At 53.3% G+C, this 57,671-nt stretch carries 46 protein-coding genes and 2 other RNA genes (1 of these 48 only partly in view); 20 read left to right on the plus strand and 28 right to left on the minus strand.

From position 1 onward, the window contains the following. From J1781_RS15420 to J1781_RS15435, 4 genes are all read right to left on the minus strand, one after another. Positions 1-27 carry the 5' end (the start) of a mechanosensitive ion channel family protein gene (locus J1781_RS15420; RefSeq protein WP_336369457.1) on the minus strand. Its footprint begins 1,608 nt before the window's first position, so the window shows 27 of its 1,635 coding nt (coding positions 1-27); the start codon lies at positions 25-27; its stop codon lies off the left edge, out of view. Positions 28-374: 347 nt separating this feature from the next. Beyond that, the gene (locus tag J1781_RS15425; RefSeq protein WP_129953652.1) at positions 375-1,640 is read right to left on the minus strand and encodes a Y-family DNA polymerase; all 1,266 of its coding nucleotides are present in this window, start codon (positions 1,638-1,640) and stop codon (positions 375-377) included. 2 nt (positions 1,641-1,642) lie between these two features. After that, positions 1,643-2,062: a translesion error-prone DNA polymerase V autoproteolytic subunit gene (locus J1781_RS15430; protein ID WP_129953653.1), complete on the minus strand. Its 420-nt coding sequence runs from the start codon at positions 2,060-2,062 to the stop codon at positions 1,643-1,645. Between the two features lie 225 nt (positions 2,063-2,287). Next, positions 2,288-3,724 carry a glycoside hydrolase family 1 protein gene (locus tag J1781_RS15435; protein WP_129990970.1) on the minus strand — a complete coding sequence of 479 codons (1,437 nt, stop codon included), beginning with the start codon at positions 3,722-3,724 and terminating at the stop codon, positions 2,288-2,290. Between the two features lie 359 nt (positions 3,725-4,083). On the opposite strand from J1781_RS15435, the gene J1781_RS15440 reads away from it, so the two are divergent. Genes J1781_RS15440 through yjiA form a run of 3 tightly spaced genes read left to right on the plus strand, consistent with a single transcriptional unit; the run spans position 4,084 to position 7,502 of the window. Then, positions 4,084-6,237, plus strand: coding sequence for a carbon starvation CstA family protein (locus J1781_RS15440; protein ID WP_217233840.1), 2,154 nt, complete (start codon positions 4,084-4,086; stop codon positions 6,235-6,237). 59 nt (positions 6,238-6,296) lie between these two features. Next, positions 6,297-6,500, plus strand: coding sequence for a YbdD/YjiX family protein (locus J1781_RS15445; RefSeq protein WP_129953656.1), 204 nt, complete (start codon positions 6,297-6,299; stop codon positions 6,498-6,500). Between the two features lie 30 nt (positions 6,501-6,530). Continuing rightward, positions 6,531-7,502, plus strand: coding sequence for a GTPase (yjiA, locus tag J1781_RS15450; RefSeq protein ID WP_217233841.1), 972 nt, complete (start codon positions 6,531-6,533; stop codon positions 7,500-7,502). Positions 7,503-7,532: 30 nt separating this feature from the next. Here yjiA and btsR read toward each other — a convergent pair whose 3' ends face one another. From btsR to J1781_RS15465, 3 genes are all read right to left on the minus strand, one after another. Beyond that, a complete protein-coding gene (btsR, locus tag J1781_RS15455) occupies positions 7,533-8,252 on the minus strand; it encodes a two-component system response regulator BtsR (RefSeq protein ID WP_217233842.1) in 720 nt (239 codons plus the stop codon). Further along, a complete protein-coding gene (locus J1781_RS15460) occupies positions 8,246-9,934 on the minus strand; it encodes a sensor histidine kinase (RefSeq protein ID WP_129990967.1) in 1,689 nt (562 codons plus the stop codon). Before J1781_RS15460 ends, btsR begins: the two co-directional genes overlap by 7 nt. A 319-nt stretch (positions 9,935-10,253) precedes the next feature. Continuing rightward, the gene (locus J1781_RS15465; protein ID WP_129953660.1) at positions 10,254-11,360 is read right to left on the minus strand and encodes an ABC transporter substrate-binding protein; all 1,107 of its coding nucleotides are present in this window, start codon (positions 11,358-11,360) and stop codon (positions 10,254-10,256) included. A gap of 642 nt (positions 11,361-12,002) precedes the next feature. On the opposite strand from J1781_RS15465, the gene treZ reads away from it, so the two are divergent. Continuing rightward, positions 12,003-13,790 carry a malto-oligosyltrehalose trehalohydrolase gene (treZ, locus tag J1781_RS15470; RefSeq protein ID WP_217233843.1) on the plus strand — a complete coding sequence of 596 codons (1,788 nt, stop codon included), beginning with the start codon at positions 12,003-12,005 and terminating at the stop codon, positions 13,788-13,790. Then, positions 13,787-16,297 (plus strand): malto-oligosyltrehalose synthase, encoded by a 2,511-nt coding sequence (treY, locus tag J1781_RS15475; protein WP_217233844.1) that lies wholly within the window; start codon positions 13,787-13,789, stop codon positions 16,295-16,297. The genes treZ and treY overlap by 4 nt, the downstream gene beginning before the upstream one ends. A 30-nt stretch (positions 16,298-16,327) precedes the next feature. Here treY and J1781_RS15480 read toward each other — a convergent pair whose 3' ends face one another. Further along, the gene (locus J1781_RS15480; RefSeq protein ID WP_129953664.1) at positions 16,328-17,521 is read right to left on the minus strand and encodes a zinc-dependent alcohol dehydrogenase; all 1,194 of its coding nucleotides are present in this window, start codon (positions 17,519-17,521) and stop codon (positions 16,328-16,330) included. Positions 17,522-17,924: 403 nt separating this feature from the next. Between J1781_RS15480 and J1781_RS15485 the strand changes: the two genes are divergently transcribed. Together J1781_RS15485 and J1781_RS15490 are read left to right on the plus strand one after the other, a co-directional pair. Next, positions 17,925-18,443: a hypothetical protein gene (locus tag J1781_RS15485; RefSeq protein WP_217219804.1), complete on the plus strand. Its 519-nt coding sequence runs from the start codon at positions 17,925-17,927 to the stop codon at positions 18,441-18,443. A gap of 9 nt (positions 18,444-18,452) precedes the next feature. Further along, positions 18,453-18,899, plus strand: a complete 447-nt coding sequence (locus J1781_RS15490) for a DUF421 domain-containing protein (protein ID WP_129953666.1) — start codon at positions 18,453-18,455, stop codon at positions 18,897-18,899. Between the two features lie 48 nt (positions 18,900-18,947). On the opposite strand, the gene J1781_RS15495 is transcribed toward J1781_RS15490, so the two are convergent. The 11 genes from J1781_RS15495 to J1781_RS15545 form a co-directional block, all read right to left on the minus strand. Beyond that, complete coding sequence (locus tag J1781_RS15495) at positions 18,948-20,060, minus strand: mechanosensitive ion channel family protein (RefSeq protein WP_129990963.1); 1,113 nt, start codon at positions 20,058-20,060, stop codon at positions 18,948-18,950. Between the two features lie 612 nt (positions 20,061-20,672). Then, positions 20,673-22,145, minus strand: a complete 1,473-nt coding sequence (locus J1781_RS15500; protein ID WP_217219806.1) for a pyridoxal phosphate-dependent decarboxylase family protein — start codon at positions 22,143-22,145, stop codon at positions 20,673-20,675. 18 nt (positions 22,146-22,163) lie between these two features. Next, positions 22,164-23,549 carry a diaminobutyrate--2-oxoglutarate transaminase gene (locus J1781_RS15505; RefSeq protein ID WP_217233845.1) on the minus strand — a complete coding sequence of 462 codons (1,386 nt, stop codon included), beginning with the start codon at positions 23,547-23,549 and terminating at the stop codon, positions 22,164-22,166. Positions 23,550-24,306: 757 nt separating this feature from the next. After that, positions 24,307-24,657, minus strand: coding sequence for a hypothetical protein (locus J1781_RS15510; protein ID WP_217233846.1), 351 nt, complete (start codon positions 24,655-24,657; stop codon positions 24,307-24,309). A 153-nt stretch (positions 24,658-24,810) separates the two neighbouring features. Beyond that, positions 24,811-25,698 carry an RAHN family extended-spectrum class A beta-lactamase gene (gene blaRAHN / locus J1781_RS15515; RefSeq protein WP_217138848.1) on the minus strand — a complete coding sequence of 296 codons (888 nt, stop codon included), beginning with the start codon at positions 25,696-25,698 and terminating at the stop codon, positions 24,811-24,813. Positions 25,699-25,810: 112 nt separating this feature from the next. Next, positions 25,811-27,475, minus strand: coding sequence for a methyl-accepting chemotaxis protein (locus tag J1781_RS15520; RefSeq protein WP_217233847.1), 1,665 nt, complete (start codon positions 27,473-27,475; stop codon positions 25,811-25,813). 209 nt (positions 27,476-27,684) lie between these two features. Then, positions 27,685-29,271, minus strand: coding sequence for an ABC transporter ATP-binding protein (locus J1781_RS15525; RefSeq protein WP_217158790.1), 1,587 nt, complete (start codon positions 29,269-29,271; stop codon positions 27,685-27,687). Beyond that, positions 29,268-30,083, minus strand: coding sequence for an ABC transporter permease (locus J1781_RS15530; RefSeq protein ID WP_129953675.1), 816 nt, complete (start codon positions 30,081-30,083; stop codon positions 29,268-29,270). The genes J1781_RS15525 and J1781_RS15530 overlap by 4 nt, the downstream gene beginning before the upstream one ends. Positions 30,084-30,101: 18 nt before the next feature. Next, a complete protein-coding gene (locus tag J1781_RS15535) occupies positions 30,102-31,040 on the minus strand; it encodes an ABC transporter permease (RefSeq protein WP_129953752.1) in 939 nt (312 codons plus the stop codon). Between the two features lie 94 nt (positions 31,041-31,134). Continuing rightward, positions 31,135-32,676: an ABC transporter substrate-binding protein gene (locus J1781_RS15540; RefSeq protein ID WP_217233868.1), complete on the minus strand. Its 1,542-nt coding sequence runs from the start codon at positions 32,674-32,676 to the stop codon at positions 31,135-31,137. An 86-nt stretch (positions 32,677-32,762) separates the two neighbouring features. Further along, positions 32,763-33,665, minus strand: a complete 903-nt coding sequence (locus tag J1781_RS15545) for a homocysteine S-methyltransferase family protein (RefSeq protein WP_129953677.1) — start codon at positions 33,663-33,665, stop codon at positions 32,763-32,765. Between the two features lie 523 nt (positions 33,666-34,188). Between J1781_RS15545 and J1781_RS15550 the strand changes: the two genes are divergently transcribed. From J1781_RS15550 to J1781_RS15600, 11 genes are all read left to right on the plus strand, one after another. Further along, positions 34,189-34,271, plus strand: a non-coding RNA gene (locus J1781_RS15550) — RtT sRNA. Between the two features lie 388 nt (positions 34,272-34,659). Further along, positions 34,660-36,885, plus strand: a complete 2,226-nt coding sequence (gene fhuE / locus J1781_RS15555) for a ferric-rhodotorulic acid/ferric-coprogen receptor FhuE (protein WP_217233848.1) — start codon at positions 34,660-34,662, stop codon at positions 36,883-36,885. A gap of 417 nt (positions 36,886-37,302) precedes the next feature. After that, positions 37,303-37,385, plus strand: a non-coding RNA gene (locus J1781_RS15560) — RtT sRNA. A gap of 285 nt (positions 37,386-37,670) precedes the next feature. Beyond that, a complete protein-coding gene (locus tag J1781_RS15565) occupies positions 37,671-38,708 on the plus strand; it encodes a dipeptidase (protein WP_217233849.1) in 1,038 nt (345 codons plus the stop codon). Positions 38,709-38,878: 170 nt separating this feature from the next. Then, the gene (gene pqqA / locus J1781_RS15570) at positions 38,879-38,950 is read left to right on the plus strand and encodes a pyrroloquinoline quinone precursor peptide PqqA (protein ID WP_013578120.1); all 72 of its coding nucleotides are present in this window, start codon (positions 38,879-38,881) and stop codon (positions 38,948-38,950) included. A 57-nt stretch (positions 38,951-39,007) separates the two neighbouring features. After that, entirely contained in the window at positions 39,008-39,919 is a 912-nt protein-coding gene (gene pqqB, locus J1781_RS15575) for a pyrroloquinoline quinone biosynthesis protein PqqB (protein WP_129953680.1), read from the plus strand. A gap of 12 nt (positions 39,920-39,931) precedes the next feature. Beyond that, positions 39,932-40,699 (plus strand): pyrroloquinoline-quinone synthase PqqC, encoded by a 768-nt coding sequence (pqqC, locus tag J1781_RS15580; protein WP_129953681.1) that lies wholly within the window; start codon positions 39,932-39,934, stop codon positions 40,697-40,699. A 26-nt stretch (positions 40,700-40,725) separates the two neighbouring features. After that, positions 40,726-40,983 (plus strand): pyrroloquinoline quinone biosynthesis peptide chaperone PqqD, encoded by a 258-nt coding sequence (gene pqqD / locus J1781_RS15585; protein ID WP_235174637.1) that lies wholly within the window; start codon positions 40,726-40,728, stop codon positions 40,981-40,983. Then, positions 40,946-42,103 carry a pyrroloquinoline quinone biosynthesis protein PqqE gene (gene pqqE / locus J1781_RS15590; RefSeq protein WP_217233869.1) on the plus strand — a complete coding sequence of 386 codons (1,158 nt, stop codon included), beginning with the start codon at positions 40,946-40,948 and terminating at the stop codon, positions 42,101-42,103. Before pqqD ends, pqqE begins: the two co-directional genes overlap by 38 nt. A gap of 7 nt (positions 42,104-42,110) precedes the next feature. Beyond that, positions 42,111-44,378, plus strand: coding sequence for a pyrroloquinoline quinone biosynthesis protein PqqF (gene pqqF, locus J1781_RS15595; RefSeq protein ID WP_217233850.1), 2,268 nt, complete (start codon positions 42,111-42,113; stop codon positions 44,376-44,378). Between the two features lie 49 nt (positions 44,379-44,427). Continuing rightward, the gene (locus J1781_RS15600; protein ID WP_217233851.1) at positions 44,428-45,558 is read left to right on the plus strand and encodes a sensor domain-containing diguanylate cyclase; all 1,131 of its coding nucleotides are present in this window, start codon (positions 44,428-44,430) and stop codon (positions 45,556-45,558) included. A 41-nt stretch (positions 45,559-45,599) separates the two neighbouring features. Here the strand turns inward: J1781_RS15600 and lldD are convergent, their stop codons facing one another. From lldD to J1781_RS15645, 9 genes are all read right to left on the minus strand, one after another. Further along, entirely contained in the window at positions 45,600-46,763 is a 1,164-nt protein-coding gene (lldD, locus tag J1781_RS15605) for an FMN-dependent L-lactate dehydrogenase LldD (RefSeq protein WP_129953685.1), read from the minus strand. 106 nt (positions 46,764-46,869) lie between these two features. Further along, complete coding sequence (gene fecE / locus J1781_RS15610) at positions 46,870-47,637, minus strand: Fe(3+) dicitrate ABC transporter ATP-binding protein FecE (protein ID WP_217233852.1); 768 nt, start codon at positions 47,635-47,637, stop codon at positions 46,870-46,872. A 2-nt stretch (positions 47,638-47,639) separates the two neighbouring features. Continuing rightward, the gene (fecD, locus tag J1781_RS15615) at positions 47,640-48,602 is read right to left on the minus strand and encodes a Fe(3+) dicitrate ABC transporter permease subunit FecD (RefSeq protein ID WP_217219562.1); all 963 of its coding nucleotides are present in this window, start codon (positions 48,600-48,602) and stop codon (positions 47,640-47,642) included. Then, positions 48,599-49,603 (minus strand): iron-dicitrate ABC transporter permease FecC, encoded by a 1,005-nt coding sequence (fecC, locus tag J1781_RS15620; protein ID WP_217219561.1) that lies wholly within the window; start codon positions 49,601-49,603, stop codon positions 48,599-48,601. Before fecC ends, fecD begins: the two co-directional genes overlap by 4 nt. Then, positions 49,600-50,505 carry a Fe(3+) dicitrate ABC transporter substrate-binding protein FecB gene (locus tag J1781_RS15625; protein WP_217233853.1) on the minus strand — a complete coding sequence of 302 codons (906 nt, stop codon included), beginning with the start codon at positions 50,503-50,505 and terminating at the stop codon, positions 49,600-49,602. Before J1781_RS15625 ends, fecC begins: the two co-directional genes overlap by 4 nt. Positions 50,506-50,610: 105 nt before the next feature. Further along, positions 50,611-52,971 (minus strand): TonB-dependent Fe(3+) dicitrate receptor FecA, encoded by a 2,361-nt coding sequence (gene fecA, locus J1781_RS15630; RefSeq protein ID WP_217233854.1) that lies wholly within the window; start codon positions 52,969-52,971, stop codon positions 50,611-50,613. 134 nt (positions 52,972-53,105) lie between these two features. Continuing rightward, positions 53,106-54,077, minus strand: coding sequence for a ferric citrate uptake sigma factor regulator FecR (gene fecR, locus J1781_RS15635; protein WP_217233870.1), 972 nt, complete (start codon positions 54,075-54,077; stop codon positions 53,106-53,108). Positions 54,078-54,082: 5 nt separating this feature from the next. After that, a complete protein-coding gene (gene fecI / locus J1781_RS15640) occupies positions 54,083-54,601 on the minus strand; it encodes a ferric citrate uptake sigma factor FecI (RefSeq protein ID WP_129990945.1) in 519 nt (172 codons plus the stop codon). Between the two features lie 365 nt (positions 54,602-54,966). Further along, a complete protein-coding gene (locus J1781_RS15645; protein ID WP_129990944.1) occupies positions 54,967-55,185 on the minus strand; it encodes a YgdI/YgdR family lipoprotein in 219 nt (72 codons plus the stop codon). A 616-nt stretch (positions 55,186-55,801) separates the two neighbouring features. Between J1781_RS15645 and hutW the strand changes: the two genes are divergently transcribed. Further along, positions 55,802-57,127: a heme anaerobic degradation radical SAM methyltransferase ChuW/HutW gene (hutW, locus tag J1781_RS15650; protein ID WP_217233855.1), complete on the plus strand. Its 1,326-nt coding sequence runs from the start codon at positions 55,802-55,804 to the stop codon at positions 57,125-57,127. 62 nt (positions 57,128-57,189) lie between these two features. After that, positions 57,190-57,351 carry a ChuX/HutX family heme-like substrate-binding protein gene (locus J1781_RS15655; protein WP_165385165.1) on the plus strand — a complete coding sequence of 54 codons (162 nt, stop codon included), beginning with the start codon at positions 57,190-57,192 and terminating at the stop codon, positions 57,349-57,351. Positions 57,352-57,671 lie beyond the last annotated feature (320 nt).

Raw genomic sequence — 57,671 nt, forward strand, 5'->3', positions numbered from 1 at the left:
CTTTCTCAGCCAGGCCAGTAACTCCATCACCCTCAACCTGCTGTCACCCATCTACAGACTCCCAACACAGACACGGTAGGATCAAGACGCTGACTTAAAAATTTCAAGATAAGTCATCGTGAAATAAGTCTTTTAATTAAAATCAATCTTGGATAAATGCTAGTTACTCAGGGAAATTTTTACTAGCGATCAGGCATCTTTTTTTATTAACTGCGCCTGACCTACCAATGTCAGGTGTGTCAGATGATATGGTTAAACGCAGGCGGCGGGCCTGCGGCAGTCACTGTATCTGCACCAGCAACCGCCCGCAGGTAAAACGTGGCTATTTAAAATGCGAAGCAATAATATTTATTTTAAACGAGGCATGGCGGTAATCATTTAATAACGAGCAGATCCTGATATCGCGTGGTATATCTCGGCGAGAGCATTTCACGCTTCATCTGCCATTGCTGCCGTATGCCCTGCCCGGCAAAATAAAGCGTTCCACGCCCCTTCCTGGCATTCAGATAATCCAATACGCCCATCAGTTTCTGGCTATTATGTCGCGGTGCGTTTTCATCGAAAAGATTCAGCTGAGCCACACCCTGACTGTAAAAATCGCCCAACATAATTCCGGCTTTCTGATAGCGATGTCCCTCTTTCCAGATAGCATCCAGACAGCGCGTCGCCGCAACCATAATATCCCGGCTATCCTGTGTCGGCGTCAGCAAATTAACGAATGAGCTGGATCCATAATAAGGCTCATTTAATCCGAAGGGAGACGTTTTAATAAACGCGGAGATAAACCGGCAATACTGATGTTCATTGCGGAGCTTTTCCGCTGCCCGGATAGCATAACTACAGATAGCCTGACGCATCTGCTCATATTCCGTGATCCGATCACCGAATGAGCGGGAGCAAACAATTTCCTGCTTTACCGGCGCAAACTCTTCCATCTCAAGACACGGTTCACCCCGTAACTCACGCACCGTTCTTTCCAGCACAACGTTGAAATGTTTTCTGACGAACCGGATATCAGTGTCTGCCAGCTGCAGCACCGTCCCGATCCCCATAGACTTCAGTTTCTTCGTGATCCGCCGGCCGACTCCCCAGACTTCATCCACGGGTAACGCCGCCATAAGCTTTCTTTGCCGTTCGACATTTGACAAATCAACAACTCCACCCGTCTGCCGTTGCCATTTTTTTGCTGCATGATTAGCCAGTTTGGCTAACGTCTTGGTTTGTGCGATACCGACCCCAACCGTCAGATGCGCACGTTGCAGAACAGTGGCTCTGATTTCACGCCCAAACTCCGTCAGATCGCGACAATTGCGCACGCCCGTCAGGTCACAAAAAACCTCATCAATTGAGTATACTTCGCAGCGTGGCACCATCTCCTCAATTGTGGTCATTACCCGGTTGGACATATCCGCGTAGAGTTCATAATTACTACTAAAACAAACTACGCCATGACGCCTGAACACTTCTTTTTGTTTAAAATACGGTTCTCCCATTTTTACAAATGGGTATGCTTCAGCAGAACGGGCAATAACACAGCCGTCATTATTGGATAAAACGACCACCGGCCGCCCCTTCAGGTCGGGGCGAAATACCGTTTCACAGGAAGCATAAAAAGAGTTCACATCACACAGTGCAAACATAGTCAGCTCGCAGATTTCACGATATAGGTCACTACGCCGAAAACTTCCAGGCTTTCTTCGCTGCCAATGATGATTGGCGCATAAACACTATTTTCAGGCCGGAGCATGACAACCGGATGCAGTTGCAGGCGCTTAACCGTGAATTCACCGTCAACCGCAGCAATGACAATATTGCCATGTTCAGCTTTACGGGAACTGTCCACGACCAGTAAATCGCCCTCGCCAATCCCGGCGTCAATCATTGAGTCACCGGTCACTTTCACGAAATAAGTGGCACTCGGATGCTGAATCATCAGTTCATTGAGATCAATACGCCGCTCAACATAATCCTGCGCCGGGCTCGGGAACCCGCAGGGGACAAGGTCGCTGAACAAGGGGAATGCCAGGATCTGCCGTGGCTCGTTAAGCGTGAGGAACTGCATTGTAATCACCATCAAGGAAAACTGTATGTATATACAGTATTATTTATCCCTGATGGAAAGCAAGAGGCTTTAAAGGCGGCGGTGCTTCTGCTGCGTACCGCGCTGAGTAAAAGCCTTTAAATTAAGGGTTTGCCAGACTGTAAATTTTTAGGGTCTGAGGGAACGGAGGTCGGTGAGTACAGTCCGGGCATAACCCGGACTGTACTCAGGACTGGCCGGGGAATATCAGCTGATATCTGCGCCGTTGGTCTCAATCACTTTCTGATACCAGTGGAACGATTTCTTCCTGTAACGGTTCCCCGTCCCGGAAATTTTATCGTCAAGGTCGACATAAATCAGACCGTAGCGTTTGCTCATCTCGCCGGTAGACATACTCACCAGATCGATGCACCCCCACGGGGTATATCCCATCAGTTCCACGCCGTCTTCAATCGCTTCAGCCATCGCTTCAATGTGCCGGCGCAGATAATTGATACGGTAATCATCGGCAATAAAGTGGTTTTCATCCGGTTTATCGACGGCGCCCAGCCCGTTCTCCACAATAAACAGCGGTTTTTCATAACGATCGTACAGCTGATTAAGGGCAATGCGCAGACCAACCGGGTCGATTTCCCAACCCCAGTCACTGGCTTCGAGGAACGGATTGCGCGCGCCGCCGAGCAGATTACCCTGTGCCGAAACCGCGTCCGGACTGGTTTTGTTGATGGTCGAAGACATATAGTAGCTAAAACCAATGTAATCCACCGTATGCTCTTTAATCAGCGCTAAGTCACCCGGCTGAATATCCAGTTCGACACCCTGCGACTGCCACAACCGTTTGGCATAGTAAGGATATTTACCACCGGCCTGCACGTCGGCGCAGTAGAAATTAAACGCCTGAGTCTCTTTCAGGGTTTCCAGCTGATTGACCGGATTACAGTCATAAGCGTAATGGGTGGCAAACAGGATCATGCAACCCATCTGGATTTGCGGGTGGGTTTCGTGGGCTATTTTTACCGCCAGGCTGCTGGCCACAAACTGGTTATGCCACGCCTGGAATTTCGCCTGAGCCTCAAGCGCACCGGTTTTCACCGTCAGCCCCTGGCTCATGATCGGGAAATGCGCCGCGCTGTTAATCTCATTGAAAGTCATCCAGTATTTCACTTTATGACCAAAGCGGGTAAGCACCGTGCGGGCAAAACGCTCAAAGTGACCAATCAGTTCACGGTTTTTCCAGCCACCAAATGCTGTAGCCAGATGGAGCGGCATCTCATAATGGGAAATCGTGATCACCGGTTCGATGCCGTGTGCGATACAGGCATCAATCACCTGCTCATAATGCTGCAGCCCCGCGTCGTTGGGTTCCTGCTCAATACCGTTCGGATAGATGCGGGTCCAGGCGATAGAAAAACGGTAACACCTGAATCCCATCTCTGCGAACAGCGCGATATCTTCCCGGAAGCGATGATAGTGATCGATACCTTTATGATTGGGATACGTATATTTTGCAGGATCAAGGGTAAAGTCAAACTCCGGGGAGGAAACGATGTTTAAACGGTCTTTACCACCCGGGATCGCATCGACAATCGACAGCCCTTTGCCATCCTGATCGTAAGCGCCTTCAACCTGGTTTGCCGCCGTTGCCCCACCCCACATAAAGTCTTGCGGAAACTTACCTTTCATAAAAAACTCCCTGAACGTGTCTGGTTGATCCCTTGGATCATTTAGCAAAGGAGTAATTTACCTGCCAAAAGACGGCTCTGCCAGAAAAGTTACGCCGATGTCCGGACTTTCACGCGTAACCGACCCAGTGATCTAAATCACAGATTTTGCTGCATTAATCGCTCCCGGAACCGCTTATCCCGCGTAATAACCGCTTATCTGCCTCTGTGACCGCTGACCAAGTTTCCCCCCTCCGCGCCCGCGAATTTGGCACCCTATGCAGGCACATAAAACAGGCCCCTGCCTCTCTGAAAGCGATCCTTAATAAAGAAAACAGAGAAGGGTATTTCGTGAGTCCTTTTAAAATAACCGGGTTATTTATGAATAAAAAAACATTATTCAAGCACATACCGTGGATGATTGTTGCCCTCCTCGGTGCCTGCTGTCTGGGCGTGGTTGCCCTGCGGCGGGGTGAACATATCAGCGCTTTGTGGATAGTCGTGGCCTCTGTCTCGGTCTATCTGGTGGCCTATCGCTATTACAGTCTGTATATCGCACAAAAGGTCATGAAACTCGATCCTTCGCGCGCGACGCCCGCAGTGATCAACAATGACGGTCTGAACTATGTGCCGACCAACCGCAACGTGCTGTTTGGCCACCACTTTGCTGCCATCGCCGGAGCCGGTCCTTTGGTCGGTCCGGTGCTCGCTGCACAAATGGGGTATCTGCCGGGCGTGTTGTGGCTGCTGGCCGGCGTGGTTCTGGCCGGTGCGGTGCAGGACTTTATGGTGCTGTTCATCTCTTCACGCCGTAACGGTGCGTCTCTGGGCGAAATGATCAAAGAAGAAATGGGACCGGTGCCGGGCACTATCGCCCTGTTCGGGTGTTTCCTGATCATGATTATTATTCTGGCGGTGCTGGCCTTAATCGTGGTGAAAGCGCTGGCGGAAAGTCCGTGGGGAGTGTTCACCGTCTGTTCCACTGTGCCGATTGCCCTGTTTATGGGCATCTATATGCGCTTTATCCGGCCAGGTCGCGTGGGTGAGATCTCAGTGATTGGCGTTGTTCTGCTGGTCGCGGCAATCTGGTTCGGCGGCGTTATCGCCAGTGATCCTTACTGGGGTCCGGCGCTGACCTTCAAAGACACTACCATTACCTTTACTCTGATTGGTTATGCGTTTATTTCTGCCCTGCTGCCGGTGTGGCTGATCCTGGCGCCGCGCGACTATCTGGCAACGTTCCTGAAAATCGGCGTCATCGTCGGACTGGCGATCGGTATCGTCATTCTCAATCCGGAACTGAAGATGCCGGCCCTGACCCAGTACATTGACGGTACAGGTCCGTTGTGGAAAGGTGCGCTGTTCCCGTTCCTGTTTATTACCATTGCCTGCGGCGCGGTATCGGGTTTCCACGCGCTGATCGCCTCCGGCACCACGCCTAAACTGCTGGCCTGCGAAACAGATGCACGGTTTATCGGTTACGGTGCCATGCTGATGGAATCCTTTGTCGCCGTGATGGCACTGGTGGCAGCATCAATCATCGAACCGGGTCTGTACTTCGCCATGAACACTCCGCCGGCCGGTCTGGGCATTACCATGCCAAACCTGCACGAACTGGGCGGCGATAATGCGCCGATGATCCTGGCGCAGCTGAAAGACGTCACGGCGCATGCTGCGGCCACCGTCAGTTCATGGGGGTTTGTCATCTCGCCTGAGCAGATTATGCAGACGGCGAAGGATATCGGTGAACCCTCAGTGCTGAACCGCGCAGGTGGCGCACCTACGCTTGCCGTCGGGATTGCACATGTGTTCCACAAAATTATGCCGCTGGCCGATATGGGCTTCTGGTATCACTTCGGCATTCTGTTTGAAGCGCTGTTCATCCTGACCGCGCTGGATGCGGGGACGCGTTCCGGCCGCTTTATGTTGCAGGATTTGCTGGGTAACTTTATCCCGTTCCTGAAAAAGACCGATTCGCTGGTCGCCGGGATTATCGGTACCGCAGGCTGTGTCGGCCTGTGGGGTTATCTGCTGTATCAGGGCGTGGTCGATCCGCTGGGCGGCGTAAAAAGTCTGTGGCCGCTGTTCGGGATTTCTAACCAGATGCTGGCTGCCGTCGCGCTGATCCTCGCCACCGTCGTGCTGGTGAAGATGAAACGCACGAAATATATCTGGGTCACCCTGCTGCCTGCTATCTGGCTGCTTATCTGCACCACCTGGGCGCTGGGGATGAAACTGTTCAGCACCAATGCGCAGATGGAAGGCTTCTTCTACATGGCCGGTCAGTATAAAGCGCGTATCAGCGCAGGTGGCGCGAACCTGACACCAGAACAAATCAGCAACATGCATCACATTGTGATCAACAACTACACCAACGCCGGGCTGAGTATTCTGTTCCTGATTGTGGTGTACAGCATCATTTTCTACGGTATCCGCGCCTGCCTGCAGGCACGTAAAACAGACAAGCGTACCGATAAGGAAACGCCTTATGTGCCGGTACCGGCGGAAGGAATAAAACTCTCCTCCGGGCATTGATTGTTTTTCTGAAAGCCCCGCACTCCGGGGCTTTTCAGTTTAAATTCAAAGGAGTATGTATGTTTGACAACTTAGGTGCAGCGAAGAAATACCTCGGACAGGCTGCACGTATGCTGGTGGGCATACCGGATTACGACACCTACGTTCTGCATATGCAGACCAACCACCCGGATACGCCTGCGATGACCTACGAGGAATTTTTCCGTGAACGCCAGCAGGCGCGTTATGGCGGAGACGGTAAAGGCGGAATGCGCTGTTGTTAAGAGGGCGCCGTTATTAGCAGGAAGGCAAACATGACACCGATTGCAGTCACAGTATTAACAGGCTTTCTGGGTGCAGGGAAAACCACACTCTTACGCCAGATTTTGCATACGCAGCACCAGATGAAAATTGCGGTGATCGAGAATGAATTTAGTGAAATACCGATCGACAACCAGCTGATAGGTGACCGTGCCACACGTATTACCACCTTGTCCAATGGCTGCATCTGCTGTACCCGCTCGGGAGAACTGGAAGCGGCGCTGCTGGATTTACTGGACAGTGTCGATAAAGATGAGGTGCAGTTTGACCGGCTGATGATTGAGTGCACCGGCATGGCCGACCCCGGCCCTATCCTTCAGGCGTTTTTCGCCCATGAGATTATCTGTGAGCGTTACGTGTTAGATGGCGTTATCACGCTGGTGGATGCCGTTCATGCCATGTCGCAGCTGGATCAATTTCCTCTGGCGCAGTCGCAGATTGGTTATGCTGACCGCATCGTGCTGACCAAGACTGATGTGGCCGGTGAATACCCTGAACTGGCAGAGCGGCTGCAACGAATCAATGCACGTGCACCGGTTTATAGAATGATTCAGGGTGACATCGATCCGGCGCTGCTGTTTGATATCCGCGGGTTTATGCTGGAGGAGAACGTGGTCGCCGCCAGACCGCTGTTCTACCGCGTCGCGCCGGAGCAAAATGCCGTCTCTTCAATTGTCGTGGAGCTGGATTACCCGGTCGCGCTGACGGCGATATCGAAGGTGATGGAAGAACTGCTCGCCAGTTTTGCAGATAACCTGATGCGTTATAAAGGGATGTTATGGATAGCCGATCAGCCATGCCGCCTGTTGTTCCAGGGGGTGCAGCGGCTGTACAGCGCCGACTGGGATCGCGAGTGGCAACCGGACGAAACACCGCACAGTGTGTTAGTTTTCATTGGCATGCAGTTGCCCGAAACCGAAATCCGCGAGGCCTTTGCGCGGCTGCGACCAGCCTGCTTAATCTGACCAATTTGACCTAAAGAAAAGCGGCGGGGTTTACAGCCCCACCGTCTCTTTCAGCGATTTCAGATAGCGGCGGCTGACCGGCACAATCTGACCATCGCGCAATAACAGTTCAGCCTGGTTTTTATCTTCCAGACGGATTTCTTTCAGATAATCCATGTTTACCAGATACTGCCGGTGACAACGTAACAACGGCGTGCGGGTTTCCAGCGTACGCAATGTCAGCTCCGTAAATGTCTCTTTACCGTTCTGCCCGGTGACATACACCCCGCCGACCCGGCTGCTCACATAGGCTACATCTTCCAGCTGTAACAGCCAGATACGGTTGCTGCTGATACAGGGGATAAATTTCAGCGGCTGCTGATATTGCGGTAACTGCGAAACGTCCTGCGTCTGATAACCCTGACGTAATCTGGCCAGGGTTTTCTTAAGCCGCGCCGCCTGTATGGGTTTGAGCAGATAATCAAACGCGCACTGTTCAAACGCCTGCACCGCATACTCCTCAAACGCGGTGAGGAAAACAATGTGCGGCCGATGTTGCTGATCGAGCATGCCAACCATTTCCAGCCCGCTGATACGCGGCATCTGAATATCAAGAAATACAATGTCAGGGCGGATTTTATGGATCACACCGATCGCTTCAATGGCATTAGTACACTCGCCGACGATTTCAATGTCGCTTTCATCCTGAAGCTGTAAACGTAAATTTTCCAGCGCCAGTGGCTCATCATCCACAACAAGAACTCTCAACATACCACTCCCCCGGCTGGCAGGCGTAACGTGACGCGGGTAAAATCATCCGGTTTACAGCTGACCGTAATACCGTAATCATCGCCAAAGCGCGCGCGCAGCCGCTTATCCACCAGACTCATGCCTAACCCGTCACCGCTTGCTTCCGGCTGATATAACCCGGCATTATCTTCCACTTCAACAATCACTCTTTCCCCCTCGCTGTAAGCACGAATAATAATATTGCCATTGCTCAGCAGCTGAGAAGTCCCATGTTTAATGGCATTTTCCACTAATGGTTGCAGCGTGAAAGCAGGCAGGCTCTGATCAGAAAAGGCCGCCGGCACCTGTAAATCCACCTTCAGCTGTGACGGGAATCTTGCCAGCTCAATTTGCAGATAAGCATTCACATGCTCAAGCTCATCGGCCAGGGTGACAATTTCAGAGGAGCGTTTGAGATTCTTACGAAAGAATGTCGACAGGTACTGCACCAGTTGCCCGGCCTTGTCACTGTCGTGGCGGATTACCGCCATCAGCGTATTGAGGGCGTTAAATAAGAAATGCGGGTTCACCTGTGCATGCAACAGTTTGATTTCAGACTGCGCCAGTAAAGCTTTCTGTTGCTCAAATTTACCGGCGAGGATCTGCGCCGATAACAGTTGGGCAATGCCTTCTCCCAGCGTCCGGTTGATGGAGCTGAACAGCCGGTTGCGGACTTCATACAATTTGATCGTGCCAATCACCCGCTGATTTTCACCCCGCAGCGGGATCACCAGTGTTGAACCCAGCTTGCAGTTAGGATGCAGCGAACAGCGGTAAGGCATCTCGTTGCCGTCGGCATACACCACTTCATCATTCTCAATGGCGCGCCAGGTATATTGGGAGGCGATGGGTTTGCCCACCAGATGATGATCGTCACCGATACCGGTAAAGGCGAGTAATTTCTCGCGATCGGTAATCGCCACGGCGCCGATATCCAATTCTTTCAGCAGCACCTGTGCCACTTTCATGCTGTTTTCTTCGTTAAAACCGCGCCGCAAAATCCCTTCCGTTGAGGCCGCCACTTTCAGCGCAGTGGCCGAAAATGCCGAGGTATATTTTTCGAACATCGCCCGCTTATCCAGCAGGATGCGCATAAACATCGCGGCCCCGAGAGTATTTGTCACCATCATCGGCGCGGCAATGCTGCTGACCAGATTAAGCGCATCATGAAACGGGCGGGCGATCAGCAGGATAATCAGCATTTGCAGTATTTCTGCGACAAAGGTGACACCGGCCGCGACCAGCGGATTAAATAATTTATCGATGCGTCCGCGTTTGATCAACACGCTGTGTACCAGACCGCCTAATAATCCTTCGGCGATGGTTGAAATCATGCAACTCAGCGCGGTCATACCGCCCATCGAATAACGGTGGATCCCGCCGGTCAGCCCCACTAATCCCCCGACCACCGGGCCGCCAAGAAGTCCGCCCATCACTGCACCAATTGCGCGGGTGTTGGCAATAGAGTCTTCGATATGCAGACCAAAGTAGGTTCCCATAATGCAAAAAATGGAAAAGGTGATATAACACAACAACTTATGCGGCAAGCGCACCGTCACCTGCACCAGCGGAATAAATAACCGCGTTTTACTCATCAGCCAGGCAATCACTAAAAACACGCACATTTGTTGTAGCAGCAGTAATATTAAATTAAATTCGTACATTCCCGGGCACCCAAAAACTGACAAGCTGGCAATATATCGTGCTTAAAAAAAATTTACCTTGAAGCTACCCGAAGAATAGGAATATTTTTATTGACGAATAAACTTTCATATTCTTTTAAAGAAAATATAAGAAGATTATTTAAAGGTACCGGTCAGGAAACGACAATATTTATTGAGCAGGCACCGCGCCCCGGCGCACATAAGCAAACGGCTCCCTGTCATGGAAGCCGTTATATTACCGGATAACTTATCAGTTCCGCGCCGTCTTTAATGACTACGGCCGGATTGAAAGGGACCGTTTAGCAGGCGACATCGACGATCAGTATGGCTCTCCGCTGGCCGATAATGCAAAGGTGCCCACCGGCATGACGGGCAGATATTTTTTATAATAATCGTGATAGTTTTTCACCGGGTCAATATCCTTGAATAAATCAGGATAAAGGGACTTTGCAATAAACTGTACCATGGTGAAATCGACCAGCGTACGCGATGCACCCTGATAAACCCCGAAGAGTTTGTCGTTTTTAATGGCCGGTAATGAACTCCAGCCGTCACGGTGAGCGAATCCGTTGAGTTTTGCTCTTGCGGCGGCTTCATTAACGCCGATGCCCATTTCTAACGCCGTATCGACTTTATTGTTCTCCCTGCCGGAAATAAAAATGACATCCGGTTTGGCGACCAGCAACTGCTCAGGGTTAATTTCGCCCCACTGTTTAACGAAAGGCGCTGCAATATTTTCACCACCTGCGAGACGCAGCATCACGCCCCACATATTTTCGCCGTAGGTAAATGAATACTCGGCCGGACCTTTATTGCCAAACTCAATATAAACTTTTGGCTTAGGCAAATTCGCTTGTCTGATCCTGTCTTCAATCAGCGCGATGTTGTTTTTATAAAGCCGGGCAAGCTCATTCGCGCGGTCGGTCTGGCCGGTTAATGTCCCGATAATCTCCGTGGATTTCACATGATTTTCCACCGTTTGATCATTATAGTCGAGCACAACAACCGGGATATTCAGGCTCTGAAGCTGGGTAACTTCATACTTCAGGGCGGCGTACTGCCAGCTGGCTAAAATGACCACATCCGGTTTCAGGCTAATCACTTTTTCCAGCGACACGTTGTGCAGATCGATTTCGCCGATATCCGGAATGTTGGCGATGGACGGGCGGTGTTTAATATACATATCCCAGTTCGCAGGGACCTTGCCATGCCAGGCTTCACGGGAGATACCGACAATATGATCAAACGCTTGCTCACCGCCGACCGCCATATAGTCTTCAAAATAGAATCCTAATACCGCTCTTTTCACCGGGGTTTCTAAGGTTATTTTATTTCCCAGGACATCAGTCAGTGTGGTGGTTGCGGCACTGGACTGTCCGGTCATCACGACTGACAGCATAAAAAGTAAACCATGAAGTAACTTCATTTAATTCCCTTAGGTATTGTGTGATTATCATCTGCAAGTGAAATTCATTATTATAGAAACCGATTTACTACACGGTTTACTTACCTTAAGTCACTGTAAAAAAAGGCGTGACGCCACACGATTATCGCGGCGGTATATTATACGTTCAGTTGGCTACATCAGTACAGTCACAACTGCGCACTGCCGCGGGCGGGGCAAACAAGATCGGCTGATGTGAGTTTGCGTGATGACCGCTAATATCAATCGGAAAACGCTTCTCAGATGCTGAGCTATAATTAAAATTTACCGATAAGAAGGAGAATTATATGGCTCCAGTCGCGAGTATAGCAGGTGGGATTATATTTATAATCGTTGGCGTTGTGATGTTGTGGCTATTGGTGAAGGCGCATAAAGGCAACGCAGGCAAGAAGTTCTTTACTCCTCACAAATGCATGTTACTCATCGGGACCCTTGTCTCTTTTGTTATTTCCATTGTATTTTTCACCTCTTCTTCCTGATGACAGCTTAATTTTTGTCGTTAATGCCCCGGTTTTTATCGGGGCATAATAGCCGACAGGCTCCTCTTCTGCCCATCCTCGTCTATCATTATTATTCGTTTGCTAACTGCCTGCTTAATCGCTCAATCTTTTGTGAGGTGAATCGATGCAACGCGATGCATTTATGACAAGCTGGGGGGCGAGTTTCATTTCCGCCGGGACAGTTCTCTTTCGGGTGTGGGCGCCAGGCCAGGACAAAATGACCCTGCGACTTTCCGGCGAAAACAAAGACATGCTGCCGAAGGAAAACGGCTGGTTTGAGTTTGTGGCAACCGGTGTTTCTCCCGGTGAGGAATATCAGTTCATTCTTGCCGACGGACTGCCTATTCCTGATCCCGCCTCGCGCGCGCAGCTTGCGGACGTCAACGGCCCTTCGCTGGTGACCTCGTCATCAGGTTATACATGGCAGAATCTTGACTGGAAAGGCCGTCCGTGGGAAGAAACGGTCATTTACGAGATGCATATCGGGACATTCACGCCCGAAGGCACTTTCAGCGCCGCGCAGGAAAAACTTGCCTGGCTGGCAGAAACCGGCATTACCATGATAGAAGTGCTGCCGCTCTCACAATTTGGTGGTAATCGCGGATGGGGCTATGACGGTGTCTTGCTGTACGCGCCTCACTCCGCTTACGGCTCGCCGGATGATTTCAAAGCCTTTGTCGATGCCGCGCACGGTGTCGGCATCTCCGTGGTACTGGATATTGTGCTTAACCATTTTGGTCCTGAAGGGAATTATCTGCCGCTGCTCGCACCGGATTTTTTCGATCCGCAACGCACAACGGCATGGGGTGCAGGCATCAATTATCGAAATGAAGCGGCCCGATGCTATATTGCGCAAGCGCCCCTGTACTGGCTCAAGGAATACCGGCTGGACGGCCTGCGCTTTGATGCCATCGACCAGATGAAAGACACCTCTTCCCCGCATATTCTGATCGAAATCGCCGAGCGAATTCGCGAAGAGATAACCGACCGCCCGGTGCATCTGACCACTGAGGACAACCGCAATGTGATCTTTTTGCACCCGCGCAATGCTGATGGCAACGTGCCGCTGTTTACCGCCGAATGGAATGACGATTTCCATAACGCCATCCATGTTCTCAGCACCGGTGAAACGCATGCCTACTATCAGGACTTTGCGCAAAATCCTGAGAGACTGGCAGCACGCGCATTAGCAGAAGGTTTCGCCTATCAGGGTGAAAAATCACCACAAACCGGTGAGCCACGCGGTGCGGTCAGCCGCAGGCAGCCGCCGGTAGCCTTTGTCGATTTCATTCAAAATCACGACCAGATTGGTAATCGTGCACACGGTGACCGGCTGATCACGCTGGCTGGCGCTGAACGTACGCGCGTTCTGCTGACCGCTTTACTGCTATCCCCGCATATCCCGCTGCTGTTTATGGGCGAAGAATATGGCGAAACCCGCCCGTTCCTGTTCTTTACCGATTTTGAAGGTGAACTGGCGCAGGCAGTTCGCGAGGGCCGCGCCCGGGAATTTGAAGGGCACAGCGATTACGGCAGCGAAACCGTACCCGACCCTAACGCCCTCAGCACCTTCGAAAATTCGAAACTTGACTGGCAAAAACTGACCCATCCCGAAGGCAAAAACGCACTGGCACTGACCCGCAAGCTGCTGGCGTTGCGCCAGAAACATATCGTGCCCTTACTGACACCGGCGAAAGGCGAAGTCGGCCAGATTGTCGGGACTTCAGCCGGTTTTCTCGCGGTTAAATGGGTATTCCCCCGAGGCACACTTTCGCTGGTACTGAATGTCGGTGAAGACACGCACCCGCTTCCTGAACTGCCGGGAGAAACACTTTTTGCCTGGCCGCCGGAAACGGTGACCTCCGTACCCGGCTCCCTTATTGTCCGTCTTGCGCCAGGAGTTTTACCGTGAAAATCCCCACTGCAACTTACCGCATTCAGTTCCGTAACGGACTGAACTTTGACACCGCAACCGGGCTAATCCCCTATTTAAAACAGCTGGGGATCAGCCATTTGTATGCTTCTCCGGTGTTTACGGCAACGTCTGACTCCACCCATGGCTACGATATTACCGACGCCAACGAAATTGATCCGTCGATTGGCGGACGCGAAGGCTTCGACCGTATGGCGCAGGCACTGAAAGCGGCAGGGATCGGACTGATCCTCGATATTGTGCCCAATCATATGGCTGCCTCACCCGAAAATGCCTGGTGGCGTGATGTCATTGAACATGGCGAAAAGAGCCGCTATGCACGCCATTTTGATATCGACTGGTCGCGTCGGCTGACGTTGCCTTTCCTCGGGGATTCTTTTGAGGATGCGCTGCAAAAAGGCGAGATTACGCTCAAGGTTGATCCCCTCACTGGAAAGCCCGCTTTCGACTATTTTGGGACGTATTATCCTGTTGCGCCCGGCACCCTCACGGCAGATAACACACACGGTCTGAACAAAACAGAACTGGCCGCATTACACGAACGCCAGCCCTACCGGCTGATGTGCTGGCGGGATGCGCCCCGCGAGCTTTCGTACCGGCGCTTTTTTGAGATCACAGGTCTCGCGGGGGTACGTGTAGAAGATGACGTCGTTTTCGATGATACGCACCGGCTGATCCTCGAACTGGTCCATGCGGGAGTGGTCGATGGCCTGCGGGTCGATCATGTGGATGGTCTTGCCGATCCCAAAGCTTATCTTGAACGTCTGCGGGAAAAAGCCGGGCCTGACTGCTATATCACGGTCGAGAAAATTCTGGGCAAAGGCGAGCGCCTGCCAACGGACTGGCCGGTTTCCGGTACGACAGGTTATGAGTTTATTGCCTCGCTTTCGGATGTGCTGGTTAATGATGAGAATATTGCAGTGCTTAGCGAGCTTTACGATAACGTGGTGGGCAAGCCGGTGGACCTGCGCAACGAACTGCGCGTGGCCAAGCTGATGATGGTGGAGAAAAATTTCGAAGGTGAATTCACTGCACTCTGGAAACTGGCTACCGATATTGCCGGGACAGAAGACGCGCCGTATGAAGAAAATGATATCCGCACCGCATTGCGCGAATTACTGATCGCTTTCCCGGTGTACCGCACTTACGGCACACCACGGGGCATGCCTGCGGAAGACGCGGCACTTTTACACAAGATACTGCGTAAGGTCAGCGCCACGATTCTTCCTGTTCAGGCTGAAATTCTCGCGTTTCTGGTGCGTATTCTTTGTGGAGAAACCTCCGCGGCGGCAGCATCGCAGGCCGGTTTATTCCGCACACGTTTCCAGCAACTGACCGGGCCGCTAATGGCTAAATCGGTGGAAGACACGCTTTTTTTCCGTCAGAACATGGAGCTGGCGCTGAACGAAGTGGGCGCGGAACCGTTAATTCGCACCTTCTCCCTCAGCCGCTTCCATACGGAGATGATAAAACGCTGCGAAGAGCAACCGGAAGCGCTTTCCGCAACGTCCACGCATGACACCAAACGGGGTGAAGATGCCCGCGCCAGACTGTTTACGCTGACTGAAGCCCCGCAGGAGTGGGCCGCCTGCGTGAAACGCTGGCACCGGATGAACGAGTCAAAGGTGAGAATACTTCCCGATGGCCCGGCACCACGCCCTGCGCTGACATGGATGCTCTATCAGGCGCTGGCGGGCGCATGGCCGGCTACCCTGGCACCTCAGGATGAACAGGGTTTGCAGGAACTCGACGACCGATTTCAGAGTTTTGTCGAAAAAGCACTGCGTGAAGCCAAGCTGCGCACGAGCTGGGATGACAATAACGAAGACTATGAAAAGGCGGTGCTGGATTACGCGCATCATTTGCTTTCACCGGCAAACCGGCTCTTCCTGCAAGATTTCCATACATCGATCCAGCCATTTATTCAGGCCGGACTGGTGAACAGCCTGACCCAGACGGTGATAAAACTCATGGCACCCGGCGTACCGGATATCTATCAGGGCAGCGAGGCGCTGAATTTCAGTCTTGTTGATCCCGATAACCGCCGTTTGCCGGATTTCACCCGGCTGGAACAGCGGTTAAGGCAGGATGAAAAACCGGCCTGGAACCAGCAGGCATACTGGCTGAACGGCCAGCTGAAACAATACGTCGTGGCAACGCTCGCCGGGCTTCGCCAGCAAAAGCCTGCGTTGTTTCAGCAGGGCGACTATGTTCCGCTCAGTGCAACCGGGAAGCACGCCGAAAACGTTATCGCGTTTGCGCGGGTGAGTAATGACGAGGCCGTCATTATTGCGGCACCGCGTCTGGTACTGGGTTTACCCGCGCGGGGATTCCCGCAGACGGAAATCGTACTGCCGCCCCATCTTGCTTACCGGCCCTACCGGGAGCTGTTCAGCGATAAAGAGATTACGCTAAACAACCAGATAGATATGGCGGTCTGGCCGGGTTTTGCTCCTGTCATCCTGATAGCGTCCGCCTCCTCTTAACGGAGGTGGAACTTCACGTTACCGACAGGTCTATGCGACGGATGCGCGGGAAGGCGTGCCGGGTAACAGAATGATTTTCCGGCAATCTTCCTGCCGTTTTTCGAAGATGTTATAACCTTTCGCGGCATCTTCCAGCGGCATATGATGCGTCACGATTTCTTCCGGTTTCAGTTGTCCGGATTCAATTAACATCAGCAGATCAGGAAGATAGGCATGAACATGCGTCTGCCCCATTTTAAAGGTCAGCCCTTTATCAAAAGCATCGCCAAATAAAAAACCGTGAATAAAGCCCGCGTAGACACCCGGTACGCTGACTATCCCGCCGCGGCGTACCGCAGCAATGCACTGGCGTAACGCTTTCCCGCTGCTGCCTTCAATCTTCAGATTGCTCAAAATGGTTTCGGTAAGGCTGCCTTTGGCTTCAAAACCAACGGCATCGATTACCGCATCAACGCCGCGGTGTCCGGCAGTGTGCTCAATAATCCAGGCTGCCGCATCGTCATTTTCATCGAAATTAATCGGGATCACTCCATACCGCTCCTGAGCAAACGCCAGCCTGTAGGGGTGATGGTCAATCATGAATATCTGTTCAGCGCCCGCCAGCCGGGCGCAGGCTGCGCTTAACAACCCCACCGGCCCCGCACCGAAAATCGCCACACTCGAACCGGGCATCAGTCCGGCATTTTTAACCGCCTGCCAGGCAGTGGGTAATATATCTGATAAAAACAGCACCTTTTCATCGGCTAATCCGTCCGGGACTTTAAAAGGCCCGGCATTCGCTTTTGGCACCCGCACATATTCAGCCTGCCCGCCCGGAATTCCGCCGTACAGGTCGCTATAGCCAAACAGCGCCGCCGGGGGGGTGATGTTTTTGGGGTTAAGCGCCGCACCTTTGTTGGGGTTAGTGGTTTCACAGGCGGCATACTGGTTGAGTTTGCAGAAAAAACATTCTCCGCAGGCAATAACAAAAGGAATAACGACGCGGTCACCTTTAGCGACGGCAGTAACATCCGCTCCGGCTTCCACCACTTCACCCATAAATTCATGACCAAATATATCGCCATGGTGGGTGCCCGGTATTTTCCCGTGGTAGAGATGCAGGTCAGAACCACATATTGCCGTTGCCGTCACTCTCAGGATGATATCATCGCTGGCCTGAAGTACCGGGTCAGGCATGTTATCAACGCTGACCTTGTACGGGCCGTGATAAGTCAATGCTCTCATGATTAATTTTCCTTTCAGGTCTTATTCAGACCGGTTAAGAGAATAGTAAATAATGATCACTGAGAGTATTCAGTCTAGCCCACCCTTATAGAGTGTCAAAAATACGCTATATTTCTCACCTGGAAATATGCAGGTTTAAGCACAGGAATTTTAATATTGAAATTAAAGGCTAATACTCAAGCATTGAGAATAATCCTAATTTTGACTTATTTACATCATCAAGACTAAGCTAATCAAAGAAGTGTTCCCCCTGCGAAAGTTTCAGGATGCAAACAGGGCAACATGGCAGAGGAAAGCCGGCTTTCTACCTGACACGATGATCTTCGACATGTCGTCATGTATGACAAAACCACGGGAACAGACACACTAATTTAACGCAACCTCTTCACCAGAGAAAAGCGACATGGACAAAGATGATCAACATCAGTTTGAACAAAGGACCACGCCTGTAGAAGAAAACATTAAATGGATCAAAACCGCTTGGCGGCTTGAGCGCATTGGTTTTTTTCTGCTGGGTTTGTTTATTCTTTATGCCTTGCTGGGAGGGTTTTCTCAGGGCTGGCTGAGCGATTCACTCTACCAAAACGATCCGACCTCGACACAAATCACTTATGAAAAATACCTGCGCAGCGACACCGAGTCACCGCTGATTATTGCCTATCCCGTTAAGCAAGAGAAAAGCGATCATATTACCCTCAGTGGAAAATTCGTGAATGAATATGACATTATTAACGTCAGCCCCGAAAGTGCCGTGATACACCGTAGCCCCGGCACGATGATCATCTACCCGAACAACCCCGGCGTTGCGAATAAAGGTAGCGTGCAACTCACACTTAAACCAAGGGAATTTGGGATCTATACGCTCTCTGTAACGGCAAATAATAACTCGCCTTTTATCTTCAAACAGATTGTTTTTCCTTAGGGGGTCAAAATGGAAAATGTCCTCAGAGCAGCCATTATGTATGTTTTCCTGTTTATTATTTTTAAAATTTCAGGACGCAAGACACTGCTCGAAATGACTATTTTTGATTTTATACTGGTGCTGATTATCAGTGAGGCTACACAACAGGCCTTGCTTGGGGAAGACTTCTCCATTACGGGCGCGATGATCACTATCGGAACACTGATTTTCATCGATAAAGGTTTAGGAATTCTGGAAAACAAAATTCCTAAACTTGATTTATGGCTTAATGGCTCTCCTATTATCCTCATCGAGAATGGCAAAGTCCTCGATCAGCGACTGCGTAAATGCTCCCTTTCCGAAGATGAAATCCTGGTAGTGGCTCGCCAGCAGGAAGGGATAGTTAACCTCAACGAGATTAAATTCGCCATCTTAGAAAACAACGGGAAAATATCGATTATCCCTTATAAAGAATAAGGCACCGCGTAATGAGGTGCGTTCGCAGTAACCCGGTGTTCCCGCTGATCATGCCCGTTTTTCTTCACGGGTGACGTCCAGTCTGCCGTTTTCAGGTTCAGCTTGCGTTCTGACAATCATATTCGGCAATGCCATTTCGATCCCCTGCTCGATCAGCTTTTCAATAATGCGGATATTAATTTCCTGCTGGATATCCATGTATTTATTATAATCGGCAGTATTGACGATATGGACCACTTCGATATTCAGACGATCGGTACCAAAACCAAGCAAATGCGCACGGTCAAACTTGGTTTCGCCGATATCGATAATAATTTCCTTTACCAGATCACCAATAATGCGCAGCTTTTCCGGCGGCGTATTAATCGCGATGCCAAAATTGAAAACAATACGCCGGGTTTGCATGCGTTTGTAATTATGCAGCGTTTGCTGGAGCAGAATAGCATTGCCGCAAACGATCTGTTCCCCGCTCAGGCTGCGTATCCGCGTCGTTTTAAGACCGATATGTTCGACAGTACCGGCAACATCATTAAAAACGACAAAATCTCCAATTTCGAAAGGCTTATCAAAACCGATAGATAAGGAAGCGAATACATCACTGAGAATGGTCTGGATCGCCAACGCGATAGCGATACCGCCCACGCCCAGGCTGGCGACAAGCGCGGTAATATTCACGCCCACATTCGCCAATATCGACAGCAACATCACTGACCACACTACCGCGCGGAAAATCAGCCCGGTGATCACCAGCGTTACCGGATTTTTGTTCATCCCGGGCTGACGCATAATATGACGTAACCACGAGACAACGGCCTGATCCAACCACAGTGCCATCTGGAACGCCAGCACCAGGAACCATGCATGACTGATGGTGTTGTAGAGATTATCGGGCAGATTAACAAACCGCAGGCTGAACAAAAAAGCAGCAACGAAAAGCAGTAAATTGCTCGTCCGGTTGAGGATCTCGCCCAGAATAAAACGGATACGGTGGCTGGCCGCATTGACCTCACCCCAGCGTTTTATGCCTTTGCGCAAGAATGACACCAGCCAGCTCAGCAGCCAGTACGTGACAAGCGTGACCACGCACATCGTCGCGACGCCGGTCCAGAACACCGGTGTCATCACCAGCGCGATAAAATCGAAATGTGATAAAAACTTCATCTTCCCTCCCGGAATTAATCACAAACCTTCAGTATAGAAAACGGGTCAGCATAGAACCAGGAATAGGAAAGTTCGGCAAAAACCGGGGGTGACGGTAAAGGAAAAACTTTGCTGATGTCTTACGTTATCGGTATTTATATTATATTCAGTCCGGTTTACTATGATTTCTGGCGTGAGTCCGATGTCCTGAAAAACGTTCAACTGAGGTGCTTATTATGAAAAGAGCTTTAGTGATTGGTTATATGTCGTTCGTTTCAATTGCATTGGTTACCGCGCTGATAATCGGTGCCCGAAACGGATAACGCAGGTGCTGTAGGATGCATAGGATGAGGCTAAAAAGCGTTCTGACTTCCAGAAATATGTGCTCTTTGTGGCTCTTTTTTGACGATGACTTGAATTACAGGCGGGTCTGGGATTACTCTTAGATCAGCTGACGAAAGAGCAGCAGACCATAAGCACCATACCCTTAAATAGCCCACCCATGCGGTGGGTTCTTTTTTGCCTGTCATTCCGCATTAAGAATTATCTTAGTCCCGACATCTGTCAGACGTAAAAAAACCGGCGACACTTTCATATCACCGGTTTTTGCTGCGGGTTAACGCAAAATGAACCTTATGCGTTCAGTATGTCCTGTGCGGTTTTCTCAACCAGCGCCAGCAGCACTTTCACATCTTCCAGCGTGACCGTCGGGTTCAGCAAAGTCAGTTTCAGGCAGGTGACGCCGTTATGCTCGGTTACCCCCACGTTCGCACGGCCGGATTCCAGCAACGCATCCCCGATTTTCTGGTTCAGCAATGCGATTGCCGCATCGCTGCTGCCCGCAAGTGTCTGCGGACGATAACGGAACAGAACGCTCGCAAGCTGTGGCTTCATCACCAGTTCCAGCGCAGCTTCAGACGTCACGTATTGCGCGACTTCCTGCGCCAGCGACACACCGTGATCGATGATCGCAGCGTACTGCTTCTGCCCTAATGCTTCGAGCCCCATCCACAGTTTCAGCGCATCGAAGCGACGGGTGGTTTGCAGAGATTTGGATACCAGATTCGGTACACCAGCTGCTTCGTCAAATTCAGAATTCAGGTAAGCCGCCTGATATCGCATCAGCTCATAATGACGCTCTTCTTTAAGCAGGAATGCACCACAACTGATGGTCTGGAAGAACTGCTTGTGGAAGTCCAGCGTGATGGAATCCACCAACTCGATGCCGTCCAGATAGTCGCGGTATTTTTCGGACAGCAATAACGCACCGCCCCATGCCGCATCCACATGCACCCAAATCTGATGCGCTGCCGCCAGTTCAGCAATAGCACGCAGCGGGTCGATAGCACCCGCGTCAGTGGTCCCGGCGGTTGCCACAATGGCCAGGATCTGATCGCCATTAGCTTGTGCCTGTACCACTTTTTCGCGCAAATCGTTGAGATCCATACGGGCAAACTCATCGGTTTTCACCAGCGTAACGCACTGATAGCCCAGACCGAGCAATGCCATGTTCTTCTGCACGGAGAAATGCGCGTTTTCAGAACATAACACTTTAATTTTACGCAGATTGCCCACCAGGCCATCCTGCTGAATGGAATGCCCCTGACGTGCAAAGAAGGCGTCACGTGCCAGCATCAGGCCCATCAGATTGCTCTGAGTACCGCCGCTGGTGAACACACCTGCGTCGCCAGCCTGATAGCCCACCTGCGTACGCAGCCATTCGATCAGCTTCATCTCAATGATGGTCGCTGACGGGCTTTGATCCCACGAGTCCATGCTCTGGTTGGTGGCGTTGATCAGCACTTCCGCAGCCTGGCTGACCACCAGACTCGGGCAATGCAGATGCGCAACACATTGCGGATGATGCACAGACAAACTGTCTTTCAAAAAATACTCAATCGCACGTTCAATCGCGGCCTGATTACCCAGACCGTTTGGATTGAAGTCCAGCTTGATACGTTCACGCAGCTCAGCAACGGTTTTGCCCTGATACATTTCAGGTTGTTGCAGCCACTGCACAACCGCTTCACTGCTCTGTGCAATGGCTTGCTGGTAGGCTTCAGTGCTTTGCGCTGAGCCTGCCAGAATCGGGTTTAACTCGGACATCAGGATCTCTTACTCCGCTCAGGCAGGTTTGACGCCAGCCGCTAACAGCGCCTGCTCAAACTTGTCGAGGAAAATACCCAGCTCATCGTTAGTGATCAGCAGGGAAGGCAACAGGCGCAGCACGCAACCATTACGGCCGCCGCGTTCGAGGATCAGACCAGCTTCGAAACATTTTTTCTGCAACAATGCAGACAATTCGCCGTCAGCCGGGTAGCAACCCATATGATCCTGCGCTTCGTTCGGTTTTACGATCTCGATACCGATCATCAGACCCAGACCACGCACGTGACCGATTACCGGGTAACGTTTCTGCATGTCAGCCAGTTTGCCTTTCAGCCACTCGCCCTGTGCAGCCACTTTCTCGGCAATTTTTTCTTCTTTCAGGATTTTCAGCGTGGTCAGGCCGGTCGCCATCGCCAGCTGGTTGCCGCGGAAGGTCCCGGTGTGGTGACCCGGCGCCCAGGCGTCGAACTCTTTTTTGATACCCAGAACAGCCAGTGGCAGACCACCGCCCACCGCTTTAGACATCACAATGATGTCCGGCTCAATACCTGCGTGTTCGAAGGCGAACTGTTTGCCGGTACGGCAGAAACCCGCCTGTACTTCATCGAGGATCAGCAGAATGCCGTGTTCCTGAGTCACTTTACGGATGCGCTGCAACCACTCAGCCGGAGCCGGGTTCACGCCGCCTTCGCCCTGAACGGCTTCCAGGATCACAGCAGCAGGTTTGCGCACGCCGCTTTCCACGTCGTTGATCAGGTTTTCGAAGTAGTAAGTTAATGCTTTAACGCCAGCGTCACCGCCAATGCCCAGCGGGCAGCGGTACTGATGCGGATAAGGCATAAACTGCACTTCCGGCATCATGCCGTTAACCGCTTCTTTCGGAGACAGGTTACCGGTCACCGCCAGCGTGGCGTGCGTCATGCCGTGGTAGCCGCCCGAGAAACTGATAATGCCGCTACGGCCGGTGACTTTTTTAGCCAGTTTCATGGCAGCTTCAACCGCGTCCGCGCCTGAAGGACCGGTGAACTGCAGGCAATACGCTTTGCCCTGTTGTGGCAATAAAGAAAGCAGGTATTCAGAGAACTGATCTTTCAACGGGGTTGTCAGATCCAGTGTATGTAACGGCAAGCCGCTGGTAATGACATTTTGGATGCTTTGCAGCACGTCCGGATGATTATGTCCAAGAGCAAGCGTCCCCGCGCCAGCCAGGCAATCAAGATATTGATTATTCTCAACATCAGTGATCCAAACGCCATTGGCCTTCGCAATTGCCAGAGGCAATTTACGTGGATAGCTCCGAACATTCGATTCAAATTCAGCTTGTCTCGCCAAATAGGTTTCATTGTTTCCGTTTAATGAATTCGCACCTAAACTGTCAATACGGACTTTATCCGTCATCATATCTCTCCTACAACCGTGGGTTATTAGAACGCCACAATTGAATAAATTTGATTAAAAAAATTACCAGCGTGTGAAAAACGCGGCCAATATATGGCTTTTTTGCCCCCACCTCAATAATTTATTTTGTATAGATTTGTTTATTCTTTCCTATATGAATCAATATGTTGCTGATTTAATGAACGATCATGCTGACTTAACTGAGTTACACGGTCATTAATAAAGCACTAAAAAGCCCCTCCGGCTTGCTAAACCCCCCGTAAACACGCGACAGGACAGCCTTAAAATCGGGCAGTGTTGTTGCACCGGCAGACCCGCTTAACATGATGTCGCTGCACAGATAGCGACGCGTGAACAGTCTTTCAGGAAAGTTGTTTAATTATAGCGCGCAGGCGGTGATATGAGTGATGACATTAAAGCATCAGGGAGTAAATGGCTGAATAGCCGCCAGATATAAATTTTGAAATATATTACAGCGGCATAGAGTCCGGTTATTACAAAAATAATACTGAATTAGGTTTCACGCGTATATAAACAATACGCCCTGATCTTTACCTCATTATTCAGATTATTAAGTCAAACATTATGGTAAAGCTTATCCAGCGCGACACCCTCATGGAACGTTGGCGACAATGGATAATCCCAAGATCTCATGATTTCAGGATTATGGGATTCTTAAAAACGACGTGTCAGAAGAAAATGTCTGGTCAAGGTGACTAACGGGAAAAACGGGCGTTAAACCGTCCCTGAGCCGTCAGGCTCAGTTGCGCTCAGGATCGCCTGCCTGCTCACGTTTTTGTCTTGCCGCCTCGCGGGCTTCAGCGTCGCGTTTCTCATGGGTAGCGATGGCTTCGTTCTGAATACGGGTTGTGGTGTCTTCCTGCTCTTTGATCTGTCGCTGTATCTGCTCATGATATTCATTGGCAGACTTCTGGCTGTCCTCGCGCCATTGACGCTCAGACTGTAACATCTGTTCATGCTGCTGCCGGTTTTTCTCAGCGAATTGATCTTGCAGTTGTTGTCTGCCTTGTTGGTCGGCAACGGCGGCAAAGCTGAAAAGTAATGCAGAAGTACAGGTGATACGGATCAAACGGGATAAAGAACCTGCCATGGATAAACTCCCTTTCCAAAAGTGTTTAAAATTCTTATAAAAACATCCGATTACAGGGAAAGAGTATAAAGCAGGGCGGCAGGCAGAAAGAGGAAGTGTCTTAAAAGTCTGAAAACGGCGAAAGTCCCCTTCCGCCGTCTGATGCTTACGTCATCAATACCCCTGCGTAACAATTTTTGCTGCGGAAGCCAGCACATCGCGACGGGATTTCGCATTTTTCTCCGGCTGCGTAAAATAGGTAATCAGGATCAGCGGAGCCTTATTTTCCGGCCAGATCACCGCAATATCATTCGTTGTCCCGTAATCGCCGCTGCCAGTTTTATCGCCAACCACCCAGGTCGCAGGCAGCCCCGCGCGGATACTCATCGCGCCGGTGGTGTTGCCTTTCATCCATTCCACCAGTTGCGCACGTTGCGGTTCAGCCAGTGCGCTGCCCAGCGCGACGTGTTGCAGACTCAGCGCCATCGCTCGCGGTGATGTGGTGTCGCGGTCATCGCCCGGAATGGCGGTGTTCAGTGTCGGTTCGGTGCGGTCCAGACGGAACGTTTTATCGCCGAGCGTGCGGGCATATTCCGTGACTTTCTGCGGCCCGCCAAGCTGCCCGATCAGTTTATTCATGGCGGTATTATCGCTGTACTGCAAGGCGGCGGCAGCCAGTTCGCCGATCGTCATCCCCGTACCGAGGTGCTTTTCGGTGATCGGGTTGTAATTTACCAGATCAGATTTTTTGATGCTGACGTGCCGGTTCAGCAGTTCCGTTTGCGTTTCACTTTGTTTAAGAATGGCTGACGCGGCCATGAACTTACTGGTGCTGCACATCGCAAAACGTTCATCGGCGCGGTAAGCAATCTGGGAGTTGTCTTCGGTATTAATCAGCATCACGCCAAGACGGCCACCGCTGTCTTTTTCCAGCGCGGCAAGCTGCTGCTGCACTGACGTCATTTTTGTAGCCGTTTGCGCCCAGGATGCCGCGCTGAATGCGAGCATTGGCACCACAGCCGCCGCCATCAGGACGGTTTTACGCAGGGTATTTTTCATCATCAAAGCCTTCTCCTTTATATTGGCGAAGGGATTATGGCAAAAGCAGGGGCAGAAAGTAAAAAACCCGACACGAATGTCGGGTTTTGAGCAGAAAAAAGCCGTGATATCACGCTTAAAACGTTTCCCAGTTTCCTTCCTCAACGCCGGGGATCGTCTGTCGGTTTGACAGAAACGCCGGTGTTTTCGTCTGAGAGGCTTTGCGCACCGCTGCTGTCGCCGAACCCGCGCTGACTTTGAAAATGCTGATGGCCTGCGACAAACGCTCAGCCTGCTCGTTGAGCGAATGCGCCGCCGAAGAGGCTTCCTGAACTAACGCGGCGTTCTGCTGAGTTACTTCATCCATCTGGTTGATGGCTTTGTTAATCTCTTCAATCCCGGTGCTTTGTTCGTTACTGGCAATGGCAATTTCGCCGACGATGTCTGTCACATTTTTTACGCTGGACACCACTTCCGCCATGGTGGCACCGGCTTTGGCGACCAGCTGCGTGCCGTTATCCACCTTCGCCACAGAATCATCGATCAGCACTTTGATCTCTTTGGCGGCACTGGCAGAGCGTTGCGCCAGATTGCGCACTTCGGAAGCCACCACGGCAAAACCACGCCCCTGCTCACCGGCACGCGCCGCTTCAACAGCAGCGTTCAACGCCAGAATGTTAGTCTGGAAAGCAATACCGTCAATCACTGCAATGATATCGACGATTTTGCGCGAGGAGATATTGATACCTTCCATCGTGTTCACGACTTCACCGACCACTACACCGCCCTGCACCGCCACGCGGGAAGCCTGCGCCGCCAGCTGATTAGCCTGACGCGCATTATCGGCATTCTGTTTCACCGTGGCTGTCATCTGTTCCATAGCGGATGCGGTTTCTTCCAGTGAACTGGCTTGCTGCTCGGTACGGGAAGACAAATCCAGGTTTCCGGCAGCAATTTCACCGGATGCGCTGGTGATGGCATTCGTGCCTGCACGCACTTCGGTCACGATCCTCAGCAGATTTTCATTCATGTTTTTCAGCCCCTGCATGAGCTGCCCGGTTTCATCCTGGGAAGTTACCTGGATTTGCGTGGTCAGATCGCCGGCCGCTACGTTTTCTGCCACTTTCACCGCAGTATGCAGCGGACGGGTGATTGAGCGGGTCAGGAAATAACCCAGCGCGGCTGCCATTAAAATGGCCAACACAGAGAAAATCAGCGTCAGCTGAATGGCGGTGGCACCATCGGCCAGCGCTGTTTTACCTTCGGCCTGTAATTGCTGATCCTGAGAGTTAGCAAACGCGGTCGCCAGGTCCAGATACGCATTTTGCGAAATGGTCAGTTTACGCAGAACAAACTCGGTCGCCCCCTCCATATCACCGGCACGGGCTAAGGCAATCAGTTGCTCTTTGGCGGTTTCGAATGTTTGCCCCGCCTCCTGCAACGCTTTGATTTTTTGCTTGCCGGTCATGGTCGTCTGAATAGCGGCGATTTTGTCCATTGCGACATTGGTTTGTTTAACCGTGTCATCCAGCTGTACATAACGCTTCTTATTCTGCTCAGGATTTTTAGTATCAATGACGATGCCGCGCAGATATTTAATCTGGTCATTTACGCCGTCGCGGACGTCAAATGCCAGCCGGACTTTGACGTAACGGTCACTGACTATTTGGTCAATACTGCTATTGATGTTGCTTATTTTGGTAATGGCGATAGCGCTGACAATCACTAAAAGCAAAATGATAAGGCCGAATGCTGTCCCTAAACGGGCGCCGACACGCATACTGTTGATCAGTTTACACATTTTATTTCCCTTATTTCCTGGCCATTAAAAATTAATACAATGAAAAATAATTCAAAATATTGATTACATAGCGGAACTACTTTCTAATAATCTAATTAATTCTTAAAGGTTATCGGTATAAATAAGGGAATCTTTAGTGATGTGAATATTGGGAAGTGTAAAGAGGGATAAATGCTTTTGCTCCTCCCCTCTGCAGGAGAGGAGCATTATCAGGCAAACATTTCCTCAAGCCAGCCAACCCGCATTTCAGGCACGGATCGCAGCAACTCGCGGGTGTAATCATCCAGCGGTTCGGCCAGTGCGGAGGTGACCGGTCCCTGACGCACAATCACACCCTGTCTGAGCACCGCGACTTCATCGGCGATTTCGCGCACTACCTGCAAATCGTGGGTAATAAACAGGTAAGAAATGGCGGTGTCCTGCTGGATCTGGCGCAGTAATGCCAGCACATCGCGGGCAACTAACGGGTCGAGCGCCGAGGTTGGTTCATCGCAAACGATAACTTTTGGCTCCGCTGCCAGCGCCCGCGCAATACACACGCGCTGTTTTTGCCCGCCGGAAAGTGCGGCAGGAAAACGCGCCGCCAGTTCGGCATGTAATCCGACCTGCGCCAGCAGTTCACTCACCCTGGCCTCGCGCTGGCTGCGGTTCAGGGTCGTAAAGCAGGCCAGTGCACGGGAAATCTGACTGCCAATGCGCTCTTTCGGATTCAGCGCCGTGTCGGGGATCTGATGGATCAGTTGTATATCGCGCAACTGAACGCGGCTGCGCTGGTGCAAACTGGCGGGCAATACTTGCTGATTCAGACTGACTTCTCCGCTTTCCTGGGTAAGCAGCCCGCAAATCACTTTACCGAGCGTCGATTTCCCCGAACCGGATTCACCGATCACCGCCAGCGTGCGCCCGCGCGGCAAACTCAGCGAAACATTTTGCAGTACCGGCTGTGCATGATAGCGAGCACTGATGTTACTGATATCCAGTGCTGCTGGTGCATGACCCGTTTGCGGCGTTTTGTTCCCACCCTGCGCATGCAGCAAACGGCGGGTGTAAACCTGTTGTGGCTGGCTCAGCAATTGTGCCGTTCCCGCCTGTTCAACTGTTTTACCGTGCTGCAACACCATAATGTGATCGCTTATCTGCGCCACCACCGCCAGATCATGACTGATGTAAATCGCCGCGACGCCGGAAAAACGGATCACATCACTGATAGCTTTCAGCACGCCGAGCTGGGTGGTGACATCCAGTGCGGTGGTCGGCTCATCGAAAATCAACAACTCAGGCCCGGCGCACAGCGCCATGGCAATCATCGCGCGCTGTAACTGACCGCCGGAAACCTGATGCGGATAACGCTGATAAAACGCCTGTGGATCCGGCAGACCAAGCTGTTCAAACAGAGCAATGGCTTTGGCCTGCGCCTGACGGCGGGGATACACATTGTGTTTCAGCGCTGCCTCAATGACCTGCTCGCCGAGGGTGATCGCCGGATTAAACGCCGCTCCGGCAGACTGCGCGACATAAGCAATCTTTCTGCCGCGCACCTGACGCAACTGGCGCTCAGAAAGCGAAGTCAGTTCCTGTCCGCTGAACGCAATTTTGCCGGACCGGATGCGCATCCCCTGCCGGCAATGCCCGAGAATAGCCAGTCCGATGGTGGATTTGCCTGCGCCCGATTCGCCGATCAGACCCAGCACTTCACCGCGCTTCACAGTGAAAGAGACATCATCCACCAGCGTGCGCGAATTTTTACCCTGCGACACCACGCACAGGTTTTCGATACTCAGTACGTGCTCATTCATGCTTTTTTCCCCCACACACGACGCTCACCGCTTATCAGCCAGTCCGCCACGGCGTTGACTGCCAGCGCCAGTACCGCGATTGCGCCCCCCGGCACCAGTGCCGCCCAGACGCCAAACAAAATGCCGTCTTTGTTATCGCGCGCCAGTCCGCCCCAGTCAGCGGTCGGAGGCTGAATACCCAGCCCGAGGAATGACAGCGCAGAGAGAAACAGCAGAATAAAAATAAAACGCAGGCCGAATTCGGCGATCAGCGTCTGGAGCGCATTGGGTAAAATCACATGCAGGAGGATCCAGCCGAGACTTTCACCGCGCAACCGCGCCACATCAACAAATTCCATTACGCCGATATCCACTGCAAGGGATCGGGCCACGCGCAGCACACGGGTTGATTCCAGCAGGCCAAGCACCAGCGTCAGCACCAGAATGGTTTTCGGCAAAACAGCCAGCACGATCAGCGCCAGGATCAGCGTCGGAATAGCCATCACAATATCGTTGCAGCGGGAAATCACCTGATCCAGCCAGCCGCCGCGCAGTCCGGCAATAAACCCGAACGTACAACCGACGATAAACGCCACCAGTGCCGCCAGTGCGGTCACACCAAGGGAAACCCGTGTGCCCCAGATCAGGCGGGAAAGCAGATCACGGCCGAGATTATCGGTGCCCAGAATGGAACCGGGCCCCGGTAAATCCCACGACATGCCGATCGTCTGATCCGGCGTGTGCGGGGCCAGCCACGGGGCAAAAATGGCGATAAGGATAAACAGGCTTAGCACCAGCAGGCCCAGTATCGAAGCAGGTTTTAATGCAGGCATTACAGCAATTCCTAAGATTCAGCGGTTATGGCGTAAACGCGGATTAGCGACCAGCGCCATTACATCCGCCAGCAAATTCAGCAGGATATAAATACCTGCCAGCAGCAACGCGCAATCCTGCATCACCGGAATATCGCGTTTGCTGATGCTGTCGACCATGTACTGCCCGAGTCCCGGATAAACAAATACGTTCTCGACAATCACCACACCGACCATCAGATAGGCCAGATTGATCGCCACGACATTGATGATCGGCCCCACCGCATTGGGCAATACGTGACGCCATAAAATGCGCGACGGTGACAGCCCTTTGAGCAACGCGGTATCCACATACGCCGAACTTTGCGCGGCTATCAGCGCAGCGCGGGTCATGTTGCTCATATGACCGAGGATCGCCAGTACCAGTGTGGCGCACGGCAGGGAAATGGCGGAGAGTTTGGCCGCCAGCGGCATATCCGCAGTGATACTGCTGTTGCTCGGTGCCCACGCCAGCGTGATGGCAAATATCAGAATCAGCAAATAACCGGAGAAAAATTCCGGCAGGGCCACCGTGGCGCGGGTGATGACGTTGAGCAGTGTATCAATGATACTGCCCTGATAACGCACAGAAATAAACCCGATCAGCAGCGCCAGCGGAACCGCAATCGCGGCGGTACATCCGGCCAGAAACAGTGTATTCCCCAGGCGGGTAAACAACGGACCGCTGATGGCTTCGCGACTCGAAAAACTGGTGCCGAAATCGCCGTGCAGCACACCCGCCAGCCAGCTCAGATAACGGCTGACCGCCGGTTTATCCAGCCCCAGTTGAAAATTCAGTTCGCGGATAGCATCGGGCGTGGCGCTCTGACCGAGGATCGCCGTCGCCGCATTGCCCGGCAGCAGTTGTACACCGGCAAAAATCAGCACGGAAACGGCCAGCACTACCAGCACGCCATAGAACAGCCGCACCAGTACCATGCTCAGCAAGCCGGAACGGTGTTGCGAAAAACGGCCCGCAGGCCGCTGTGTCACTTTCTGTTGTGCAGATAAGTCAGACATATTTTTACCCGGTTCAGCCTTCAATCCAGACTTTCTCTGCCGCACGGTTACCGCTGAGCGGCATTCCCGGAACGGATGTAAACCCTTTGATTTTGGCGGAACAACCGTCGAGCGCATCGGCGTACAGCGGGATGATCTCGCTTCCCTGATCAACCAGCATCACCTGAATGTCATGGTAAATCTGCCTGCGGCGCGCTTCGTCCGGTTCACCGCGTGCGGCTTTGACCATCGCATCGAAAGCCGGTACGTGCCACGCCGATTCATTCCAGGAAGACTGACTGGTGAACACCAGAGAGAGCAGCGCGTCGGCGGTCGGACGGTTCGCCCAGTTCGACGACACAAAGGCTTTTTTCTGCCAGATATCATTCCAGAACGCATCGTCCGGCACGCGCACCACATTCAGGTTAATGCCCGCTTTGGCGGCGGATTGCTGATAAAGCTGACCGGCATCGACCGCGCCGGGGAAACCGGCATCGGCGACATTCAGCGTCAGAGGGCCGCTGAAACCGGATTTCTTCCAGTGGAACTGCGCTTTTTCTGGGTCGTACGGACGCTGCGGAATATCTTTCGCAAAGTATCGGTTCGACGGGAAAATCGGGTTGTCGTTCGCCACGCTGGCGTAACCGCCGAGCACGGTGTCGATAATTTTCTGACGATCGATGGCGTATTTGAGCGCCAGACGGCCTTCAACATTATCGAACGGCGCCAGATTTGACAGCCCGGGGAAGGTGTAAATCATGCTGTCTTTCGCCCGTACCAGTTTCAGGTTCGGCATACGTTCGATGCGGCTGACAATGCGCGGATTCACGCGGTTAATCAGCTGTGCCGAACCACTGACCAGTGCGGCCACACGGGCTGTTGAATCGTTCATCGCCAGCGTTTCGACAGAATCAACATGCCCGCGTTCGCTGTTCCAGTAGTTCGGATTACGTTTGGTCAGCGTGGACACACCCGGCTGGAATTTTTCAAGGATAAATGCGCCGGTGCCGATGCCTTTATCAAAGTTTTCATTTTCAGCAGTAATGGCGAAATGCACGGCGCTCAGCAGCCAGACGAATTCGACGTCCGGTGCGGTGAGCTTAACAGTGACCTCATGGTCGCCGGTAGCTTCAATCGAACTGACGGTGTCCAGATAACCTTTCACCGGCGAGGTGGATTTCTCACCCCGGTGATGATTGAGGGAATACACCACATCTTTCGCGCCCAGCGAACGGCCATCATGGAACTGCACGCCCTGACGGATTTTCAGCACCCAGGTTTTGCTGCCATCGGTTGAGGCCCAGGCTTCAGCCAGTGACGGTGCCAGTCTGGCGTTTTCGTCGATTTCCACCAGATTGTTAAACATCTGCGAACCGACGAAATACATGTAAGTTTCGAACCAGAATGCCGGATCCAGACGGTCGGTGCTGGAGGCATTGTCCACGCCGACGACCAGATGGCCGCCTTTTTTCGGTTTTTCTGCCTCCGCAGCAAAGGCATTGCCCAGCCACAGTGAATGGGTAGCCGCAGCAACGGAAAGTGCGCCCGCACTTTTAATAAATGAACGACGATCAATCATGGTTTTCCCCTGTCTGCGAAGAATGCATCTTCAGCATTAATATGCGTTTTATTCTTTTTATGGATGTTATCTGGTGATGGATATTATCTGGCGAAGGCCTGTTTCAGCGCGGCAATATGTTCAGGCCCGATCCCGCAACAACCGCCGACCATGGTCGCACCCTGCGCCACCCAGTCTTTCGCGAAATCGAGATAACCGGCAGGATCAGTGTCCTGACGCATTTTGCTCAGCCCTTCATTGGCACCGCGTTTATTATCGGAAGGCTCGAATGCATTGGCATACACGCCGATATCAAGCTGAGATCCCTGTGCCGTCAGCGCCGCTCGTGCAGTTTTCACCGCAGTCGCCATCACTTCAGGACGGCTGCAATTGAACAGCACCGCCGCCGCAGAAACCCGCAGCGCCACACTGACCGCATCGACAACCGCTTCACCGGAGCGCAGCAGCGCATTACCCTGATCGTCGAGATTGTCCTGCAAGGTAAAAGACAGCCACAGCGGACGCGGGTCATCGCCCAGCACATCGCGCACGGCTTCGACTTCTGCAACAGAGCTTTGCGTTTCCGCCAGCCAGACATCAACGCTGTCCGTCAGGTTATCCACCAGCACTTGCAGTAATTTTTTGGCCGCCACTGGCTCGAACAGATCCGGGCGATAAGATCCGAGAACCGGAGGGAGCGAACCCGCAACCTGCACGGCAGCCCGTGCCGCATCCGCCGCCTCGCGAGCCAGCTTGCCGGAGAGCGCAATCAGTGCAGCGCCCTGCTCCGCAAAAACCTCTTCACCCACGTGGAACGGCACAACGGCGTAACTGTTGGTGGTAATGACCTGAGAACCGGCAGCAATAAAAGCATCGTGAGCAGCCCGAACAAATTCAGGAGCCTGCATCAGCGCCAGTGCAGACCATTCAGGCTGGCGAAAAGGGGCCCCCATGCGGGCCAGTTCGCGCCCCATGCCACCATCGAGGATTTTAATGTTACTGATCATCGTGCCACCGCCGTTGTATTTTTCTTAGCCGAATCAATCGTTAATCCGGCAGGTGGTGACACTTTACAAAACGAACGTTTAGATGTCTAGATTTCTTAATGGCTAAAAGGTGGGTTTTTCATTGCAAACTGGTCTCACTCGCGGTGAGGGCTGGATCGGGAATATTTCGGTTTCTCACTCGCCGTGATGGCTGGATCGAGAATATTTCGGTTTCTCAAGTGCTGCGGTCACATGACGCGCTGCGCCGAAACCGACCAGAGGGGAAAGGCTTTTCCCCTCTGAACTCCCCTCGCTTTTTCAATACGCGCTCCGCTCGCTGGCTATGTTTCAGGTATCTCCGCGACAGGCTGGAAATCTTGCCGCTGCGCGGTACCTTCTCTCGGTCCTGAAGCCTGAGGTCTTCAGGCCGCTCCGTTCAGCAAGCTTTCTGAATCGCCCCCACGATCTTAAATTCAACGGCATACTGTTTTTTATCTTTTAAAAAGGTTGACTGGCGTGCTCAAAATTCAGCTGAACGGAGCGGCTTCGAGACCTGTGGCTCGGGTCGAGCTCTGCGAGACAACGTCACGAAGTGACGGCCCGAAGGGCGAGGCCGCAGGCCGAGTAACACCGAGAGAAGGCAGTGCGAAGCACCTGGATTTGCGCCACTTACTATAGCCACGAAACACGTCCGTCGTGCCCGCGACAGCGCGCAGTGAAAGAGCCCGGGGGGTCTTGGGGGGTGGCGGCGATAGGCCGTCCCCCAAGTCGGTGTGGGCCGACGCCCACGGTCTTGACCTTAAAAGGCCTGTGTGGACGCCCCCCGTCTGTAATATTTATTTACAGCGATAAACCCAATGCGTATTATTCTCATTCGCTTTATTAACCATGACATTTTATCTTGTCCAGCCCTTGTCCGGGGGATTCTGGCGGCGTTTGTTCATGCAGATAAAGCCGTATTCATACAAAAATGCCGTGGCTTAAAAATAATAAAATAACCGTGTGGAGAATAGTTATGCCTGTTTTTTCAGGGAATTGCGCTGTCAGGAACAATAAGAAAAACATTGATAATAATTCCGGAAAGAAACGTTCACTTTCAGTGATCACATTGTTAATTTCGTCGTCATTGCATTCTGCGTATGCCGCAGACACCACCGTTAAGAAAACGGGTGACGATACTGTGGTGGTCACCGGGCAGAGTAACGCCGACAGCACCGCTGATACCGCCGCCACCGATTACAGTGTCCCGGTCACCACCGCAGGCACAAAAATGTCTCTGACAGCGCGCGATATTCCCCAGTCCGTCAGCATCATCAGCAAGCAGCGCATGGAAGATCAGCAGTTACAGTCTTTGGGTGACGTGCTGAGAAATACCACCGGCATTCAGGAAAGCGTTTCGGATCTTGACCGTCGTACTTATTACGCCCGTGGCTTTCTGATCGACAACTACATGGTCGATAACATTCCGACCACTTTCGATCCGCGCTGGGACCTGGGCGATTCACAGTCAGACACGGCAATTTACGACCGTATCGAAGTGGTGCGTGGTGCAACCGGCCTGATGACTGGCCCGGGCAACCCGTCGGCCTCCGTCAACCAGGTGCGTAAACACGCCGACAGCAAAGAATTCACCGGTAATGTTTCGGCTACTTACGGCAGCTGGAATAAACAGCGTTACGTGGCGGATTTAGCCACTCCGCTGAACGAATCCGGCAGTATACGTGGCCGTCTGATCACCGGTTATCAGGACAAAAACAGCTACGTTGAACGCTATGGCGCAACAAAAAAATTCGTCTATGCCACCGTTGATGCTGACCTGACTGATTCCACACTGCTTTCCGCAGGCTACGAATTCCAGCAAACCAACACCGACAGCCCGACCTGGGGCGGCATGCCACGCTGGTATCTGGACGGCAGCAAAACCGATTATCGTCGCGGGTTTAACTCAGCGCCGGACTGGGCTTACAGCAATAAAGAAACCACCAAGCTGTTCACCACCCTGAAACAGTCATTCGATAATGGCTGGCAGACCACGCTGAACGGCACCCGTACTGAATCCCATATCGACAGCAAAATGATGTATATCGACGGGACATTCGATAAAACAACCGGGGTAGGTGAATCCGCCTATGCCGGTTATCCGGTGGTCGCAGGAACCGGCTATAACACCGGTAAACGGAAAGTCGATGGTGTGGATGCCTTCGCCAGCGGCCCGTATGAACTGTTTGGCCGTCAGCATGAACTGATGACCGGTGTGAGCTACAGTAAACAGCAGAACACTTATTACAGTTCATTTGCCAATATCACCACCGAAGAACTGGGCAATTTTAACGATTTCAACGGACAGTTCCCCGAAACCGACTGGGCCCCGCGTGCTCTGGCAGAAGAAAATGTTATTCGTCAGAAATCAGCTTACGTGGCTACGCGCCTCTCGCTGGCCGACCCGCTGCACCTGATCGTTGGGGCGCGTTACACTAACTGGAATTCTCATACCCTGACCGACCAGATCGAGAAGAACAACATCACACCGTACGCGGGTCTGGTGTTTGACATCAACGATACGTGGTCCACATATGCCAGCTATACGTCAGTATTCCAGCCACAGACTTACCGTGATATTAACGGCGGCTACCTGTCACCGGTCATTGGTAAGAATTACGAAGCGGGGGTGAAAGCCGACTGGTTCAACAGCCGCCTGACGGCCTCTGTTTCCGTGTTCCGTGCAGAGCTGGACAACGTCGCGCAAAGTACCGGCCGTACAATCCCGGGCTCAACCGATACGGCTTACGAAGGTAAAAATGGCACTGTCAGTCGCGGCGTAGAATTTGAAGTGAACGGCGCCCTGACTGATAACTGGCAGATGACGTTCGGCGGCACCCGTTATATTGCAGAAGATGAAAACAGCGATGCAGTTAATCCTCAGTTGCCGCGCACCCAGCTGAAATTATTCTCCAGCTATCGTCTGCCGATGTTGCAGGATCTGACCGTCGGCGGTGGTGTGAACTGGCAGACACATGTCTGGGATACGGTTCCGGGGCCAAGCGGCAACGGTACGCGCTATGCGGAACAAGGCAGCTACGCGCTGGTTAATCTGTTCAGCCGTTATCAGGTCACCAAACAGCTGGCAGTGCAGGCTAACGTGAATAACCTGTTTGACAAAGAATATGACACCAGCGTGAATCAGTATGTGGTGTACGGGGAACCGAGAAATGTGTCGGTGACGGCGAGCTATAGTTTCTGATTTGCTGAGGCCGCAGCAATTGCGGCTTATCACTTGCAGTGAGGGCAGAACGGGTATATTTCGGTTTCTCACTCGCCGTGATGGCTGGATCGGGAATATTTCGGTTTCTCAAGTGCTGCGGTCACATGACGCGCTGCGCCGAAACCGACCAGAGGGGAAAGGCTTTTCCCCTCTGAACTCCCCTCGCTTTTTCAATACGCGCTCCGCTCGCTGGCTATGTTTCAGGTATCTCCGCGACAGGCTGGAAATCTTGCCGCTGCGCGGTACCTTCTCTCGGTCCTGAAGCCTGAGGTCTTCAGGCCGCTCCGTTCAGCAAGCTTTCTGAATCGCCCCCACGATCTTAAATTCAACGGCATACTGTTTTTTATCTTTTAAAAAGGTTGATTGGCGTGCTCAAAATTCAGCTGAACGGAGCGGCTTCGAGACCTGTGGCTCGGGTCGAGCTCTGCGAGACAACGTCACGAAGTGACGGCCCGAAGGGCGAGGCCGCAGGCCGAGTAACACCGAGAGAAGGCAGTGCGAAGCACCTGGATTTGCGCCACTCAATATTGCACCAGAACATGTCCGTCGTGCCTGCGACAGCGCGCAGTAAAAGAGCCCGGGGGTCTTGGGGGGTGGCGGCGATAGGCCGCCCCCCAAGTCGGTGTGGGCCGACGCCCACGGTCTTGACCTTGACCTGGAAATTGATTTTAAAATCGCCCCCTTTGCACCGATCCGTGCAAAAAAACCAAAACTTACATAATTCTCCATGTTTCAACATGACTTTATAAAGTACCATTAACATCATGAACACCATCCCCAATACTCCTGTCTTTGACGGTCATAACGACCTGTTACTTCGCCTGTGGCTGCATGACGCAGCAGATCCTGCTGCTTTGTTTCTTGATGGCTCCTTTGAGGGTCATCTCGATCTCAGGCGCTGTCGTCTGGGTGGCTTTGCAGGCGGATTATTCGCTGTTTTTGTACCACCTGCTTCGTATATGCCACAACTGAAGCCCAATTCCCCTGCAGAAACCTATGATGCTTACACCATTACGCAAGCGCAGATTTCGCTGCTGGAACGCCTTGAAACACAGTCCGCCGGGCGGGCAAAAATCTGCCGGACGGTCGGTGAAATTGAAGCGTGTATTGCGCAGAATGTGCTGGCGATGGTGATGCATATCGAAGGGGCGGAAGCACTCGGGGATGATTTCTCGCGGCTGGAGCGCTGGTATGAAAAAGGGCTGCGCAGCATCGGCCCGTTGTGGAATTTACCCAACCAGTTTGGTACCGGTGTAAAGGGTGATTTCCCCGGTTCGCCTGACACAGGAGATGGCCTGACGCCCGCCGGGCTTGGATTATTGCGTGAGTGTAACCGGAAAAAAATTCTGTTTGATGTCTCGCATATGAATGAAAAAGCCTTCTGGCAGACGGCGACATTCAGCGATGCCCCGCTGGTCGCGACCCACTCAAATGTGCACGCGCTGTGTCCGCAACCGCGTAATCTGACCGATAAACAACTGGCCGCAATTGCAGAAAGCGATGGCTTCGTTGGTGTTAATTTCGGCACTGCTTTTCTGCGGGCCGATGGAAAACGTAACGGCGATACCCCGGTAACCGAAATTGTTAAACATCTTGATAACCTTCTTGATAAACTGGGGGAAGAAAATGTCGGTTTTGGTTCGGATTTCGACGGTATCAATGTGCCGGATGCTCTCGGTGATGTTGCCGGAATGCCTTTGCTGCTTCAGGCGATGTCTGATGCGGGATACGGCAACGAATTGATCGAAAAAATCGCGTACCGCAACTGGCTGAAATTATTAAAACAGACCTGGGGTGAATAGTTTTTCATCCGGGGTTTTGCGTTAATCCCTGTGGCTTACAGGGCAATATCGGTTTGCGTTCATCGCAACATTTTTATAGCCAAACCATCAATATTTGACAATAAGCCGATCACCTGCCGCAATTAAAGCAGCAGTGAACTTAACACTGTAATCACCAAGAGGACATTATTATGTGGACTAAACCTTCATTCGAAGACCTGCGTTTAGGCTTAGAAGTGACACTGTACATTTCTAACCGCTAAGCCTTTATGCCCACGGTTAACTGTGGGCATCTTCCTTCCCTTTCCCCTGGTTTTCATATGCAGATTATCGTACTTGGTTCCGCAGCTGGCGGCGGTTTCCCTCAGTGGAACTGCAATTGCAGCAATTGTCAGGGCGTGCGCAATGGCACCATGAAAACGTCCCCGCGCACGCAGTCTTCTATTGCCGTCAGCGATAATGGCACCGACTGGGTGCTGTGTAATGCCTCGCCGGACATCTGTCACCAGATTGCCGCTACGCCGGAACTGATAAAACACGACGTTTTACGCGGCACCGCTATCGGGTCAATCATCCTGACCGATAGCCAGATTGATCACTGCACCGGCCTGCTGAATTTGCGTGAAGGCTGCCCGCATCAGGTCTGGTGTACGCCGGAAGTCCACGAAGATCTGACCACCGGTTTCCCGATCTTTACCATGCTTTCTCACTGGAATGGTGGCCTGCAACACCACGCTATCGAGCCGGAGAACCGCTTCTCCGTTGCCGTGTGCCCGAACCTTACATTCACCGCCATTCCGCTGCTGAGCAATGCGCCACCGTATTCGAAATATCGCGGTAAGCCGCTGCCCGGTCACAATATCGCGCTGTTTATCGAAGACTCCCATACCGGCACCTCGCTGCTGTATGCACCGGGTCTGGGCGAGCCGGACGATGAACTGCTGAAATGGCTGAACAAAGCGGATTGCCTGCTGATTGACGGCACACTGTGGCAGGACAACGAGCTGGCAACCACCGGCGTAGGCCGAAATACCGGCAAAGACATGGGCCATCTGGCGCTTGCCGAAGAACAGGGGCTGATCGCCCTGCTGTCGTCACTTCCGGCAAAACGCAAAATTCTCATCCATATTAATAATACCAACCCGATCCTCAATGAATCCTCTGCCGAGCGGCAGGCGCTGACGCAACAAAACATCGAAGTCAGCCGGGACGGGATGCGCATCGAACTGTAGGGCAAAACGACCATGAGCATATCGACAACACAGACGTCACCGATGACGCCGCAGGAATTTGAACAGGCGCTGCGTGCCAAAGGCGCGTTTTATCACATCCATCATCCGTACCACATTGCGATGCATAACGGTCAGGCAACCCGCGAGCAAATTCAGGGCTGGGTGGCGAACCGTTTCTATTATCAGACCAGCATTCCGCTGAAAGACGCGGCGATCATGGCCAACTGTCCGGATGCGCAAACCCGCCGTAAATGGGTACAGCGTATTCTCGATCACGACGGACATGGCGGCAGTGAAGGCGGTATCGAAGCCTGGCTGCGTCTGGGCGAAGCGGTGGGGTTAGACCGCGATGTGCTGCTTTCAGAAGAAAGGGTGTTACCGGGGGTGCGTTTTGCGGTCGATGCCTACGTCAATTTTGCCCGCCGCGCCGTCTGGCAGGAAGCCGCGTGCAGCTCGCTGACGGAACTGTTCGCTCCGCAAATCCATCAGGCACGCCTCGACACCTGGCCGCAGCATTACACATGGATTGAGGAAGAAGGTTACGGTTATTTCCGCAGCCGCCTGAGCCAGGCTAACCGCGACGTCGAACACGGCCTGCAACTGGCGCTGGAGTATTGCGATACTGTCGAAAAACAACAGCGCATGCTGGAAATTCTGCAATTCAAACTCGATATTTTGTGGAGCATGCTCGATTCCATGAGCATGGCCTACGAACTGAACCGCCCGCCGTACCACAGCGTGACGCAACAGGCGGTCTGGCATAAAGGAAGACTCCTGTGATCACCATTACCGAACACTACACGCCGATGTTTCGTCGCGGCTACCGCATGCAGTTTGAGAAAACGCAGGACTGCCATGTGATTTTGTATCCGGAAGGGATGGCGAAACTCAACGACAGCGCGACCTTCATTTTACAACTCGTGGATGGCGAGCGGACGATCGCCAATATCATTGATGAGCTGAATACGCGTTTCCCGGATGCCGGCGGCGTGAATGACGACGTCAAAGACTTCTTCGCTCAAGCCCATGCACAAAAGTGGATTACGTTCCGTGAACCGGCTTAACCCTGCGGTCAAACCGCCGCTGTGGCTGCTGGCCGAACTGACCTACCGCTGCCCGCTGCAATGCCCGTATTGCTCGAATCCGCTCGACTTTGCTAAACAGGAAAAAGAGCTGACCACCGCGCAGTGGATCAAAGTGTTCGAAGAAGCGCGGGAAATGGGCGCGGTGCAAATCGGTTTCTCCGGCGGTGAACCGCTGGTGCGTAAAGATTTGCCGGAACTTATCCGTGCCGCGCGGGATCTCGGTTTTTATACCAACCTGATCACCTCCGGCATCGGGCTGAGCGAAAAGAAAATCGATGCGTTTGCCGACGCCGGACTGGATCATATCCAGATCAGTTTTCAGGCCAGCGATGAGACGCTGAACGCCGCGCTGGCGGGTAACGCCAAAGCATTCCGGCAAAAACTCGACATGGCCAAAGCGGTAAAAGCCCACGGTTATCCGATGGTGCTGAACTTCGTGTTGCACCGTCATAACATCGATCAGATCGACAAGATCATTGATCTGAGCATTGAACTGGAAGCCGATGATGTCGAGCTGGCGACCTGTCAGTTTTATGGCTGGGCGCAGCTCAACCGCGAAGGTTTACTGCCTACCCGCGACCAGATCGCCCGCGCCGAAAATGTGGTGCACCAGTACCGCGAAAAAATGGCCGGCACCGGTAATCTGGCCAACCTGCTGTTTGTGACACCCGATTATTATGAAGAACGTCCGAAAGGCTGCATGGGCGGCTGGGGAGCGATATTCCTCAGTGTGACGCCGGAAGGCATGGCGCTGCCGTGCCACAGCGCGCGCCAGTTGCCGGTGGAATTCCCGTCGGTGCTGAATAATACCTTGCAGGAAATCTGGTACGACTCGTTCGGTTTTAACAAATACCGCGGCTTCGACTGGATGCCGGAACCCTGCCGTTCGTGTTCAGAAAAAGAGAAAGACTTCGGCGGCTGCCGCTGTCAGGCCTTTATGCTCACCGGCAATGCCGACAACGCCGATCCGGTGTGTTCAAAATCTGAACATCACGGCAAAATCCTCGCCGCACGAGAACAGGCCAATTGCACCAACATTCAGATCAATCAGTTGCAGTTCCGCAACCGCGCGAACTCTCAGTTGATTTTTAAAGGCTGAGGGTCTGATGCTGCCAGCCGCAGAGACCCTGACACTGAGCAACGGATTGCGGGTCAATATTCTCCATGACCCGCAGGCTTCACGTGCCGCCGCGCTTATTCATCTCAATGCCGGAAGTCATCACGAACCGGAGGAATTTCCCGGGCTGGCGCATCTGTTTGAGCATGTAGTGTTTGCCGGAAGCCATCAGTTTCAGGGCGATGACCGGCTGATGATGTGGGCGCAGGCGCAGGGCGCACGACTCAACGCCACCACGCATGCCACCTCGACGGCATGGTTTTTTGATATGACACCGGCAAAGTTTGAAGAAGGACTGGCGCGTCTGACGGACATGCTGGTGCAGCCTTTGCTGACCACAGATGCCGTACAGCAGGAAGTGGCCGTGATCGACGCCGAATATCGCATGCTGACCGCTCATACGGATTCCCTTTGTGATGCGGCGCTGAGCCTGGCTTTTGCCGCACCGGCACAACTGCGCGATTTTCACGTCGGTCACCGTACCGCTTTCGGTGAGGATATTTCCGCTCTGCAACAGGCGCTGATACATTATCATCAGCAATTCTTCACCGCACGACGGCTCACGCTGTGGCTGCAAGGCCCGCAATCGGTCGCTGAACTCGCTGCACTGGCCGGGCGTTACGGCAATGCCTTTGCTGCCGGTAAAGGTTCCCCACCGGCCCATACTCAGCCACCGGCGCTGAGCCGGGAACGCTATCTTCAGTTGCGTCTGGAAAGTTCGCCACGCCTGCGTTTTTCATTCCCGGTGACGCTTTCTCCGGCGCTGACATTACTGCGCCAGTTGCTTACCGATGAAGCGCCGGGCAGTTTACTGGAACAACTGCGAACGCAGGCGCTGGCCGACAGCGTGCGGGTTTCGCTACCTTATACGGATACCACGCACGCCATCCTCAGCATTGAATTTTTCGTCTGCGATACCCCCCTGGCCTTGCGTGCCGGTGTCGAAACGTTGTTCTGCCACTGGCTGCAACAGGTTCGCGACTTAAGCACCGGACATTTGCAGCATTATGTAGCCCTCGCCCGTCGCGACTTCAGCCGTTTAACACCGCTGGAGCAACTGCGCGCCCGCACCCTGGATTTCCCGCCTGCGGCTCAAAACGGCTGGCAGAAATTGCTCAGCGAACTAAAGCCGGAAAATATGACACGGCTGTGGATTGCCCGGGATGTGCACGGACATAACGCGTCAGTTCAGGGTTTTACTTTACCGGTCAGTTTCTCTGCCTGGCAGTCGAAAAGTGACAGTGTCACTGAATCACACTTTATGTTTTACCTCCCTCACGCAGAAGAAGCGCATACAGCGGATGAAAGCATACAGACAACCGGCGCTCCGCTGACCTTACTGCAGGCCTGCATCGCCCGTGCCAGCCTGCGGGCACTGTGTGCATTGTCCGCCCATCAGGGGAATTCGCTGATATTCAGCTACGAACAGGGAAACGGATTATTACAGCTTAGCGGATGTCAGGCATGGACGGCGCGCACGCTCGCGGCCGCACTGAGACTGCTGCGCGCGCCTTCTCCCGCCGCGCTGGCACAAGGCAGGCGACTGTTTGAGCAGGAACAGCGTCAGCTGAGATCGGACATCGCGATACGCACCCTGCTGGCAACATTGCCGGAAGTGGTCAGTGAATCATCCGGGGAAGTACATGAATTGCGGGTTGCGGGTGATGATGCCGCCGTGCTGGTATTCTGCCCGCTGGCGGAAAACACCGCTGAATGTCTGGCCGCCACGCAGATTTTGGCGTATTTGCTTGAGCCAAAGTTCTTCCGGCAATTGCGCGTCGAGAAAAATATCGGCTATGTGGTGAGCTGCCGTTTCCATCAGACGGCGCGTCAGTCCGGGATTTTGTTTGCATTACAATCGCCGTCGTATGACACAGAAACGCTGCTGGGGTTTATCGATACTTTTATCGCGGAGATCCCGTCCGTCATTGATGGCATCACCCCACAGACACTGGAAGAAAAGCGCTGCACGCTGCGGGAATCGCTGAGCGTGAGGCCAGCTGACAGGCTGGAAGCGGCGAGGCAACAGTGGCTGAGGGAGTTTGCCTGTGCGCCGGAAATCAATGAAGCGTCTGTTGCGGCGATTACAACAGAACAACTGCTCGCCTGTGTACGAGCACCGGACAACTCCCTTCCCTGCACAGGGGAGGGTTTGAGTGGGGTATTACAGAAAAATCAAGAAGTTGATGTCGGCTTTGGCCATCGCTTCGTCCTTAAAACCCCCTCTCCGCCTCCCCCTTCGCAGGGTGAGGAGTAAAAAGTTTTCTTCAGCTACACTGTACGCAGATAAGATGTTAAGGATAAACATGCAAACTCCTCCCGTTCTCCAGCCGGACCACGCATTCCACACCCTGCTGGATCACTATAAAAAAGCGTCATTGCGTACCAGCGGCATCTGGTTACTGCTCGCTAATCTGAGCTTTGTGCTTTTTCTGTTTGGCCGGCACCAGTTCCGGGTATTGCTGGATCCGCACGCCGATGTGGCGGTTTCCGGTCCGGTGCTGGATAAGCTGGCACTGATTTTTCTGGTTTTTATCATCCTTCTTTTACCCGTATTGCGCTTCATACGCTCACGTACGCCCGCGATGGTACTGGCGTTTCTGGTCGGTTTGTACTGGGCCGTCGTGTTCCATTTCATGCTGACCAGTGATACGCAGCAACAACTGGTCTTCCCGCTTTTCTGCATGCTGATTTTTACGGCGCTGATTGCGTTGTACCCGACCATGCCGATCCTTTACAGCTTCACATTGCCGCTGTGGTTTTCATTATTTTTTCATCTGATACTGCTGAAAGCGGATATTCCGGTTCTGGAAATCGTCGCGATGATTGTCGCCAGCGCCCTGTTTGAGACAGCGCGTATTATGCTGAGCCGCTGGTTTGTGCTTTCCGTGCGGCGGGAATGCGACAACCAGTTGCTGGTCAGTAAGCTGGATAACCTGGCACATTACGATCCGCTGACAGGTGTAGCGAACCGCCGCCAGCTCGATAAACAACTTCAACAACTGATTGCACAAACGGAACGTCAGGGCGGTATTTTTTCCCTGATCATGATTGACGTGGATTATTTCAAAAAATACAACGACCATTATGGTCACCAGGCCGGAGACAACTGCCTCGTGGACATTGCGAAGTGTTTCAGGCAGGTGGTCAGGCAACCGGCCGATCTGGTGGCCCGTTATGGCGGTGAGGAGTTTGTGATCCTGCTGCACAGCGCCGCTGCAACAGATGCAGAAGTGGTCGCACAACGCATCAGGCAAAGTGTGGCGCAGGCGGCCATCCCCCACGCCTTATCGCAGGTGGCAGACACGGTGACAGTCAGTCAGGGCATTATGCAATGGTCGCCGGGCATGACTTCGCTGGAATTACTCCAACGGGCCGACGGCGCACTGTATGACGCCAAGCATGCAGGACGAAACGGCTATTGCGTGGGACAGTGAAGCAGGGCGTGGCTTCGAACGGAAGTTACGCCCTTTGCATTTTATAAGCTCGCGCGGTGAACCTGATTCCGTCCGTAGACCAGGGAGTCCCCGCTGATGTCAGCAATGGATTTCGCACCGGTCAGTATCATTGCGACCCGCATTTCTTTTTCGATAAGATTCAGCAGATTAATCACCCCCGCCTCGCCCGCTGCGGCCAGTGCATACACAAATGCCCTGCCCAACAGCACACTGTCGGCACCGAGGGCGATCATACGCACCACATCCAGCCCGGTACGGATGCCGGAATCCGCGAGAATAGTGATATCGCCTTTCACCGCATCCGCAATAGCAGGCAGCGCGTGAGCGGTGGACAGCACCCCGTCGAGCTGCCGGCCGCCGTGGTTGGAGACCACAATGCCATCGGCACCAAATTTTACGGCGTCTTTGGCATCTTCCGGATCCAGAATGCCTTTAATAATCATCGGACCTTTCCAGAACTCACGGATCCATTCCAGGTCTTTCCAGGAAATCGACGGGTCGAAGTTCGCCGCCAGCCAGCCGATGTAATCCTCCAGTGTGGTCGGTTTACCGCGATAGGCCGAAACATTACCAAGATCATGCGGTTTGCCATTCAGGCCGACATCCCATGCCCATTGCGGATGCATCACTGCCTGAAACATCCGGCGTGCGACGGCATTCGGGCCACTCATACCGGAATGCGCATCGCGATAACGTGCGCCGGGCGTCGGCATATCCACGGTAAACACTAATGTTTTGACGCCCGCGGCCTGCGCACGTTCCAGCGCATTGCGCATGAAACCACGATCTTTGAGTACGTAAAGCTGGAACCACATCGGACGGTCGATGGCCGGTGCCACCTCTTCAATCGGACAGACAGAGACGGTCGACAACGTGAAAGGAATACCTTTTTTCGCTGCCGCACGGGCCGCCTGAACTTCGCCGCGTCGCGCGTACATGCCGGTCAGACCCACCGGTGCCAGCACGACGGGCATCGCCAGCTTTTCGCCAAACAGTTGGGTCTCCAGGCTGAGATCAGACATGTTTTTGAGGATGCGCTGGCGCAGGGCGATATCGGCCAGATCGGCGGTATTACGTCTGAGCGTATGCTCGTTGTAAGCACCACCGTCGATGTAATGAAACAGAAATGGCGGCAGTTTACTTTTTGCCGCAGCGCGGTAGTCCGTTGATGCAGAAATAATCATTGTTTCTCTCGTTATTTTGCGCTCTTTTTAATGGCGCTGTAGGGGTGTCAGAAGTGTAGTTTATAAACCCCGTCTGAGAGGAAAACAATGACAATGAAAACCGGAACTATTTCACGATACACATCGGCTTACCGGTTACCGGTTCCGGATAGATTTGCGCATCAATGTCAAACACCTGTGCCAGCAATGCAGGCGTCATCACCTCCTCCGGCGTGCCCTGCGCGATGATATTCCCCTCGGCCATCATCACCAGATAATCACAATAACGGCTGGCCTGATTCAGGTCATGCAGCACCGCCACCAGCGTTTTCCCCTGCTGATTCTGACTGCGCAACAGGCTCATCAGCTCCACCTGATGACTGATATCGAGGTAAGTGGTCGGCTCGTCGAGCAGCACCAGCGGCGTATCCTGTGCCAGTACCATCGCCAGAAACACCCGCTGACGCTGTCCGCCGGAGAGCTCACTGACGCGTTTATCTGCCAGTGCTGTGATATTGGTTTCCTGCATCGCCCGTTCGACGATGGCCTTATCCTGCTGCCCCAGCCTGCCCCACAGGTTCAGCCACGGGCTGCGGCCATAGCCCACCAGTTCACGCACGCTGATACCTTCCGGCGCAATATGCTGCTGCGTCAGTAACGCCAGTTTGCGGGCGAGCCGGCGGCCATGAAGCGCAGATAAATCCTCATCGCCGAGACGCAACGTGCCGCAGGCAGGTGTCAGCAAACGTGCAAAGCATTTCAGCAGCGTGGATTTTCCGCAGCCGTTCGGGCCGATCAGCGCGGTAATTTTCCCGGCGGGTAGCGTCAGCGACAGGCCATTAAGGACATTTTTATTGCCGTATCCGGCAGTCAGATTTTCTGCACTGAGTTGCATAATCAGCGGGTTCTCATTAATAACCAGAAGAAATACGGCGCACCAATCACCGCCGTTAATACGCCCGCAGGCAGTTCCAGCGGCGGGTTCAGCGTTCGCGCCAGCACATCTGCCAGTAGCAGAATCAGCGCCCCGACCAGTAATGACGCCGGGATCAGCGCACGGTGGCGGCCACCGGCCAGTTTGCGGGTCAGGTGTGGTGCCACTAAACCGATAAAACCAACCGGTCCGCAGGCCGCAACGCTTACCGCCGCCAGCGCCACGGCCAGCAACAACACCAGCCGCTGCACACGGGATACGCGAATACCCAGCGTCGAGGCGCTGTCATCACCGAGCGCCATCACATCCAGGTCACGGCAAAACCACAAACTCAGCGGCAGCAGGATCAGCAACCAAGGCGCGACTATCTCAACAAAATTCCAGCCGCGCCCCCACAGGCTGCCGGTCAGCCACATCAGGGCGTTGTTGATTTCCATCGGGTGTGACAGCATCAGGTAGTCAGTCAGGCTGGCGTAAAAGGCAGTCAGTGCAACCCCCGTCAGCGCCAGACGTAACGGTGCGGAACGCCCGGCCATCAGGCGCAGCAACACAAAAGCGGCGATACCGCCGGTAAACGCCAGCGGCGGCAGCCATAACACCGGCAGCGCAGGTAATAGCATCAGCGCCCCTGCTGAGACTAATCCGGCAGCATGATTAACCCCCAGAATGTCCGGCGAGGCCAGCGGATTGCGGATAATCCCCTGCACCAGCACGCCGGAAAGCGCCAGCGCCGCCCCGACCAGCATCGCCAGCAAGGTGCGCGGCAGCCGGTATTCAAACAGCGCAAAATGATTGCTGTCAGCGGGCGACATTGCCAGACGCATTTGCTCAAATGTCAGCGTGTGGGTTCCGTAACGCAGGGAAATCACAAAAGTCAGCAGCAACAACACGCTGAGCGTGAGGAAAAGAGTGACCTGCCGGGTCATGTGCGCGTCCTCACCAGCCAGACAAAGAACGGTGCGCCGATCAGCGCCAGCACCACGCCCGCCGGTAATTCGCCCGGCCACGCCAGGAAACGCGCCAGTAAATCGGCCAGCAGCATCAGTGTGGCACCGAAAATCATGCTGAGCGGCAACATGCGGCGCAAATCATAGCCAATCCAGTAACGGGAAATATGCGGCACCAGCAGACCGATAAACGCCAGCGGTCCGGCGACACTGACGCAGGCGCCGACCAGCAGCAACACCAGCAGATTAATGGTCAGGCGCAGACGCGGCAGGTTGACGCCCAGTGTCTGCGCACTGTCATCGCTGACCTGTAACAGGTTCAGGCGACCGGCAAGCAGCATCACCCATGGCGCGATGATCGCGGTGAACGGAAACAGGTGCCAGAATTCCGGCCAGCGGGCATGCGCCACGCCACCGGCCAGCCAGCTCAGAATACCGTAGGCGTGGTCTTCGGAGAGGATCAGCGTGGCTTTCGCCAGTGCGGCGCACAGCGCAGAAACCGCCACGCCAGCGAGGATCAACCGGCTGCGATCACCAGCCTGCTGCCAGCCGCCGCCCGTCAGCATTACCGCGCCCCAACTGATACCGCCGCCCAGCGCGGCCACCAGCGCGATGCTGAAGCCGGAGAAAAGTTGCGGGCTGAAGGCGCTGACCCATACCATCGCCAGCGACGCTCCGGCGTTGATACCAAACAGTGAAGGCGATGCCAGCGGATTGCGGGTGAGGGTTTGCAGCAAACTGCCCGCCAGCGCCAGGCTGGCACCCAGCAGCATCGCCACCAGGCTGCGCGGCAGGCGCAGATTCAGTACAAGCGCCTGCGCCAAAGAATCCGGCGGTCCGGGCAGTAAGGCGCGCAAAGCGTCAAAAGCCCCCACCGGCACCGCTGAACGGCAAAAAAGCGTTAGCCAGAAGCTGACGCCTAATATGAGCAAAGGCAGCGTCCAGCGCCACCCGGCAAATACATGTTTTACTGCCTTCATGGTGCGGTTTTCAGCGCCTGATGATGCAGGATCCGCACCGTGTCGCCGGCGATCTGTTCGGCGGCAAATACCCCGCGCATCCGTGCCCAGACGTTACTGTCCACAGACGCCACCTGTTTTTGCTGTGCGGCTTTCATCATTTGCCACAGCGGATCCTGCTGCCACCGGCGCACGATGCTTTCCTGACGGTAGTGCGCGACGATCAGCCAGTCAGGATTGATCGCCAGCAACTGCTCGAAGCTGATATTGGCCAGCGCCTGCTGATTAACCGGCTCCGGCACAATCAGGCCGAGTGAGGTCAGCACACTGCCGGTGTAAGAACCACGCGTATGCAGGTTGAACTGCTGCTCGCGCGAAGTGCCGAAAACCACCTGCGTGCCTTTTGGCAACTGCGCGGCAAACGCCTGCATCCGCTGGTGATGTTCATTCAGCCGTTGTTGCATCAGCACATCTTTACCCAGCACCTTGCCGATGATCGCCGCCGATTCCAGATTCTCACTGTAGGTTTCGTTGCGGGATTTCAGCAACAGCGTCGGCGCTATGCCTTTCAGTGCGGTGTAAATTCCGCTGTGACGGCTGCTGTCAGCGATGATTAAATCCGGTTTCAGCGCGGCAATCGCCTCAAGGCTCGGCTGCGAACGCGTGCCGACCGACTGCCAGGCACTGATGCGCTGACGCACCTGCGGCAAAATACGATCCGCATCGTTATCGTCTGCCACGCCCACCGGGCTGACATCCACCAGCGCCAGCGCATCCACAAAGGACAGTTCCAGCACCACCACATGTTTTGGCGTGGTATCAATCGTAAAACTGCCCTGCTGATCCGTTACCGTCACGGCCTGCGCGCAAGCCAGTGAAAAACATAAGCCGGTAAAAAGCGTAAAGCGCGAGAAAAAAGACATAAAACCTCTGTGCGTTATCAGTTATTAAACCTTGCCGAAACCCTGTGGATTGCATGCTGCAACCGCGTGAAGCCAACCACGCGGCAACATGAAAGACGAGGGGTCTCAGAACTTCAGCGAGCCCTGCATATACAACGTCCGCGGCTGCCCTGCGTAGATGCCTTTGTTGTTATCGTCATAGGCGCGGGTGAAATATTCGTGGTCGAAGATGTTTTTCACACCGAAGGCCAGATTCAGGTTTGCCATGTCTGCACCGAACTGATAACCGGCACGTGCGCCCCACAGCATAAAGCCGGGAATGCGGCCGGTGCTACCGTCAGCACTTTCTTTAACGGTATTAGCATTATCGGCAAACTGGCCGGACTGGTATTCACTGTTGACGTTGAAGAACCAGTTACCCGGTGTGTAATCCAGCCCCAGCGTGCCTTTGTTTTTTGGCGAGAACGGCACCTGATTGCCGTGCGTATCGCCCTCTTCGCGGATCACCGCGTTGACATAGGCGTAACTGGCGTAGGCAGAGACATTTTCCAGTTTCGGCGACAGATCGGACAGGTCGTAACGGATCTGGCTTTCCAGCCCGGTATGACGGGTTTTACCGCGTGCGGTTACGCTGTCGGTGGTCTGGCTGGAATCGTACTGATTGTTAAAGTTGATCAGGAACAGACCGACTTCCGCTTTTACAATGTTGTTATCAAAGCGCGTACCCAGTTCCCAGGTGCGGGCTTTTTCCGGCTCAACGCTGCCGCTGTCCACCGCTTTGCCAATCTGGCTGTACTGCACGGTGCCGAAAGAACCTTCGGTGTTGCCGTAAATATTCCAGGCGTCATTCAGGTGATACACCACATTCAGCGCAGGCAGCGGCGCGTTGTAGCTGATTTCCTGCTTCGTGCCTTTGATATAGTTATTCTGGTACGACTGGATATGCTCGTAGCGCATACCCGGCGTGATGGTCCAGTCGCCGACGTCGATACGGTCATCGATATAAAACGCGTTGGCCTGCGTGCCGGACTGGGTATCACGGTCATACGGGCTGTTTCCGGTCGGCAGTACGCCGGATTTGGCCGGGCTGTAGTAGCGCAGTTCATGGGTGGATTCGCTGACGTAGCGGTAACCGACACCCACTTCATGTGCGGTCTGACCCAGGTTGAAGCTCTGGCTGTAACGCGGTTCGATACCCCGTACCCAATACTGGCGCGGCGAAAGCGTCAGATTCTTGCCCTGATCGAGATAGCCGCTACGCAGTGTGTAGGTGTAGAAGCTCTGAATGTTGAATTTATGCTGTTGATCCGGCTGATACTGATAACCAAAACTCGCCAGCTGACGACGCCCCCAGAATTCATCGTACGGACGCGTGGACTGAAAACGGTTGGCATTGTAATCAGCGCGGGACAAACCGCCCGGCATTTCCGCGCGGCCTTCGTAATATTGCAGCAGGCTGTTAAACGTGTGGATTTCATTTGGCGCGTAACGGGTTTTCAGCATCACATCGTCGATTTTCGTCGCGCTGTGTTCACGCCAGTCGCTGCCGCGGGTGCCGGAATATAACAATGCCCCGCCGAGGCCATTATTGGCCGTGCCGCCAATCATCAGATTGCCGGTGCCTTTCGGGTGATTCTGGCTGGAAGTCGGGCTGTAAGTGCCTTGCGTTCCGGCTTCGATACCAAAATCTTTCGGTATGGCGCGGGTGACAAAGTTCACCACGCCGCCGACGCTTTGCGGCCCGTAACGCACCGCACCGCCGCCGCGTACCACATCCACCGCGTCCATGTTACCGAGTGATACCGGCGCAAGGGAAAGTTGCGGCTGGCCGTAGGGTGCGAACGGCACCGGAATACCGTCCATCAGCACAGTTGAACGGCTGGCAAGACGCGGGTTGAGGCCACGGATACCGAAATTCATCGCCATATCGTGACTCCCGGTGCCGTTATTTTCCGGTGCATTGACGCCCGGAATACGGTTCATGACTTCACGCACCGTCGTCGCGCCGGTTTTCACAAACTCCTCACGTCGGATGACATCACGCGCCCCGCCATGCTCAAAAACGTCATTTTCACGCGCATCCGCCAGCCAGTCACCGAGCACGGTCAGGGATTCCGCCGCCTGCACCGGTACTGCGGTAGCCGTCAGTGTAAAAGCGTTATTTCCCAGTGACCTGGCTTCCAGTCCGCTGTCTGCCAGCAGCGCCGTCAGGCCATCGCCCAGGGTGTAACTTCCCTGCAACCCGTTGCTGTGCTTGCCGCGTGTCAGCGATGAATCCACCGACAGTGTGATACCCGCCGTGGCCGCAAACTGATTCAGAGCGGTATCGAGGTTGCCCGCAGCAATCTGATAAGACGCAGACTGCACCGCAGCCGCAGCGGGAAGCGCAGACATCAGCGCAGCAGGAATGATCGCGCAGTGAACAGCGATCGCCAGTGGTGTTGTTTTGCCAAAAGAACGAACAACGCGTGAGCGTGAAATGGACATACCGTCTCCAGATTTTATGTTTTTTACTGTGTGTTTTTGAGCGTGTTACTCAGGAGTCGGATGAGAATGCAAAAGGGATAATCGCGAATGCGATTATTTATCATTTTTATTTGCAGAGAAATTTTTAACCGGCATTACGCAGGCACCACGTTCACCCAATAGCGGGTCATTGTCTGAATTTTTACGGGTAATGTACGCGAGAGAATATTCAGCACGCTGTCGGTGTCGTTCAGCGGGAAGGTGCCGCTGATGCGCAGATCCGCGACGGCCGGATCACAGCTCAGGTGTCCGTGACGGTAACGGGCGAGTTCGTCCACCACTTCAGCCAGTCGCCGGTCGCTGACGCTCAGCACGCCTTTGTTCCAGCTTCCCGCACCACTTTCGATCACCGTGACCTCGCCAAATGCCGTGCCGGTAAAGCGCACGGAGTGGCCTTCGCTGACCTGCAAACATGGTACAGGATGCCCCGGCAGCGTAACTTCTACTGCGTGTTTCAGCACGGTCAGACGGGTCGCATCATCATACTGGCGGACGATAAAGTCCGTGCCGAGCGCACGCAACATGCCCTGCTGCGTTTGCACCAGAAAAGGTCGTGCAACAGGCTGCGGATCGCGCGCCGTGGTAATACGGATTTCGCCCTGATGCAGGCGGATCAACCGCTGCTGCGGCGTAAAACGGATATCGGCGGCACTGGCGGTATTGAGTGAAAGCTGCGAACCGTCATCCAGACGCAGCGTTTTGATTTCGCCGGTGGACGTGCGCGTATCTGCCAGCAGCCCCTGTCCGGCGGGCGTCTGCCATGCTTTCCAGGTCCCCCCCAGCCCGAGCAAGACCAGCAGCCCTTTCAGCACACGGCGTCGGGTGATGTCCGATTGCCGGTGCGCATGACTGAGCGTCTGATAACTGAATTTACCGGGCATGCTGTGCATCTGGCCCTGTAAGGATTCCACCCGCTCCCACGCCCAGCGATGATCTTCATGCTGCGCCAGCCAGACCTGCCATTTCTGATTTTGCTGCGGCGTAACGTCGCCGGAACATAAGGTGGCGAACCACCGGGCGGCCATTTTCAACGCGAGTCGCTGATGATCAGAAAGGGAGGAATTCATCACGTTCAGCCATGTTCCAGGCTGAACAACAGACAATGCTCAGTGGCCTTTGCCATGTACTTTTTAACCGAGCTGACCGAAACGTTGAGGCGTTCAGCGATCACCGGATACGTCAGTCCTTCAAGCTGGGAAAGCAGAAAAGCCTGACGCACTTTTTCGCCCAACCCGTCAAGCATCGTGTCAATTTGCTGCAATGTTTCAAGCAGACACTGCCGCTGTTCCGGCGACGGCATATGCTCTTCCGGCATCAATGCCAGCATGTCGAGATAAGCACGTTCCAGCGCGTTGCGACGGAAAAAATCTACCATTACACGGCGGGCAATGGTGCAAAGAAAGGATTTGGGTTCGCGAATTTCCTGCGCGCTGTCGCCGGTCAGGACGCGCATAAAGGTATCCTGCGCCAGATCATCGGCGTCATTTGCCGACCCCAGTTTGAACCGGAGCCAGTTTTTCAGCCAGCGGTGGTGCGAGCTGTACAGCGCTTCAAAGGCGCGGGCGGGCGATACGGCAGTGTTGGTGGACATAGAAAGTTACATAACCAGACCAGAAATTCACCATTGAATGATAATTGATAATAGTTATCATTACAATCTGGAACGCATGCTTTTCACTGCTTTGGCTGGTAGCGGCTACGCAACAATCATTCGCGCCGGCGCGATCTGCTTCTGCTTCTGCTTCTGCTTATAGCCAGTATTTTAAAATACCCGGCAAACCGGAATACCTGATGAAGAATGACTGATGTGAATTTCTATAATATGCAGGCGACACCCGCTGAAAAGCGTATAAGTCCTGTCAGGATGAATGTAACAGTATTCATTTCACGCATTCTACTTTCATCGTGCGGATAACGCCATTAATAATATTAATGGCGAACCCTGTGCCAGTGAGCTTATTTTTCAACAATCTCTTTGACATCACCCTGATGAACCTGGTGAACACTGCCATCAGTATCTTTATAAGAAATCAATCCCGTATCTTTATCTTTCACCGGCTTGCCATGTGTGGTGATCATATGCCCGTCATTGGTGGAAATAATATAATCACTGGAACAGGCGCTGACAGCAAACATGATGCCAATAACAGCCACGACACTTAAACCCTTTTTCATAAGAACTCCTGTTGAATTTTAACGCTAAATATCCGAAAAATACGCTATCAGGCTAATAAACATATGATTATTTTCAAGCCAGCCGCTTTCGGATAATAGCATTTGAAGGTTCGTATTATGCAGTTAATAGGGCCAGTAAATACAACAAATTGACAACAGGATGCAGAAAAAAAGAAATGCGTTAATATTTTAACATCCTGATAAAGAATTTTTCATGCTTATATTATGCTGAATGATATTAATAATCATCCATGGGGAATTGCTTATTGTTTACACCAGACCCTGAATCAAAAAGGTTATCAAACCGGAACACCGGAAAATGATGCAGCCAATATAATGAAGAAATGACTGTAAGTAAAAATGGAGAAACCGCAGGCATCTACGGGATTGATGAAGCCACTGTAAGATCTATTGGCCGCTCAGTAAATACACATAATGTTCAGGACCAGACGTATCGGGATATGAATGACGCACTGCATCACTGCAAGTCTGAGTTTGATCAGTAATCCTGTCTGACTTGATACAGATCATCGAAAACGCGGGTTATGTTTGATCGAATGATAATCATTATCGTTTAATACGGGGAATGTTTGATTCTTCAGGAGATGAAGCCCCTATGAACCTGGACCTCCCGCGTTTTTATGCCGCTGAACCGGGGCTGCCGTTTCCCGATCGCCGGGCAGTCATGCCCTGGCGGCCTCAGCAGCCCGTTCCGCCGCAGGATATTCCCGCTCAGTGGCAGGCGCTGTGCCAGCGTCCGCTTCCGGCCAATAAGCGTCTGGTCTACCTGCATATCCCTTTTTGCGCGACACACTGCAAGTTTTGCGGGTTCTACCAGAACAAACTGGAAGCAGAGGCCACGGAACAATATTGTGATTATCTGATTCGGGAAATCGAACAGGAAGCCGCTTCGTCGCTGCATCAGTCCGCCCCTGTCCACGCGGTTTATTTTGGCGGCGGCACCCCCACCGCCCTCAGCGCGAAACAGCTGCACCGGATCATCATCACGCTGCGCCGCAGTTTACCACTGGCACCGGATTGCGAAATCACCGTTGAAGGACGCATCCTTAACTTTGACGATGAGCGTATAGATGCCTGTCTCGATGCCGGTGCGAACCGTTTTTCGATTGGTATTCAGACGTTCGATACCCGTATTCGTCAGCGCATGGGGCGCCGCGCGAACCGTGAAGAAGCGATACAGTTTCTGCGTAAACTCGGTGAGCGTGACCGCGCGGCGGTGGTCTGCGACCTGATGTTCGGATTACCGGAACAGACGCCGGAAAGCTGGCGGGAAGATTTGCAGATAATCCGCGACCTGCCTTTGGATGGCGTTGATCTTTATGCGCTGAACCTGCTGCCTTCTACACCACTGGGCAAAGCGGTCGAGAATAAACGCACTACGCTGCCGGATGTCAGCATGCGCCGCGATTTTTATCTCGAAGGCGAGGCGTTTCTGGCGCGCGACGGCTGGCATCAGATCAGCAACAGTCACTGGGCGCGCAACACCCGTGAACGCAATCTCTACAATTTGCTGATCAAAAAAGGCGCGGATTGTCTGGCCTTTGGCAGCGGGGCGGGCGGCACTCTGGGTAGCCAGTCGTATATGACGGCGCGCAATCTGCAAGCGTATTACCAGCAACTGGATGCCGGGTTGAAACCTATTATGATGATGACAGCGGCAACGACCCGCGAGCACCGCTGGCGGCTGGATTTGCAGGGCGGCATCGAAGCGGGCTGTTATGATCTCAGCCGTATCGTTGAAGATCCCTTCCCGCTTGAACCCCTGTTGCAACAATGGCAACAGTGCGGCCTGATGCACAGCGAAGGCCCGCGTTTTAATCTCACGCCTGCCGGGCGGTTCTGGGCCAGCAATATGTTGCAGGCCTTACAAACACTGATCCCTCAACTGACCTTACGGAATGATACACATGCGCACGGATAACCTTCAGTCCCTGTTCGACTTTTTAGCCACACAACCCGACGGCACCGTCGAAGCGGCAGTTTATGGGAATTAACACAGCAAGTGTCTGGATTTTAAACGCTTGCGGTTATGCCATGCTTAAGGTTTTCGTCGGGCGCGACAGCCATCGCCAGCTTTTTGCCGATCGGCTGAATGCTTTTCGTGCCCTCCCCGCCATGCTGGCTGAGAGAGAGAAACAACCTTGAATACTTTGCTGATTTTTGGCGCAGGCAGCGGTGTCGGCGCAGAACTGGTGAGGCGACCGGCAAAGCGCACCTGATCCAAACCGAAGCTCACGGCCGCGTGCACAGGAGCGATGTCGCCCTGCATATTCAGCAACTGCTGACCTCCGGCGAAGGCCGGAGCAAAGTGTTTGCGCTGTGTGATACGACGCCGGAGGGAGAACGGTTCTGAATTAAATGCCCCGGAAACGGGGCATTCGCCCCGGAGATGTTGTTCAGAAATTTTAACCAATATCAGCAAATCACTTTGCTATTCATGCCAGCTTCACGGGGTTATTCTTCTT

The organism is Rahnella perminowiae (genome assembly GCF_019049695.1).
In the GTDB taxonomy this organism is placed as follows: Bacteria; Pseudomonadota; Gammaproteobacteria; order Enterobacterales; family Enterobacteriaceae; genus Rahnella; species Rahnella perminowiae.

What these genes read in the sequence shown, in the direction of transcription:
- J1781_RS15530 (WP_129953675.1), bottom strand. Translation starts at nt 30,083, where the DNA reads ATGCCTGCATTAAAACCTGCTTCGATACTGGGCCTGCTGGTGCTAAGC.
- treZ (WP_217233843.1), top strand. Translation starts at nt 12,003, where the DNA reads ATGCAACGCGATGCATTTATGACAAGCTGGGGGGCGAGTTTCATTTCC.
- J1781_RS15460 (WP_129990967.1), bottom strand. Translation starts at nt 9,934, where the DNA reads ATGTACGAATTTAATTTAATATTACTGCTGCTACAACAAATGTGCGTG.
- J1781_RS15430 (WP_129953653.1), bottom strand. Translation starts at nt 2,062, where the DNA reads ATGCAGTTCCTCACGCTTAACGAGCCACGGCAGATCCTGGCATTCCCC.
- fecC (WP_217219561.1), bottom strand. Translation starts at nt 49,603, where the DNA reads ATGAAGGCAGTAAAACATGTATTTGCCGGGTGGCGCTGGACGCTGCCT.
- J1781_RS15435 (WP_129990970.1), bottom strand. Translation starts at nt 3,724, where the DNA reads ATGAAAGGTAAGTTTCCGCAAGACTTTATGTGGGGTGGGGCAACGGCG.
- J1781_RS15445 (WP_129953656.1), top strand. Translation starts at nt 6,297, where the DNA reads ATGTTTGACAACTTAGGTGCAGCGAAGAAATACCTCGGACAGGCTGCA.
- pqqF (WP_217233850.1), top strand. Translation starts at nt 42,111, where the DNA reads ATGCTGCCAGCCGCAGAGACCCTGACACTGAGCAACGGATTGCGGGTC.
- J1781_RS15505 (WP_217233845.1), bottom strand. Translation starts at nt 23,549, where the DNA reads ATGATGACGGATAAAGTCCGTATTGACAGTTTAGGTGCGAATTCATTA.
- J1781_RS15625 (WP_217233853.1), bottom strand. Translation starts at nt 50,505, where the DNA reads ATGTCTTTTTTCTCGCGCTTTACGCTTTTTACCGGCTTATGTTTTTCA.
- J1781_RS15645 (WP_129990944.1), bottom strand. Translation starts at nt 55,185, where the DNA reads ATGAAAAAGGGTTTAAGTGTCGTGGCTGTTATTGGCATCATGTTTGCT.
- J1781_RS15510 (WP_217233846.1), bottom strand. Translation starts at nt 24,657, where the DNA reads ATGGCAGGTTCTTTATCCCGTTTGATCCGTATCACCTGTACTTCTGCA.
- lldD (WP_129953685.1), bottom strand. Translation starts at nt 46,763, where the DNA reads ATGATTATTTCTGCATCAACGGACTACCGCGCTGCGGCAAAAAGTAAA.
- J1781_RS15525 (WP_217158790.1), bottom strand. Translation starts at nt 29,271, where the DNA reads ATGAATGAGCACGTACTGAGTATCGAAAACCTGTGCGTGGTGTCGCAG.
- J1781_RS15490 (WP_129953666.1), top strand. Translation starts at nt 18,453, where the DNA reads ATGGAAAATGTCCTCAGAGCAGCCATTATGTATGTTTTCCTGTTTATT.
- J1781_RS15425 (WP_129953652.1), bottom strand. Translation starts at nt 1,640, where the DNA reads ATGTTTGCACTGTGTGATGTGAACTCTTTTTATGCTTCCTGTGAAACG.
- J1781_RS15440 (WP_217233840.1), top strand. Translation starts at nt 4,084, where the DNA reads ATGAATAAAAAAACATTATTCAAGCACATACCGTGGATGATTGTTGCC.
- blaRAHN (WP_217138848.1), bottom strand. Translation starts at nt 25,698, where the DNA reads ATGATGAAAAATACCCTGCGTAAAACCGTCCTGATGGCGGCGGCTGTG.
- fecR (WP_217233870.1), bottom strand. Translation starts at nt 54,077, where the DNA reads ATGAATTCCTCCCTTTCTGATCATCAGCGACTCGCGTTGAAAATGGCC.
- J1781_RS15655 (WP_165385165.1), top strand. Translation starts at nt 57,190, where the DNA reads ATGGGAATTAACACAGCAAGTGTCTGGATTTTAAACGCTTGCGGTTAT.
- fecA (WP_217233854.1), bottom strand. Translation starts at nt 52,971, where the DNA reads ATGTCCATTTCACGCTCACGCGTTGTTCGTTCTTTTGGCAAAACAACA.
- J1781_RS15520 (WP_217233847.1), bottom strand. Translation starts at nt 27,475, where the DNA reads ATGTGTAAACTGATCAACAGTATGCGTGTCGGCGCCCGTTTAGGGACA.
- J1781_RS15465 (WP_129953660.1), bottom strand. Translation starts at nt 11,360, where the DNA reads ATGAAGTTACTTCATGGTTTACTTTTTATGCTGTCAGTCGTGATGACC.
- J1781_RS15485 (WP_217219804.1), top strand. Translation starts at nt 17,925, where the DNA reads ATGGACAAAGATGATCAACATCAGTTTGAACAAAGGACCACGCCTGTA.
- pqqD (WP_235174637.1), top strand. Translation starts at nt 40,726, where the DNA reads ATGTTTCGTCGCGGCTACCGCATGCAGTTTGAGAAAACGCAGGACTGC.
- fecI (WP_129990945.1), bottom strand. Translation starts at nt 54,601, where the DNA reads ATGTCCACCAACACTGCCGTATCGCCCGCCCGCGCCTTTGAAGCGCTG.
- yjiA (WP_217233841.1), top strand. Translation starts at nt 6,531, where the DNA reads ATGACACCGATTGCAGTCACAGTATTAACAGGCTTTCTGGGTGCAGGG.
- pqqE (WP_217233869.1), top strand. Translation starts at nt 40,946, where the DNA reads ATGCACAAAAGTGGATTACGTTCCGTGAACCGGCTTAACCCTGCGGTC.
- J1781_RS15545 (WP_129953677.1), bottom strand. Translation starts at nt 33,665, where the DNA reads ATGATCAGTAACATTAAAATCCTCGATGGTGGCATGGGGCGCGAACTG.
- fecE (WP_217233852.1), bottom strand. Translation starts at nt 47,637, where the DNA reads ATGCAACTCAGTGCAGAAAATCTGACTGCCGGATACGGCAATAAAAAT.
- fhuE (WP_217233848.1), top strand. Translation starts at nt 34,660, where the DNA reads ATGCCTGTTTTTTCAGGGAATTGCGCTGTCAGGAACAATAAGAAAAAC.
- J1781_RS15500 (WP_217219806.1), bottom strand. Translation starts at nt 22,145, where the DNA reads ATGTCCGAGTTAAACCCGATTCTGGCAGGCTCAGCGCAAAGCACTGAA.
- pqqB (WP_129953680.1), top strand. Translation starts at nt 39,008, where the DNA reads ATGCAGATTATCGTACTTGGTTCCGCAGCTGGCGGCGGTTTCCCTCAG.
- J1781_RS15480 (WP_129953664.1), bottom strand. Translation starts at nt 17,521, where the DNA reads ATGAGAGCATTGACTTATCACGGCCCGTACAAGGTCAGCGTTGATAAC.
- J1781_RS15565 (WP_217233849.1), top strand. Translation starts at nt 37,671, where the DNA reads ATGAACACCATCCCCAATACTCCTGTCTTTGACGGTCATAACGACCTG.
- btsR (WP_217233842.1), bottom strand. Translation starts at nt 8,252, where the DNA reads ATGTTGAGAGTTCTTGTTGTGGATGATGAGCCACTGGCGCTGGAAAAT.
- J1781_RS15600 (WP_217233851.1), top strand. Translation starts at nt 44,428, where the DNA reads ATGCAAACTCCTCCCGTTCTCCAGCCGGACCACGCATTCCACACCCTG.
- pqqC (WP_129953681.1), top strand. Translation starts at nt 39,932, where the DNA reads ATGAGCATATCGACAACACAGACGTCACCGATGACGCCGCAGGAATTT.
- hutW (WP_217233855.1), top strand. Translation starts at nt 55,802, where the DNA reads ATGAACCTGGACCTCCCGCGTTTTTATGCCGCTGAACCGGGGCTGCCG.
- J1781_RS15495 (WP_129990963.1), bottom strand. Translation starts at nt 20,060, where the DNA reads ATGAAGTTTTTATCACATTTCGATTTTATCGCGCTGGTGATGACACCG.
- fecD (WP_217219562.1), bottom strand. Translation starts at nt 48,602, where the DNA reads ATGACCCGGCAGGTCACTCTTTTCCTCACGCTCAGCGTGTTGTTGCTG.
- J1781_RS15535 (WP_129953752.1), bottom strand. Translation starts at nt 31,040, where the DNA reads ATGGTACTGGTGCGGCTGTTCTATGGCGTGCTGGTAGTGCTGGCCGTT.